Origin of the sequence: Nocardioides sp. NPDC057577, assembly GCF_042801335.1 — a bacterium.
Taxonomy (GTDB): domain Bacteria; phylum Actinomycetota; class Actinomycetes; order Propionibacteriales; family Nocardioidaceae; genus Nocardioides.
In genome coordinates, this window is the sequence record NZ_JBHVGB010000012.1 from 1 (window position 1) to 57,671 (window position 57,671).

General features: G+C 70.4%; 47 protein-coding genes and 1 tRNA gene (1 of these 48 running past the window's edge). 28 read left to right on the forward strand and 20 right to left on the reverse strand.

The window, feature by feature from the left end; translation table 11 throughout:
• Positions 1-28 precede the first annotated feature (28 nt).
• The 7 genes from ACFU7D_RS04145 to aceE form a co-directional block, all read right to left on the reverse strand.
• Positions 29-1,474 carry an acyl-CoA carboxylase subunit beta gene (locus ACFU7D_RS04145; RefSeq protein WP_378863704.1) on the reverse strand — a complete coding sequence of 482 codons (1,446 nt, stop codon included), beginning with the start codon at positions 1,472-1,474 and terminating at the stop codon, positions 29-31.
• A 176-nt stretch (positions 1,475-1,650) separates the two neighbouring features.
• Positions 1,651-2,919: a beta-ketoacyl-[acyl-carrier-protein] synthase family protein gene (locus tag ACFU7D_RS04150; RefSeq protein WP_378863709.1), complete on the reverse strand. Its 1,269-nt coding sequence runs from the start codon at positions 2,917-2,919 to the stop codon at positions 1,651-1,653.
• A 91-nt stretch (positions 2,920-3,010) separates the two neighbouring features.
• On the reverse strand, positions 3,011-3,262 hold the full coding sequence (locus ACFU7D_RS04155; protein ID WP_378728586.1) for an acyl carrier protein: 252 nt from the start codon (positions 3,260-3,262) through the stop codon (positions 3,011-3,013).
• 54 nt (positions 3,263-3,316) lie between these two features.
• On the reverse strand, positions 3,317-4,303 hold the full coding sequence (locus ACFU7D_RS04160) for a beta-ketoacyl-ACP synthase III (protein ID WP_378863712.1): 987 nt from the start codon (positions 4,301-4,303) through the stop codon (positions 3,317-3,319).
• Positions 4,300-5,490, reverse strand: a complete 1,191-nt coding sequence (locus ACFU7D_RS04165; RefSeq protein WP_378728587.1) for an acyltransferase domain-containing protein — start codon at positions 5,488-5,490, stop codon at positions 4,300-4,302. Before ACFU7D_RS04165 ends, ACFU7D_RS04160 begins: the two co-directional genes overlap by 4 nt.
• Before the next feature lie 103 nt (positions 5,491-5,593).
• Positions 5,594-6,775, reverse strand: a complete 1,182-nt coding sequence (locus tag ACFU7D_RS04170) for a PucR family transcriptional regulator (RefSeq protein WP_378728588.1) — start codon at positions 6,773-6,775, stop codon at positions 5,594-5,596.
• Between the two features lie 80 nt (positions 6,776-6,855).
• Positions 6,856-9,696 (reverse strand): pyruvate dehydrogenase (acetyl-transferring), homodimeric type, encoded by a 2,841-nt coding sequence (aceE, locus tag ACFU7D_RS04175; protein WP_378863715.1) that lies wholly within the window; start codon positions 9,694-9,696, stop codon positions 6,856-6,858.
• Between the two features lie 85 nt (positions 9,697-9,781).
• On the opposite strand from aceE, the gene ACFU7D_RS04180 reads away from it, so the two are divergent.
• Positions 9,782-10,675: a carbohydrate kinase gene (locus ACFU7D_RS04180; RefSeq protein WP_378863718.1), complete on the forward strand. Its 894-nt coding sequence runs from the start codon at positions 9,782-9,784 to the stop codon at positions 10,673-10,675.
• On the opposite strand, the gene ACFU7D_RS04185 is transcribed toward ACFU7D_RS04180, so the two are convergent.
• Positions 10,672-11,631, reverse strand: a complete 960-nt coding sequence (locus ACFU7D_RS04185) for an NAD(P)/FAD-dependent oxidoreductase (RefSeq protein WP_378728591.1) — start codon at positions 11,629-11,631, stop codon at positions 10,672-10,674. The two genes, ACFU7D_RS04180 and ACFU7D_RS04185, sit on opposite strands and share 4 nt — an antisense overlap.
• On the reverse strand, positions 11,628-12,740 hold the full coding sequence (locus tag ACFU7D_RS04190) for a glutamate-cysteine ligase family protein (RefSeq protein ID WP_378863721.1): 1,113 nt from the start codon (positions 12,738-12,740) through the stop codon (positions 11,628-11,630). Before ACFU7D_RS04190 ends, ACFU7D_RS04185 begins: the two co-directional genes overlap by 4 nt.
• A gap of 67 nt (positions 12,741-12,807) precedes the next feature.
• Here ACFU7D_RS04190 and ACFU7D_RS04195 point away from each other — a divergent pair, with 67 nt between their 5' ends.
• Positions 12,808-13,584: a siderophore-interacting protein gene (locus tag ACFU7D_RS04195; protein ID WP_378863724.1), complete on the forward strand. Its 777-nt coding sequence runs from the start codon at positions 12,808-12,810 to the stop codon at positions 13,582-13,584.
• Between the two features lie 8 nt (positions 13,585-13,592).
• Here the strand turns inward: ACFU7D_RS04195 and ACFU7D_RS04200 are convergent, their stop codons facing one another.
• Positions 13,593-14,780: a glycosyl hydrolase gene (locus tag ACFU7D_RS04200; protein WP_378863727.1), complete on the reverse strand. Its 1,188-nt coding sequence runs from the start codon at positions 14,778-14,780 to the stop codon at positions 13,593-13,595.
• A gap of 67 nt (positions 14,781-14,847) precedes the next feature.
• On the opposite strand from ACFU7D_RS04200, the gene ACFU7D_RS04205 reads away from it, so the two are divergent.
• The 7 genes from ACFU7D_RS04205 (at position 14,848) to ACFU7D_RS04235 (ending at position 22,933) form a co-directional block, all read left to right on the forward strand.
• On the forward strand, positions 14,848-17,808 hold the full coding sequence (locus tag ACFU7D_RS04205; protein WP_378863730.1) for an alpha-mannosidase: 2,961 nt from the start codon (positions 14,848-14,850) through the stop codon (positions 17,806-17,808).
• 114 nt (positions 17,809-17,922) lie between these two features.
• The gene (locus ACFU7D_RS04210; protein ID WP_378728596.1) at positions 17,923-19,482 is read left to right on the forward strand and encodes a TIGR03767 family metallophosphoesterase; all 1,560 of its coding nucleotides are present in this window, start codon (positions 17,923-17,925) and stop codon (positions 19,480-19,482) included.
• A 132-nt stretch (positions 19,483-19,614) separates the two neighbouring features.
• On the forward strand, positions 19,615-20,028 hold the full coding sequence (locus ACFU7D_RS04215) for a DUF3052 domain-containing protein (protein ID WP_008358178.1): 414 nt from the start codon (positions 19,615-19,617) through the stop codon (positions 20,026-20,028).
• A 68-nt stretch (positions 20,029-20,096) separates the two neighbouring features.
• Complete coding sequence (locus ACFU7D_RS04220; RefSeq protein WP_378863733.1) at positions 20,097-21,722, forward strand: AMP-binding protein; 1,626 nt, start codon at positions 20,097-20,099, stop codon at positions 21,720-21,722.
• Positions 21,723-21,792: 70 nt separating this feature from the next.
• Complete coding sequence (locus ACFU7D_RS04225; protein ID WP_378863736.1) at positions 21,793-22,257, forward strand: peroxiredoxin; 465 nt, start codon at positions 21,793-21,795, stop codon at positions 22,255-22,257.
• A 196-nt stretch (positions 22,258-22,453) separates the two neighbouring features.
• Positions 22,454-22,529, forward strand: a tRNA-Val gene (locus ACFU7D_RS04230).
• A gap of 101 nt (positions 22,530-22,630) precedes the next feature.
• A complete protein-coding gene (locus ACFU7D_RS04235) occupies positions 22,631-22,933 on the forward strand; it encodes a hypothetical protein (protein ID WP_378863738.1) in 303 nt (100 codons plus the stop codon).
• Here the strand turns inward: ACFU7D_RS04235 and ACFU7D_RS04240 are convergent.
• On the reverse strand, positions 22,930-24,141 hold the full coding sequence (locus ACFU7D_RS04240) for an MFS transporter (RefSeq protein ID WP_378863741.1): 1,212 nt from the start codon (positions 24,139-24,141) through the stop codon (positions 22,930-22,932). The genes ACFU7D_RS04235 and ACFU7D_RS04240 overlap by 4 nt on opposite strands.
• 75 nt (positions 24,142-24,216) lie before the next feature.
• Between ACFU7D_RS04240 and ACFU7D_RS04245 the strand changes: the two genes are divergently transcribed.
• Positions 24,217-25,149 (forward strand): LysR family transcriptional regulator, encoded by a 933-nt coding sequence (locus tag ACFU7D_RS04245; RefSeq protein ID WP_378863744.1) that lies wholly within the window; start codon positions 24,217-24,219, stop codon positions 25,147-25,149.
• 62 nt (positions 25,150-25,211) lie between these two features.
• Positions 25,212-25,457 carry a hypothetical protein gene (locus ACFU7D_RS04250; protein ID WP_378863747.1) on the forward strand — a complete coding sequence of 82 codons (246 nt, stop codon included), beginning with the start codon at positions 25,212-25,214 and terminating at the stop codon, positions 25,455-25,457.
• A gap of 16 nt (positions 25,458-25,473) precedes the next feature.
• Here the strand turns inward: ACFU7D_RS04250 and ACFU7D_RS04255 are convergent, their stop codons facing one another.
• A complete protein-coding gene (locus tag ACFU7D_RS04255) occupies positions 25,474-26,391 on the reverse strand; it encodes a LysR family transcriptional regulator (protein WP_378863750.1) in 918 nt (305 codons plus the stop codon).
• Between the two features lie 208 nt (positions 26,392-26,599).
• On the opposite strand from ACFU7D_RS04255, the gene ACFU7D_RS04260 reads away from it, so the two are divergent.
• The 7 genes from ACFU7D_RS04260 to ACFU7D_RS04290 all read left to right on the forward strand — a co-directional run bounded on the left by ACFU7D_RS04260 (position 26,600) and on the right by ACFU7D_RS04290 (position 35,555).
• Positions 26,600-27,709, forward strand: coding sequence for a PrpF domain-containing protein (locus tag ACFU7D_RS04260; RefSeq protein WP_378863753.1), 1,110 nt, complete (start codon positions 26,600-26,602; stop codon positions 27,707-27,709).
• A 58-nt stretch (positions 27,710-27,767) separates the two neighbouring features.
• A complete protein-coding gene (locus tag ACFU7D_RS04265) occupies positions 27,768-28,970 on the forward strand; it encodes a Bug family tripartite tricarboxylate transporter substrate binding protein (RefSeq protein WP_378863756.1) in 1,203 nt (400 codons plus the stop codon).
• 4 nt (positions 28,971-28,974) lie between these two features.
• On the forward strand, positions 28,975-31,047 hold the full coding sequence (locus ACFU7D_RS04270) for a tripartite tricarboxylate transporter permease (RefSeq protein WP_378863759.1): 2,073 nt from the start codon (positions 28,975-28,977) through the stop codon (positions 31,045-31,047).
• A gap of 46 nt (positions 31,048-31,093) precedes the next feature.
• A complete protein-coding gene (locus tag ACFU7D_RS04275) occupies positions 31,094-31,468 on the forward strand; it encodes a universal stress protein (RefSeq protein ID WP_378863762.1) in 375 nt (124 codons plus the stop codon).
• Between the two features lie 225 nt (positions 31,469-31,693).
• The gene (locus ACFU7D_RS04280; protein WP_378863764.1) at positions 31,694-33,694 is read left to right on the forward strand and encodes an MMPL family transporter; all 2,001 of its coding nucleotides are present in this window, start codon (positions 31,694-31,696) and stop codon (positions 33,692-33,694) included.
• Positions 33,691-34,938, forward strand: a complete 1,248-nt coding sequence (locus ACFU7D_RS04285; protein WP_378863767.1) for a sensor histidine kinase — start codon at positions 33,691-33,693, stop codon at positions 34,936-34,938. The genes ACFU7D_RS04280 and ACFU7D_RS04285 overlap by 4 nt, the downstream gene beginning before the upstream one ends.
• Positions 34,935-35,555: a response regulator gene (locus ACFU7D_RS04290; RefSeq protein ID WP_378728610.1), complete on the forward strand. Its 621-nt coding sequence runs from the start codon at positions 34,935-34,937 to the stop codon at positions 35,553-35,555. Before ACFU7D_RS04285 ends, ACFU7D_RS04290 begins: the two co-directional genes overlap by 4 nt.
• Positions 35,556-35,564: 9 nt before the next feature.
• Here ACFU7D_RS04290 and ACFU7D_RS04295 read toward each other — a convergent pair whose 3' ends face one another.
• Positions 35,565-36,224 (reverse strand): response regulator, encoded by a 660-nt coding sequence (locus tag ACFU7D_RS04295; RefSeq protein ID WP_378863770.1) that lies wholly within the window; start codon positions 36,222-36,224, stop codon positions 35,565-35,567.
• Positions 36,221-37,450: a sensor histidine kinase gene (locus ACFU7D_RS04300; RefSeq protein ID WP_378863773.1), complete on the reverse strand. Its 1,230-nt coding sequence runs from the start codon at positions 37,448-37,450 to the stop codon at positions 36,221-36,223. The genes ACFU7D_RS04295 and ACFU7D_RS04300 overlap by 4 nt, the downstream gene beginning before the upstream one ends.
• A gap of 144 nt (positions 37,451-37,594) precedes the next feature.
• Here ACFU7D_RS04300 and ACFU7D_RS04305 point away from each other — a divergent pair, with 144 nt between their 5' ends.
• A complete protein-coding gene (locus ACFU7D_RS04305) occupies positions 37,595-38,491 on the forward strand; it encodes a type II CAAX prenyl endopeptidase Rce1 family protein (protein WP_378863776.1) in 897 nt (298 codons plus the stop codon).
• Here the strand turns inward: ACFU7D_RS04305 and ACFU7D_RS04310 are convergent, their stop codons facing one another.
• Positions 38,492-39,751, reverse strand: coding sequence for an MFS transporter (locus ACFU7D_RS04310; protein WP_378863779.1), 1,260 nt, complete (start codon positions 39,749-39,751; stop codon positions 38,492-38,494).
• A gap of 103 nt (positions 39,752-39,854) precedes the next feature.
• Between ACFU7D_RS04310 and ACFU7D_RS04315 the strand changes: the two genes are divergently transcribed.
• Genes ACFU7D_RS04315 through ACFU7D_RS04335 form a run of 5 tightly spaced genes read left to right on the forward strand, consistent with a single transcriptional unit; the run spans position 39,855 to position 47,563 of the window.
• Entirely contained in the window at positions 39,855-41,309 is a 1,455-nt protein-coding gene (locus tag ACFU7D_RS04315; protein ID WP_378863782.1) for a pyridoxal phosphate-dependent decarboxylase family protein, read from the forward strand.
• Positions 41,306-42,667: a lysine N(6)-hydroxylase/L-ornithine N(5)-oxygenase family protein gene (locus ACFU7D_RS04320; protein ID WP_378863785.1), complete on the forward strand. Its 1,362-nt coding sequence runs from the start codon at positions 41,306-41,308 to the stop codon at positions 42,665-42,667. Before ACFU7D_RS04315 ends, ACFU7D_RS04320 begins: the two co-directional genes overlap by 4 nt.
• Positions 42,664-44,967 (forward strand): GNAT family N-acetyltransferase, encoded by a 2,304-nt coding sequence (locus tag ACFU7D_RS04325; RefSeq protein ID WP_378863788.1) that lies wholly within the window; start codon positions 42,664-42,666, stop codon positions 44,965-44,967. The genes ACFU7D_RS04320 and ACFU7D_RS04325 overlap by 4 nt, the downstream gene beginning before the upstream one ends.
• Positions 44,964-47,060, forward strand: a complete 2,097-nt coding sequence (locus tag ACFU7D_RS04330) for a penicillin acylase family protein (protein ID WP_378863791.1) — start codon at positions 44,964-44,966, stop codon at positions 47,058-47,060. The genes ACFU7D_RS04325 and ACFU7D_RS04330 overlap by 4 nt, the downstream gene beginning before the upstream one ends.
• Positions 47,051-47,563, forward strand: coding sequence for a GNAT family N-acetyltransferase (locus ACFU7D_RS04335; protein WP_378863794.1), 513 nt, complete (start codon positions 47,051-47,053; stop codon positions 47,561-47,563). The genes ACFU7D_RS04330 and ACFU7D_RS04335 overlap by 10 nt, the downstream gene beginning before the upstream one ends.
• Before the next feature lies 1 nt (position 47,564).
• Here the strand turns inward: ACFU7D_RS04335 and ACFU7D_RS04340 are convergent, their stop codons facing one another.
• From ACFU7D_RS04340 to ACFU7D_RS04355, 4 genes are all read right to left on the reverse strand, one after another.
• Complete coding sequence (locus tag ACFU7D_RS04340; RefSeq protein WP_378863798.1) at positions 47,565-47,900, reverse strand: DUF1048 domain-containing protein; 336 nt, start codon at positions 47,898-47,900, stop codon at positions 47,565-47,567.
• 251 nt (positions 47,901-48,151) lie between these two features.
• Positions 48,152-48,649, reverse strand: a complete 498-nt coding sequence (locus tag ACFU7D_RS04345; protein WP_378863801.1) for a hypothetical protein — start codon at positions 48,647-48,649, stop codon at positions 48,152-48,154.
• Between the two features lie 41 nt (positions 48,650-48,690).
• Complete coding sequence (locus ACFU7D_RS04350; RefSeq protein ID WP_378863804.1) at positions 48,691-49,206, reverse strand: SigE family RNA polymerase sigma factor; 516 nt, start codon at positions 49,204-49,206, stop codon at positions 48,691-48,693.
• Positions 49,193-50,464, reverse strand: coding sequence for a hypothetical protein (locus ACFU7D_RS04355; RefSeq protein WP_378863807.1), 1,272 nt, complete (start codon positions 50,462-50,464; stop codon positions 49,193-49,195). Before ACFU7D_RS04355 ends, ACFU7D_RS04350 begins: the two co-directional genes overlap by 14 nt.
• Before the next feature lie 117 nt (positions 50,465-50,581).
• On the opposite strand from ACFU7D_RS04355, the gene ACFU7D_RS04360 reads away from it, so the two are divergent.
• The 4 genes from ACFU7D_RS04360 to ACFU7D_RS04375 all read left to right on the forward strand — a co-directional run bounded on the left by ACFU7D_RS04360 (position 50,582) and on the right by ACFU7D_RS04375 (position 56,722).
• Positions 50,582-52,825, forward strand: a complete 2,244-nt coding sequence (locus ACFU7D_RS04360; RefSeq protein ID WP_378863809.1) for an HAD-IB family phosphatase — start codon at positions 50,582-50,584, stop codon at positions 52,823-52,825.
• Positions 52,826-52,836: 11 nt separating this feature from the next.
• Positions 52,837-54,027 carry a zinc-binding dehydrogenase gene (locus tag ACFU7D_RS04365; RefSeq protein WP_378728626.1) on the forward strand — a complete coding sequence of 397 codons (1,191 nt, stop codon included), beginning with the start codon at positions 52,837-52,839 and terminating at the stop codon, positions 54,025-54,027.
• Between the two features lie 31 nt (positions 54,028-54,058).
• Positions 54,059-55,639 carry a lactate racemase domain-containing protein gene (locus tag ACFU7D_RS04370; protein WP_378863812.1) on the forward strand — a complete coding sequence of 527 codons (1,581 nt, stop codon included), beginning with the start codon at positions 54,059-54,061 and terminating at the stop codon, positions 55,637-55,639.
• A 150-nt stretch (positions 55,640-55,789) separates the two neighbouring features.
• Complete coding sequence (locus ACFU7D_RS04375) at positions 55,790-56,722, forward strand: lysophospholipid acyltransferase family protein (protein WP_378863815.1); 933 nt, start codon at positions 55,790-55,792, stop codon at positions 56,720-56,722.
• A gap of 48 nt (positions 56,723-56,770) precedes the next feature.
• On the opposite strand, the gene ACFU7D_RS04380 is transcribed toward ACFU7D_RS04375, so the two are convergent.
• Positions 56,771-57,671, reverse strand: the 3' portion of a protein-coding gene (locus ACFU7D_RS04380) for a Vms1/Ankzf1 family peptidyl-tRNA hydrolase (RefSeq protein WP_378863818.1). Its footprint extends 182 nt past the window's final position; the window shows 901 of its 1,083 coding nt (coding positions 183-1,083); the start codon falls outside the window, past its right edge — the gene reads right to left on this strand; its stop codon occupies positions 56,771-56,773.

Below are 57,671 nucleotides of genomic sequence, written 5' to 3' on the forward strand. Positions count from 1 at the left end.
GCCTCAGTCTGTGTCTGAACGGTGTCGGTCAGAGTGGGATGTTGCCGTGAGCCCCGCGGCGAACGCCGACGGTCTGGATCGCTTCCTCGAAGGCGGCCGCGATCGCTCCGCGAGTCGCCGACGGCTCGATGACTTCGTCCACGACACCGATCTCCACAGCCTTGTCGACACCGCCAGCGAGGCGCTCGTGCTCGGCCGCGAGCTCCGCCTCGACCTGAGGACGGAGGTCGGGGGCGATCTCGGCGAGCTTGCGGCGGTGCAGGATGCGGATCGCGGCGACCGGGCCCATGACCGCGACCTCCGCGCCCGGCCAGGCGAAGACCTTGGTGGCGCCGAGCGAACGGGCGTTCATGGCGATGTAGGCGCCACCGTAGGTCTTGCGGGTCACCAGGGTGACCCGAGGTACTACGCACTCCCCGAAGGCGTGCAGGAGCTTGGCGCCGCGGCGTACGACCCCGTCCCACTCCTGGCCGACGCCCGGCAGGTAGCCGGGGACGTCGACGACGACGATCAGCGGGACGCCGAGGGCGTCGCAGAGGCGTACGAACCGGGAGGCCTTCTCCGCGGAGAGGGAGTCGAGGCAGCCGCCGAGCCGCAGCGGGTTGTTGGCGACGACCCCGACGGTGCGGCCGCCGAAGCGACCCAGCGCGGTGACGATGTTGGGGGCCCAGCGAGCGTGCAGCTCCTGCGCCGTGCCCTCGTCGAGGATGTTCTCGACCAGCGGGTGCACGTCGTAGGCGCGCTTCTTCGACTCGGGCAGCTGCTCGGCGAGGTCCTTGTCCTCGACCGCGGCGACGTCGAGGCCACCCTGGGAGCCGAGGAGTGAGGTGACCGTGCGGGCCTTGTCGAGCGCCTCGCGCTCGGACTCGGTGAGGATGTGCACGACGCCGGAGCGGCGCCCGTGCGGCTCGGGCCCACCGAGGCGGAGCATGTCGACGTCCTCGCCGGTGACGGAGCGTACGACGTCGGGACCGGTCACGAAGATGCGGCCCTCGGGGCCGAGGATGACGACGTCGGTGAGGGCCGGACCGTAGGCGGCGCCGCCCGCGGCCGGGCCGAGCACGACCGAGATCTGCGGGATCTTGCCACTGGCCTGCGTCATCGCGTGGAAGATGCGGCCGACCGCGTGCAGGGAGAGTACGCCCTCCGCCAGCCGGGCACCGCCCGAGTGCCACAGGCCGATGATCGGGATGCCGTCGGTCATCGCACGGTGGTAGGCGTCGACGACCACGCGGCAGCCGAGGTCGCCCATCGCGCCGCCCATGACGGTGGCGTCCGAGCAGAAGGCGACCGCCCGTGTGCCGTCGACCTCGCCGACGGCGGCCAGCATGCCGGACTCGTCGTCGGGGGAGATGAGCTGGGCGGTGCCTTCGTCGAAGAGCGCCCGGAGGCGGGTCAGCGGGTGACGGGGGTCCTGGTCGCGAGGAAGCTTCTGCTTCCCCGCGGGAGCAGGTGCGGGGGCGGTGATGGTCATCAGGCCATGTCCTGTCGATCGGCGCCGAGCGCGCGTCGTCCAGCGTGAGCGCTGGCACAGGCCACGTCGTTCAGACCTCGTCGCGACGGCAGAGTGGGGTTCTTTCGAGCGGCGACAACGCCGCCAGGGAGCACGCTGGGCGGCGCGCAGCCGGTGTCCTGGCGGCCGGACATGGCCTACATGCTTCCGTAGACGACCGCGACGTTCGCGCCACCGAAACCGAAGGAGTTGTTGAGGGCCGCGATGTCGCCGACCGGCAGGTCGCGGGCCTTGGTGGCGATGTCGAGCTCGACCGCGGGGTCGAGGTTGTCGAGGTTGATCGTCGGCGGCGACTGGCGGTGGTGGATCGCCAGGACGGTCGCGACGGTCTCGAGAGCCCCGGCCCCACCGAGCAGGTGGCCGGTCATCGACTTGGTCGAGGTGACCACGACGTTCTCGACGTGGTTGCCGAGGGTGGCGTGGAGCATCAGGCCCTCGGCGATGTCGCCTTGAGGGGTCGAGGTCGCGTGGGCGTTGACGTGGACGATGGTGCTCGGGTCGATGTCGCCGTCCTCGAGCGCGCGCTTGATGGCGCGGCTGCCGCCACGACCCTCGGGGTCGGGCTGGGCGATGTCGTGGGCGTCGGCGGTCACACCGGAGCCGAGGACCTCGGCGTAGATCCGGGCGCCGCGGGCCTGGGCGTGCTCGAGCGTCTCGAGCACGACGATGCCGGCGCCCTCACCGAGCACAAAGCCGTCGCGGCCGGTGTCCCAGGGACGGCTGACCGCGGTCGGGTCGCCACCGTCGGGGCCAGAGGCGGTCTTGGACAGCGCCATCATGTTGGCGAAGGCGGCCATCGGCAGCGGGTGGATCGCTGCCTCGGTGCCACCGGCGAGCACGACGTCGGCGCGGCCCAGACGGATCTGGTCGGCGGCCAGGGCGATCGCCTCGGAACCGGAGGCACAGGCGGAGATCGGGGTCTGAGCCGCGGCACGGGCGCCGTAGATCAACGAGATGTTGGCTGCCGAGGCGTTGGCCATCAGCATCGGGACGGCCAGCGGGCTGACCCGGCGCGGCCCCTTGGCCAGGAGCGTGTCGTAGTTGTCGAGCAGGGTGGTGACGCCGCCGATACCGGTGGCGACAGCGACACCGAGGCGCTCACCGTCGAGTCCGGCCTCGGTGGCCGTGCCCTCGAAGCCGGCGTCCTTCCAGGCCTCGGCCGCGGCGACCACGGCGAACTGCGCGGAGCGGTCCAGGCGTCGGGCCTTGACCCTCTCCAGGACCTCGGACGGCTCGACGGCGACACGGCCGGCGATGCGTACGGGAAGGTCCTGGGCCCACTCCTCGGTGAGCTCGCGGATGCCGGAGCGGCCGGCGATCAAGGCATCCCAGGTGGTGGCTACATCTCCGCCTACCGGGTTGGTGGTGCCAAGTCCGGTGACGACGACTCGGGTGCGGCTGCTCATGTGCTCTCCGTGTGAGGTGTTGGCGCGTTGGGTCAGGTGAAGCAGGTCCGGCGGCTCGGCCTGGGAGGGTTGGCCGAGCCGCCGGGGCGCGTCAGGCGTTCGCGGAAGCCTTCTCGATGAAGCTCACCGCGTCGCCAACGGTCTTGAGGTTCTTGACCTGGTCGTCGGGGATGGATACGCCGAACTTCTCCTCGGCAGCGACGACGACCTCGACCATGGACAGCGAGTCGACGTCGAGGTCATCGACGAAGGACTTGTCGAGCTGGACGTCGTCGACATCGATGCCGGCGACCTCGTTGACGATCTCGGCGAGGTCGGAGCGGATCTCTTCGGTGGTGGCCATGTGTGGTGCTTCCTCTCGGATTTCTGTGTGGTGAAACTCTGGGGTGGTGCGGGACTACGGAACGACGACGACCTGGGCTGCGTAGACCAGTCCGGCGCCGAACGCGATGAGCAGGGCGGTGTCGCCCGACTCAGCCTGACCCTCCTCGATCATCCGCTCAAGGGCAAGCGGGACCGAGGCGGCCGACGTGTTGCCCATGGTGGCGATGTCGCGGGCGATCTTGACCGACTCCGGCAGCTTCATGGAGCGGGCCAGGGCGTCGACGATGCGCATGTTGGCCTGGTGCGGGACGAAGCAGTCGAGCTTGTCGGCCGTGATGCCGGCCTTGTCGAGCGCCTCCTGACCGACCTTGGCCATGGCGTAGGAGGCCCAGCGGAAGACGGGGTTGCCCAGCATCGTCAGCCAGGGAGTCTCCTTGGCCTCGTTCGCCTCGAACCAGTCGGGGGTCTGGATGTGGTCGGCCTTGTCGCCCGAGGAACCCCACACGACCGGACCGATCCCGGGCTCCTCGCTCGGGCCCACGACAGCGGCGCCCGCGCCGTCGGCGAATATGAAGGCGGTGCCGCGGTCGTGCGGGTTCGTGATGTCGGAGAGGCGCTCGACACCGATGACGAGCACGTGACGGGCGCTGCCGCCGCGTACGAAGTCGCTGGCCATCGCGATGCCGTGGCAGAAGCCGGCGCAGGCCGCCGAGACGTCGAAGGCAGCCGGGTGGTCGGCGCCGAGCTCGTCGGCGATCAGCGCGGCGACCGCGGGGGTCTGGCGCAGGTGGCTGACGGTGGCGACGATGACGCAGTCGATCTGGTCGATGTCGATCTTGGCGTGCTCGAGCGCCTTGCGGGAGGCGGCGACCGACATCATCTGCACGGTCTCCTCCTCGCCCGCCCAGCGACGCTCGGTGATGCCGGAACGGGTGCGGATCCACTCGTCGGAGGAGTCGATGAGGTCGACGATCTCGCTGTTGGGGACCACCCGGGTCGGGCGATAGCCGCCTACGCCGAGGATGCGGGCGTGCGGGGAACCTGTCGGGGCTGAGATCACGAGTGCTGGACTCCTGTCGGGTGCAGACGCAGCAGCGGCTGACCGGGGGAAACGAGGTCGCCGTCCTCGACGAGCCATTCGATGACCTCGCCGCCGTGGGCCGAGGTGATCGCAATCGTGTCACGGAGGCTGGCGATGGCGCCGATCTCGGCGCCGGCTGGGATCACGTCGATCCCGGACACGGTCTCGGAGAGCTTGAAGGTGCCCTTGGACGGGGAGACGACCATCCGCCAGGTCGGCGTGGTCTCGATCGGGTTGGCCTCGCCGTGCTTCTCGACGAACGCGCGGGCGTCCTCGAGCTGGTCGGGAGTCTTCAGGGCGAAGGTCTCGACACCCTTGAGGGCACGCTTGGCGATCCCGGTCAGGGTGCCAGCCGGCGGCATCTCCAAGATGCCGGTCACGCCGATGTCGGACATGGTGTCGAGGCAGAGGTCCCAGCGCACCGGGTTGGCGATCTGGCCGACGATCCGGTCCAGCGCCTTGGCGCCGTCGTGGACGATCTGGCCGTCCTTGTTGCTGATCAGGCGGGTGCGCGGGTCGTGGGTCGAGACGCTCTGGGCCAACCGGGCGAGGTGACCGACGGCGGGCTCCATGTGCTTGGTGTGGAAGGCGCCGGCGACGCTGAGCGGCATCAGCCGGGCCTTGGCGGGAGGATCGGCGGCGAAGGCCTCGAGCTGCTCGAGGGTGCCGGCGGCGACGATCTGGCCCGGGCCGTTGTCGTTGGCGGGGGTGAGGCCGTGCTTCTCGATCGCGGCCAGCACCTCCTCGCGGACACCGCCGAGGACCGCGGTCATGCCGGTCGGCGTCTTCGCGGCGGCGTCGGCCATGGCTTTGCCCCGCTCGCGGACGAGCACCATCGCCTGCTCCGCGCTGATCGCGCGCGCGCCCGCGGCGGCGGTGATCTCACCGACGCTGTGGCCGGCGACGGCGCCGATCTTGGAGAAGGCGTCCGCGGGCTGCGGGAAGAGCTGGAGCGCCGCGACCAGGCCGGTGGCGACCAGCAGCGGCTGGGCGATCTCGGTGGCGCGGATGGTCTCTGCGTCGGCATTGGTGCCGTAGTCGATCAGGTCGATGCCTGCGACGGTTGAGAGCCACTCCATACGAGCGGCAAAAGCGGGGTCCTCCAGCCACGGGGTGAGGAATCCTGGTGTCTGAGCACCTTGTCCTGGGGCGACAATGACGAGCACGCAACGATGTTCCCGTCTGGAGGGGTGTCGGTTCACCTTCAGTGGCAACGAATATCTATCGCGCAATCTTGTAGGGGTTCTACAAGTTGCCTCGCTGTCGGCCTCAGTGGTCCTGTTGCCGGCCCAGAATCAGGGCGACCTGCAGGGCGAGAGCGTCGCGCGAGTCGGTCGGCAGGAACCCGGTGAGCTCCGCGACCTGCTTGAGCCGATAGCGCACCGTGTTGGGGTGCACGAACAGCGTGCGACCGGTGGCCTCGAGGCCACCTCCGGCGGCGAAGTACGCCGCCAGGGTCTCGATCAGCGTGCTGCGGGCCTCCACCAGCGGCCGATAGAGATTCTCGATCAGGTAGCGGTGGGCCCACGCGTCGCCGGCCAGGGCACGCTCGGGCAGGAACGACTGGCTGCGTGCCGGGCGTGGCGCGTCGGGCCAGCCGGGCGCGGCCCGGTAGGCGGAGAGCGCGGCCCGCGCGGACTCCGCGGCGGTGGCGAGCCCGGCCGCCACCGGTCCGACCACGACGGGGCCGTCGGCGAACAGGTCGGCGATCCGCTCGGCGGCTTCGAGGGGGTCGTCGATACCTCCGAGCAGGGCGACGAGGCGGTCACCCTGGACCGCGCACAGGGTGTGCAGGTCGTGGGCGCGGGCGCGGCGGCGTACCTCCTCCATGGCGGCGTCGAGGCGGACGCCGTCGGGGGCGTGGCCCAGGACCGCGCACAGCGGCAGGTCGGCGTCCCAGCCGAGCGCGCTGGCCCGGGAGAGGACGACCTCGTCGGTCTCGGCACGCAGGACCGCGTCGACCACGAGGGCCTCGAGCCGGGCGTCCCAGGCGCCGCGCTGCTCGGCGGCGCGGGCGTAGACCTCGGCCGTGGCGAAGGCGACCTCACGCGCGTAGCGGCCGATCGCCTCGTGGACGTCGGCGGCGTCCTCGGGTCCGAGGAGGTGGTCGATGTTGGCCTCGACCACCTCGATGGAGAGGCGGACGAGGTCGACGGTCTGCTGGAGCGTGATGATGCCGGTCAGCGCACGAGGCGCGACGCCGAACATCGACGCGGCCAGGTCGGGCTTCGCGGTGTCGGCCGAGGCGCCGCCGCCGTACCAGCCGACGAACTCCTTGATGCCTGCCTGGACGATCAGGCCGACGAGGGAGCGGTTCTTCGCGGAGAGGTCCTTGAACCACGGCATCGCGTCGTCCATACGCGACGTGGCGGCCGTCGCCAGCCGGCCGGTCGCGCGTCGCAACGCCGTCGCCGTCCGCCGACGCGTATCGAGGGTCGCCTGATTGGTCACACTGCTGATCCTTCCACCTGGAGATGCGGCCGGGGGCCCGGAACTTCTCGCTCCGAGCCCCCGACCTGACGGACAGACGCTCAGGCGTCTCCGCCCTCCTGCATGATGCCCTTCGTCGCCGTCGGGTCGTCGATGCGGTAGGTGTCGAAGGCCTTCTTCGCCAACGACGCGTCGATCTCGCCGGCCTCGGCCAGTGCCTGGAGGGCCTGGACGACGACGGACTCGGCGTCGATCTGGAAGAAGCGACGCGCGGCCGGGCGGGTGTCGGCGAAGCCGAACCCGTCGGCACCGAGGACCCGGTAGTCGTCGGGCACCCAGCGGGCGATCTGCAGCGGGACGGCCCGCATGTAGTCGGAGACCGCGATGACGGGACCGTTGGTCGCCGAGAGCTTCTCGGTGACGTACGGCGTGCGCGGGGTCTCGCCGGGGTGGTTGAGGCTCCACTGCTCGGCGTCGATGGCGTCGCGGGCGAGCTCGTTCCACGAGGTGACCGACCAGGTGTCGGCCTTGACGCCCCAGTCCTCCTCGAGGATGCGGGCAGCCTCCTCGACCCACGGGAAGCCGACACCGGAGGCGAGCAGGCGGACCTTCGGGCCGTCTCCTTCGGCGGTCGAGACCTGGTGGATGCCCTTCAGGATGCCCTCGAGGTCGACGTTGTCGGGCTCCTTGGGCTGGCTGACCGGCTCGTTGTAGACGGTCAGGTAGAAGATGACGTTCTCGCCGTGCGGGTGCTCCTCGGTCGAGCCGTACATCCGCTCGAGGCCGCTCTGCATGATGTGGGAGACCTCGTAGGCGAAGGCCGGGTCGTAGTGCACGACCGCCGGGTTCGTCGCCGCCAGCAGCGGGGAGTGGCCGTCGGCGTGCTGGAGACCCTCACCGGTCAGCGTGGTGCGACCGGCGGTGGCGCCGACCAGGAAGCCGCGGCCCATCATGTCGGCCATCGCCCAGATCGAGTCGCCGGTGCGCTGGAACCCGAACATCGAGTAGAAGATGTAGAACGGGATCATCGGCTCGCCGTGGGTGGCGTACGCCGTGCCGGCAGCGGTCGCCGACGCCAGAGCCCCCGCCTCCGAGATGCCCTCGTGCAGGAGCTGGCCCTGCGCGGACTCCTTGTAGGAGAGCAACAACTTCCGGTCGACCGACTCGTACTGCTGGCCGCCGGGGTTGTAGACCTTCGCGCTCGGGAACATCGCGTCCATGCCGAACGTGCGGTACTCGTCGGGCGCGATCGGGACGATCCGCTTGCCGATCTCCGGGTCACGCATCCAGTCCTTGAGGAGCCGGACGGTGGCCATCGTGGAGGCGATCTTGTTCTTGCCGGAGCCCTGCTTGAGCTCGGAGTAGACCTTCTCGCCCGGCAGGGTGAGCGGCTTGAACTCGACCCGGCGCTGGGGGAGCGGGCCACCGAGCTGCTTGCGGCGCTCCATCATGTATTCGATCTCGGCCGATGCCGGACCCGGGTTGAAGAACGGCGCCGCGCCGGTCTGCTCGTAGGTCGACTCGAGCTCCTTGTCGGAGATCGGCAGGAGCAGGCGGTCGCGGAACTTCTTCAGGTCCGCCATCGTCAGCTTCTTCATCTGGTGGGTGGCGTTCTTGCCCTCCAGAGCGTCGATCGTCCAGCCCTTGATGGTGTGGGCCAGGATGACGGTCGGCTGCCCGACGGTCTTGGTGGCCGCATCGAAGGCCGCGTAGACCTTGCGATAGTCGTGGCCGCCGCGGGGAAGCTTGCGGATCTGCTCGTCGCTCATCTGCTCGACCATCTTGCGCAGGCGCGGGTCGGAGCCGAAGAAGTTCTCCCGGACGTAGGCACCGGTCTCGACCGAGTAGGTCTGGAACTGGCCGTCGGGAGTGGAGTTCATCTTGTTGACCAGGGCGCCGTCGACGTCCTTGGCGAGCAGCTGGTCCCACTCGCGGCCCCAGATGACCTTGATGACGTTCCAGCCGGCGCCGCGGAAGTTGGACTCCAGCTCCTGGATGACCTTGCCGTTGCCGGTCACCGGGCCGTCGAGCTGCTGCAGGTTGCAGTTGATCACCCAGACCAGGTTGTCGAGCTCCTCGCGGGCGGCCACGCGGATGGCGCCGAGCGACTCGGGCTCACCCATCTCGCCGTCGCCGAGGAAGGCCCACACCCGCTGGTCGGAGGTGTCCTTGATGCCGCGGTTCTGCAGGTAGCGGTTGAATCGCGCCTGGTAGATCGAGTTGATCCCGGTCAGGCCCATCGAGACCGTCGGGAACTCCCAGAAGTCGGGCATGAGGCGCGGGTGCGGGTAGGAGGAGATGCCCTGGCCGACGCCGTGCTGCACCTCCTGGCGGAAGCGGAAGAGCTGCTCCTCGTTGAGCCGGCCCTCGAGGAAGGCACGCGCGTAGATGCCGGGGGAGGCGTGGCCCTGGATGAAGACCTGGTCGCCGCCGCCCGGGTGGTCCTTGCCGCGGAAGAAGTGGTTGAAGCCGACCTCGTAGAGGCTCGCGGAGGACTGGTAGGTGGCGATGTGGCCGCCCACCTCCAGGCCCTTGCGGTTGGCGGAGGAGACCATCACGGCGGCGTTCCAGCGGATGAAGGCCCGGATGCGTCGCTCGATGTCCTCATCGCCCGGGAACCACGGCTCGCGGTCGGAGGGGATGGTGTTGATGTAGTCGGTGCTGCGCAGTGCGGGGACCCCGACGGACTTCTCTCGGGCTCGCTCCAGCAGACGCAGCATCATGTAGCGGGCTCGCTCGCGTCCGCTCGACTCGAGCATCGCGTCGAACGAGCCGAGCCACTCACTGGTCTCTTCGGGATCGATGTCCGGAAGCTGGGTCGGTAGACCCTCGTGGATTACGGTCGGCTGGGCGGGGGTCGGGCCCTGCGGACCACCAGCAGTCTCGGTGGATTGTTCGGTCACATCCTCAATGGTCGCACGGGGTCGAGAGCGGCTGCCCATCCGCGGTGGGTTACTGGACAGTAGGCGGTTTCTGCTGGTCAACCCCGGAAAATTCGTTCGTACGTCGAGTTGCTAATCTGCCGCCGTGACCAGCCTGGATCGTGACAATGCCGCTGCTGACGTCTTGGTGGTAGGTGAGGCTCTGGTCGACGTGGTGACGACAGCCGATGGCGTGACCAGGGACCACCCCGGCGGGAGCGGCGCCAACGTCGCGGTCGCGCTGGGTCGGCTCGGCCGTCCGGTGCGCTACGCGGCCTCCTACGCCGACGACGCGCGTGGGCAGGCGCTGGCCGCCCACCTGGCCGGCTCCGGGGTCCGGATGGCGTGCGACCCGCACGTGCTGGCCCGCACCTCGACCGCGCAGGCCACCATCACGGCCGACGGGTCGGCGACGTACGTCTTCGACCTGGAGTGGAAGCTCGGCGAGATCGCGGTGGGGACGCCGCGGTTCGTCCACATCGGCTCGCTCTCACCGGTGCTCTCGCCGGGCGCCGAGACGGTCTTCGCGCTGCTCGACGGGCTGCCCGACTCCGTCCGTGTCCTCTACGACATCAACATGCGACCCACGCTGACCGGAACCGGCCAGGAGGTCGTCTCGCGGATCGAGCGGGCGGCGGCGTACGCCGACGTGGTCAAGGCGAGCGACGAGGACCTGGAGACGCTCTACCCCGGGGTGGGGCTCGACAAGGCGGCCGCGCGGCTGCTCGAGCTCGGTGCCGGTGCGGTCGCGGTGACCCGTGGCGGCGACGGCGCCAGCTGGATCACCGCGTCCGAGCGGATCGACGTGGCGGCTCAGGCGGTGACGGTCGTGGACACCATCGGTGCCGGCGACACCTTCTCCGCGGGCCTCGTCGACGCACTCTGGGACGACTTCGGGCGCGACCGGCGCGAGGTGCTCGCCCACGGCGTCCGGGCGGCGGCGGTCACCGTCTCGCGCGCCGGTGCCAACCCGCCGACCCGGGCCGAGCTCGACGGCTAAGCCGCGAGGCGCTCGGCGAGCGTACGTCCCAGCCAGGCCGAGGAGCGGACCGAGCTGCCACATCCGGCCAGGAGCAGGCCGGGCGCGGGCTCGTCGAGAACCAGCTTCTTCTGGGCGATGTCGACACCCCACAGGATCTGCTCGACCTTGGCGTCGCGAAGCCAGGGGAGTGCGGCCGCGAGGCCACGATCGAGCAGGGTCTCCCAGTGGTCGACGGGGCCGCTGAGGTCGTCGTCCTCGACGATGTCCTCCTGGCCGACCAGCACCCGCAGGTGCCCTTCGACCGACTTCACGAAGGCGTAGCCGAAGCCCTCGCCGACCGGCACGATCGTGTGCGGCATCCGCTCCCGTTCGGGAGGGACGGGGAGGTCGAGCACGAAGAGCTGGCGCTTCTCGAGCTCGGCCTCGCTCTGCGGGAAGAGCCGGGCGTTGGCGGCGCCGAGCGCGAACAGGACCCGCTCCGCGCGGATCGTGCCGCGTGCGGTCTCGACCAGGTGGCCCGAGCCGTCAGGACGTACGCCTTCGACGACCGCACCCGGGATGACCTGTGCCCCGGCGTCGGAGGCCCGCTCCAGCAGGTGGGAGACGAGTCGGGTCGCGGAGATGTTGAGCGCCGGGATGTGCTCGCCGGTGTGGAGCAGGTGGTAGGTGTTCTCGATCGCGGCCAGGTCGACGCCCTCGGCGAGCAGGCCCTGCACGAACTCGGCGGTCTCGGTGGTCATCTCCCGCTTGACCGGGTCGGCCCAGGTCCAGCGGATGCTGCCGCCCGAGTAGCGGTAGGTGGAGACGTGGCCGGGGTCGTCGTCCGGATCGTCGCCGAGCACCACGATCCGCAGCTCCGGTGACATCCGCGCCAGGAAATAGGCTGTCGCGGCGCCGATCGGGCCGGCTCCGCAGATCGCCACGTCGGCCTCTACGAGAAGTTCAGCGGTCAGGTCGGCGGGGAGATCAGTCAACGAAGTCCTTCCGGGAGGTACATCAGGCCTGTGCGCGAATATGCGTCCAGGAGGCTATCGGCTGGGGTGCGCCCCGCGCTCAGCAACCGGTCCAGGGGGTCGAGGTGGACGGCCTCCGGCATGCCCGCCAGCGCGCGGTGAGCGGCCGCGAGCACCTCACGCGCGCCGGCGGCGATCTCGGGGTCGGAGAACGCGTCGGTCGCGGAGCGTTGATGCAGGTCGCGGCTGGGTCTGTCGGCAAGACCCGGCAGGTCCTCGGCGAGGCAGACGCCGAGCGTCAGTGCCGCCCCGGCGAGCAGCAGGTCGCGGGAGAGGAAGGCGTCGAAGGCCTTGAACTCGATGCGTCCCTCCTCGCGCGGGATCCGCGGTGGGTGGACCATGGTGGGCTCGGCGCCCGCGGACGGGTCCACGAAGCAACGCGCGGCCACCCGACGCCAGGTGCGCTCGTAGGTGCGCTTGCTGGGCCCGCGCCAGACCCGACCGGCGTGGAACGGCGAGCTGAAGCTGAACGGCACCATGAAGGGGCTGTAGTAGGTCAGCCGGCGAGTCACCTCGACGACCTGGTCCGCGGACAGATCGGGGAAGGAGAGGTTGATGTCGGGGCCGTAGCTCAGGTTGGAGACCTCGGCGTGGTCGTACTCACGATGCTCGGCCCGCATCTTCTGCTCCCACTCGTTGAGCGGCGGTTCGAGGGCGTACGCCTCACGGACCGGGTTGAAGCCGACGATGCCCAGGTGCAGGCCGAGGGGAGTGAGGCGCTTGGAGAGGTCGTCCTGCAGATCGATCAGCCGGTCGGCGGCCTCGGTGGTGCTCGAGCAGATCGGGGTGCGGATCTCCACCCCCTTGACCAGCATCGAGGTGAAGGTGCCGTCGACGTCGAAGCGCTCGTCTCCCTCGAGATACCAGTAGCCGCTCTTGATCCCGAGGTCGCCGCGGACGAGGTTGTCGTCGGTGGTGCCGGAGCCGTCGGCAAGGGCGCGTTGGAGGGTGTCGAAGTCGAGATCCCCGAAGTCATGGAAGACGCCCGTGTCGCGAAACGTGCCCGCGCCTACGTCGGGTGACTCCGTCACCAGGGCATACTCGAACTCGAACCCGGCGGAGTAGAGCACGGCGCAACTCTAGGGCAGTCCGCGGGCCCTCATCTGCATTTCTCGGAAATTAGGTTAGGCTCCCCTCATGTTTCGCGCGGTGAAGCCGGAGACAAAGCCGGAGACGCGGGTCGTGGTCACCTCGACCCGGCGTCTCAGTGCTGGGATGACCCGCGTCCATCTCCGTGCTGAGGACCTCTCCGCGTTCGAGGGCAGCGTGTGCACCGACCGGTTCGTGCGCCTGGAGATCCCGGTCGGCGACGGCACGAGCGTCTGTCGCACCTATACGGCGCTGGACCCCTCGGTCGCCGAGGGGACCCTCGCGGTCGACTTCGTGCACCACGGCGACGAGGGTGTCGCCGGCCGGTGGGCGGCGACGGCCGGCCCGGGCGACGTGCTCACCGTGCGCGGGCCGGGCGGGACGTACGCTCCGGACCCGGCCGCCGACTGGCACCTGCTCGTCGGCGACGAGTCCGGCCTGCCCGCGATCCGGGCGGCGCTGGCTGCGCTGCCGGCCGACGCGGTGGGCTACGCGGTGATCGAGGTGCCCTCCGCGGAGCATCTCCAGCAGGTCGAGGCGCCGGCCGGGGTCGAGGTGCGCTGGCTGGACGCCACCGTCGATCCGCCGTTGGAGTCCGTCGTGTGCGAGCTGCCCTGGCTGATCGGACGGGTGCACGCCTTCGTGCACGGCGAGGCCGAGGTCACCATGCAGCGGATCCGGCCCTACCTTCTGCGTGACCGTGGGGTGCCGCGCGGCGACGTGTCGATCTCCGGCTACTGGCGCCGCGGCAACAACGAGGACAGCTTCCGTACGTGGAAGCGCAGCCAGGCTTCCGACCGCCGGGTGGCGTACTCGGCTCGCTGAGGTTCGGGTCAGGCCCGCGGGGGGACGATCTCGACCGGCCCCTCGACCCGGGCCGCGACCCAGGCGCGGTGGAAGTCGCTGCCCGGCGCGACCTCGGCACGGCGCTCGGGCTCGCGAACGAGGTCGACGGGGCACTCGATCAGCTGACGGGCGACCGGTTCGGGGCGAGGGCCGCCGTGCTCGGCGATCGCCGCGGCGAGCGCTTCGGCGACCGGCTTTCGCCGGTGGTCGACGGTGAAGAGACCGAGGTCGTACTCCCGTTCGGGGAAGTCGACCAGCGATCGGTCCAGGTCGTGGGAGCACCACCAGGTGATGCCGAACAGGGCCGGGTTCTGCGCGACGTGGTCGACGGTGCCGGTGACGAACTCGCGCACACTCTCCGGTCCGATCTCCGGCAGGGGAGCGCCGACCTCCTGGAGCCAGACCGGGCGCCCCGGCTCGGCGGCGTACGCAGCGGCCAGCTCGACCAGGTAGTCGGCGTGTGTGAGCGTCGCCGGGCCCAGGGGCGCGTCGATCGCGCCGACGCCGTTGAAGACCCAGGAGTGCACGGTGCTGAGGTCACCGAGCGTGGTGACGTCGGCGGGTCCGAAGGGGTGGTCGGGCGCGTAGAAGGCGTCGTCGAAGAGCGAGTGCAGGCAGAGCAGGCCGGGGGCGGCCTCGCGGGCGGTCTCGAGGAGCTCCTGGGCCCAGGCGCGCGAGTCGGCGATGGTGGTCGGGTTGGCCGGCCACAGGTTGTTCACCTCGTTGCCGAGGGTCAGCGCGAAGACGTTGTCCCGGGTGGCGACCGCGCCGGCGAGGGTGTTGACGTAGGTGCGCAGGCCCGCGCGCACCTCGGGGTGGCTGAAGACCGACCGCCGGTGGTGGGTGAGCACCCACGAGGGCAGGAAGTCGAAGCTGGACAGATGGCCCTGGACCAGGTCGACACAGACGTCGAGCCCGCGGGCGGCGGCCAGGTCGATGGTGGTGAGCACGTCGTCGACCGCCGAGGACCGGATCAGCGAGCGGTTGGGCTGGATCCAGGGCCAGACCGGGAAGATCCGTACGTGGTCGAGGCCGAGGCCGACCAGGTCGTCGAAGTCCCGGGCGATCTGGTCGGCGTCGAAGTCGAGCCAGGAGTAGAACCAGCCGGACGAGGGCACGTGGTTGGCGCCGAAGCGCAACGGGGCAGGGGCCGGCGGCGTCGGTAGGGCTGGCACTCGCGCAATATAACCGCTCAACTAGGTCCCGATCCTTGGCGAACGACGACAGACAGGACGAGCACTGATGCACGACGACGTACACCTCACTGAGGGCCGCGTGAGCCGAGTCCTCAAGGAGCGACTGTGGCCGGCCGTGCACACGCTCTCGACTCCGGTCAGTGTCGAGTGGCACGAGCTGCCGGGGGAGCCGATCGCTCCCGCGGACGGGCTGGCCCTGACGTACGAGCCCGTCGAGGTCGGCACCGGGTGGGGCCCAGCCTGGGGGACGACCTGGTTCCGGATCACCGGGACCGTGCCCGCGGAATGGTCGGGGAAGCGGGTCGAGCTGGTCTGCGACCTCGGCTTCGACGTCAGCCGGACCGGGTTCCAGTGCGAGGCGCTGGCCTACACGGCCGCCGGAGAGCCGGTCAAGAGCCTCAACCCACGCAACCAGTGGGTGCTGGTGGCGTCGGAGGCCGTCGGGGGTGAGGAGGTCGAGCTCTTCCTGGAGGCCGCGGCCAACCCGCTTCTCCTCGAGCACCACCCGTTCCTGCCGACGCGGGAGGGTGACATCGCGACCTCGTCGAAGCGAAAGCTCTACACGACGCGTCGCATCGAGCTCGCCGTCTTCGAGAAGGACGTCTTCGAGCTCTGCCTCGACCTGGAGACGCTCCACGAGCTGCAGGTCGAGCTGCCTGCAGGGCCGCGGAAGTCGCGAATCCTGCAGGCGATGGACGACGCCTTGGACCGGGTCGACCTGCAGCGGGTCGCGGAGACGGCGGCTGCCGCCCGCTCGGTGCTGAGCGGGGTTCTGGAGCCGGCTGCCCACGAGTCCGCGCACCAGATCGCCGCGATCGGCCATGCCCACATCGACTCCGCCTGGCTGTGGCCGGTGCGCGAGACGATCCGCAAGGTCGCTCGCACCACCTCCTCGATGACCGAGCTGCTCGGCGAGGACCCCGACTTCCGCTACGGGATGTCGTCGGCCCAGCAGTACGCGTGGCTCAAGGAGCACCGGCCCGAGGTCTACGCGCGCGTGAAGGCAGCCGTCGCCGAGGGTCGCTTCATCCCGCTCGGCGGCATGTGGGTCGAGTCCGACACCACGATGCCGTCGGGGGAGTCGCTGGTGCGGCAGTTCCTCTACGGCCAGCGGTTCTTCGAGTCGGAGTTCGGGATCCGCTGCCACGGGGTGTGGCTGCCGGACTCCTTCGGCTACTCGCCGGCGCTGCCGCAGCTGATGAAGCGGGCCGGGTTCGACTGGTTCTTCACCCAGAAGATCTCCTGGAACCAGGTCAACAAGTTCCCCCACCACACCTTCGAGTGGGAGGGCATCGACGGCTCCCGCATCCTGAGCCACTTCCCGCCGATGGACACCTACAGCTCCCAGCTCTCCGGTGCGGAGGTCGCCAAGGCCTCGCGGCAGTTCCAGGAGAACCGGGTCGCCACCGGGTCGATCGCGCCCGTCGGCTGGGGCGACGGTGGTGGCGGCACCACCCGGGAGATGACCGGCAAAGCCCGCCGGCTCCGCGATCTCGAGGGCTCGGCCCAGGTCACCTGGCGCCATCCGGACGACTTCTTCACCGAGGCCCGCGCCGAGCTCCGCGAACCGCCGGTCTGGGTCGGTGAGCTCTACCTCGAGCTCCACCGCGCCACGCTCACCTCGCAGCACCTGACCAAGCAGGGCAACCGGCGCTGCGAGCACCTGCTCGTCGAGGCCGAGCGCTGGTCTGCGACCGCCGCGGTCCGTGGACTTCTCGACTACCCCTACGACGAGCTGGACGCCTTGTGGCAGCAGGTGCTGCTGCAGCAGTTCCACGACATCCTGCCCGGTACGTCGATCGCCTGGGTCCACCGGGAGGCGGTCGCCCAGTACGCGCGGGTCGCCACGGCCGCCGAGGATCTCATCGAGCGAGCGCTCACGGCTCTCGCCGGCGACGGCACCGTCGCGCTGAGTGCCGACGGGCGCTCGGGTGCGGTGGTGGCGGCACAGCCCACCGGGGTCGTCTCCGTGGTCGAGGAGGGTGGGACGTACGTCTTGGGCAACGAGCTCGTCCGGATCACGGTCTCGGCCGAGGGGCTGATCACCTCGGCGCTCGACCTGGCGACCGGTCGCGACGCGATCCCGGCCGGCGCCGAGGCCAACCTGCTGCAGCTCCACCAGGACTTCCCGAACATGTGGGACGCCTGGGACGTCGACCGGTTCTACCGCAACCGCGCCACCGACCTGCGTGAGGTCTCCTCGATCTCGGTGACGCCCGACGGGCTGGTCATCGAGCGACCGATCTCCGCCGATTCCTCCACGGTGCAGACCCTGTCACTGGCTCCGGGGTCGAGGGTGCTGGAGATCTCCCAGCGCACCGAGTGGAACGAGACCGAGAAGTTCCTCAAGGTCGCCTTCCCGCTCGACGTACGCGCCGAACAGACGCTCGCCGAGACCCAGTTCGGCTACCACCGCCGGCCGACCCACACCAACACCTCCTGGGAGGCGGCGAAGTTCGAGACGTCCATGCACCGCTGGGTGCTGGCCGCCGAACCCGGGTTCGGGGTCGCGCTGGTCAACGACTCGACCTACGGCTTCGACGTCACCCGGCCGACGGCCCTGACGACCGAGGTACGGCTCTCCCTCCTGCGCGCGCCGCGGTTCCCCGACCCGGAGACCGACCAGGGCGTGCAGACCCACCGCTACGGCCTGGTCATCGGGGCCGATGTCGCGGCCGCGACCGAGGCGGGCGCCGCGCTCAACACGCCTGCTCGCGAGGTCACCGGCGCCCAGGCCGTCGAGCCGCTGGTGACCGTCTCCGGCGAGGGGCTGGTGGTCTCGAGCGTGAAGCTCGCCGCCGACCGCTCCGGCGACCTGGTCGTCCGTGTCTACGAGTCCGCCGGCGCGCGTACGCAGGGGGAGCTGCGCGTCGACGGAAGGTACGGACGGGTCAGTGAGGTCTCGCTGGTCGAGGATCCTCTTGCCGAGGTGAGCACCGAAGGAGGAGCTGTCGCGCTCGGTCTCGGTGCGTTCGAGGTTCGTACGCTGCGGTTCCATCGCAGCTGACGACGCTCAGCCGGCCGTCCATCGATCACCACCAGGGCCACCGCGATGTGCTGCTGGGGAGTATCGTTCGCGCACGACCGCGGCGGCCGGTCCTGAGGAGAAGAGGCGGCGTAGATGGGTGTCACGAGCGAGAGCGGGCGGATCGTCGCGGGGGGCCGGAAGGGCACCTACGTACGTCTGGCCGAAGGCCCGCAGGAGCGCCATGTCTCGCGCACCGATCTGGCTCGCAAGCCCGAGGAGCTGGGCGAGCCGGTGCTGACCGTCGCGCACCTGTCCGACCTGCACATCTGCGACCACCAGTCGCCGGCTCGGGTCGAGGTCCTGGACCGGCTCATGGACCCCGACGCCACGACCCGTGAGCTGATCGACGAGATCGGGACGTACCGGGCCCAGGAGCTGTTGACCGCACAGGTCGGCGCGGCGATGGTCGAGGCGGTCAACGAGATCACCGAGGGCCCGATCGGCGGTGGCCCGCTCGACCTGGCGATCGCGACCGGCGACAACACCGACAACGGGCAGTACAACGAGCTCGACTGGTATCTGACGCTGCTCGACGGCGGGCGCCTGACCCCCGACTCCGGCGACATGCTGCACTACGAAGGCGTCGCCACGCTGCCGGACAAGCGCTTCTGGCACCCTCAGGGCGAGACGCACGACATGCGCCGGGGCGACCACGGCTTCCCGCTCGTCCCCGGGCTGCTGAAGGCCGTGCGCCGCGCGATCGACTCACCCGGGCTGGAGGTGCCCTGGCTGGCCGTCAACGGCAACCACGACGGGCTGCTGCAGGGCACGGTGCCGGGCACCTCCGCCATCGGCGAGATCGCGGTCGGCGATCTGAAGGCGATCGCCATGCCCGAGCACTGGACCGACGAAGCCAAGGCGAAGCTCATCGCCGGGCTGATCTCGGGTGACCCGGTGGCGCTCGGGATGCTGGCCGAGCTGGAGCCGTACGAGGTGACCCCCGACCGTCGCCGCCGGCAGACGACGCTGCAGGAGTTCGTCGACTCCCACGTGCACGACGAGGCGAAGCCGCCGGGCCACGGCTTCAAGGCGGGCGGGAAGCCCTACTACCGCTACGACGTCAACGACGAGGTCACCTTCGTCGTCCTCGACACGGTCAACCCGGCCGGCGGTTTCCAGGGGTCGATCGACGCCGAGCAGCTCGAGTGGCTCGACGCCGTGCTCGCCTCCACCGACTACGACGAACGGCTCGCGGTGATCGCCAGCCACCACGACGTGGCCTCGCTGGTCAACGACATGAGCGGCGCCGGCGGCACGCGGCGGGTGCTCAGCGACGAGGTCGAGCAGACCGTCTCACGCCATGAGAGCGCCGTGCTCTGGCTCAACGGGCACACGCATCGTACGTCGGTGAAGCCTCGCGGCTCCTGGTGGGAGGTCACCGCTCCGTCCCTGATCGACTGGCCGCAGCAGGGCCGGATCGTCGAGCTCATCTCCGACGGGGACGTGCTCACCATCGCCACCACGATGCTCGACCACGCCGGTCCTGCCCGCTGGAGCGGCTCGATCGAGGAGGTGGGCCACCTCGCCTCGCTCTCCCGTGAGCTGTCCGCCAACGACTGGCAGGGGCCGCAGGTGCGCCTCGCCGAACACCCGTCGGCAGGGACGGCTCAGGATCGCAACGTACTGCTCCATCTGCTCGATCCGAGGGCCTGAAAGGCCTCCGACACGCCGTTATCTAGCGGATGACAGGCGGGTGGGGTTGCGTGGACCAGCGTTCTCCGCTGGACTACCACCAACCAAGTTCATGCAAGCGGCGTGGACATCAAGCTTTTGGAGGAACGACACGTGAGCTCGACCGCAGCCACAGGGCCTGCGGACCGGCTGGGCCTCAAGTCCGGCATGGTCATCCAGGAACTGGGCTGGGACAACGACACTGATGACGAGCTGCGGGTCGCCATCGAAGACTCCGTCGACGCAGATCTGGTCGACGGCGACTACGGCAACGTGGTCGACGCCGTGCTGCTGTGGTGGCGCGATGACGACGGTGACCTCGTCGACGGCCTCGTCGACGCGCTGACCGACCTCGTCGGTGGTGGGGTCATCTGGCTGCTGACGCCGAAGGTGGGCCGCCCGGGTGCGGTCGACCCGGCCGACATCGCCGAGGCCGCGCCGATCGCCGGACTGTCCCAGACCACCACCGCATCTGTGAGCAAGGACTGGGCAGCGACGCGTCTGCTGGCGCCGAAGACGCCGGTCTGAGGCGCCGGCGCTTGGGTGGATGGACATCCCATGGTCATCGGGACACGCGTCCCACTAGAATCCGCGGGGTGTTCTCGACAACGGCTGCCAAGGCACGTACCGCCGGCTCTGCGGTGAAGATCCTCGCCGGCTCGGGCATCGTCCGACCGGTCAACCCCTTCGGGCTCGCCCGGACCGGGCTGGCGCTGGCGCGCTGGGGCACCGGTCCGGCGGGTGGGTTCATCGGTCTGGCTCACCGCTATCCGCGACGACTCGCGGTGATCGACGAGTTGGGCTCGCTGACGTACGCAGACCTCGACCGCCGCTCCAACGCGATCGCCCGGGCCCTGGCCGCCCGTGGGATCGGGGAGGGCGACGGGGTCGCGATCATGTGTCGCAACCACCGCGGCTTCGTCGACGCCACCCTCGCCGTCGCCAAGCTTGGTGCCGACGCCCTCTATCTGAACACGGCCTTCGCAGGCCCGCAGCTCGTCGGGGTCCTCGAGCGCGACCAGCCCGCGCTGGTCATCCATGACGAGGAGTTCACCGGACTGCTCGCGGAGGCGACCACAGCCGCGAGGCTGGTCGCGTGGGTGGACTCCTCCGAGCCTGGGGAGACGCTCGAGTCGCTGGTTTCGGGCGACGCCCGGCCGGTTGCCCCGCCGAAGCGGCACGGCCGGATCGTCATCCTCACCTCCGGCACCACCGGGGCGCCGAAGTCGGCGCCGCGCCCGGAGGCCGGGTTCGATGCGGCGGTCGCGCTGATGTCGCGGATGCCGATGAAGGACGGCTGGCGCTGCTTCGTCGCCGCCCCGCTCTTCCACACCTGGGGGCTCGCCCACCTGCTCTTCGCCGAGCTGCTCGGCACCACCATGATCCTGCGTCGCCGGTTCGACCCGGAGGACGCCGTGGCGACCCTCGCGGAGACCCGGGCCGACTCGTTCGTGGTCATCCCGGTCATGATGCAGCGGATCCTGTCGTTGCCGGAGGAGACGCTGGCTGCGTACGACCTGGAGGGGATCGCCTCCCGGCTGAAGGCCGTCGCGTCCTCCGGCTCGGCGCTGCCCGGCGATCTCGCGCTGGAGTGGATGGATCGATTCGGCGACTCGCTCTACAACGTCTACGGATCGACCGAGGTCTCCTACGCCTCGATCGCCGACCCCGTCGACCTGCGCGAGGCGCCGACCTCGGCCGGCAAGGTGCCGTGGGGCACCCGGATGCGGATCCTCGACGGCGACGGCGTCCCGATGCCCGATGGTGAGGCCGGCCGGATCTTCGTCGGCAACGGGCTCCTCTTCGAGGGCTACACCACCGGCGGCGGCAAGGAGGTCGTCGACGGTCTGATGGCGACCGGTGACGTCGGCCGCTTCGGGCCCGACGGCCGGCTCTATGTCGAGGGCCGTGACGACGACATGATCGTCTCCGGTGGCGAGAACGTCTTCCCGCAGGAGGTCGAGGACTGCCTGATGCGCCACCCGCTGATCGCCGACGCGGCCTGTGTCGGTGTCGAGGACCCTGACTTCGGCAAGCGGTTGCGCGGGTTCGTCGTCCTGGTGGCGGAGGCCGATCCGGGTGCCGACGTCGAGGCGGTGCTCAAGGACTGGGTCAAGGACAATCTGGCGCGTTTCAAGGTGCCGCGAGAGATCGTGGTGACCGACGCGTTGCCTCGCAACGCCACCGGCAAGGTGCTGCGTCGCGAGCTGGCGCAGCGGTGATCACCCCATCTCGGGGCCCACGTGACGGAATGAATTTCGCTTCCGTCGACAGCAAGGGGATGCTGGACCTGTGAGTGGACTTCAGATCGGCGCACCGGCCCCCGACTTCACCCTGCGTGACCAGTTCGGTGCCGACGTGACGCTGTCGGACTTCTACGGCAAGAAGGCCGTGGGGATCTTCTTCTTCCCGTTCGCCTTCTCCGGCGTGTGCACCGGTGAGATGAGCGGTCTGCGCGACCGGCTCGACGAGTTCGTCACCTTCGACACCGAGGTCCTGGCGATCTCGTGCGACCCGGTGTACGCCATGCGGCAGTTCGCCGACACCGACCGGCTCAACTTCTCGGTGCTCTCCGACTTCTGGCCGCACGGTGAGGTGGCTCAGGCCTATGGCGTCTTCAACGACCGCACCGGCGCCCCCCGACGGTCCTCCTACATCGTCGACAAGGCTGGCCTGGTGCGGTGGGCCGTGCACAACGACAACGCCGACGGCCGCGACCTCGACGAGCATCTCCGCCAGCTCCACGCGGCGGTGTGAGGAAGTAGTTTACGGGTCATCAAAGGTCCGTTAACAGGCTGGTTACATGGCTTTTCTATGCCAGGGGTGGGATCTACTCTTGAGGTGTTGAGCCGCTGATGACCCGAGACGTCAGCGGCTCAACTTCCATTTCAGGGTTGGTACGTCGGCCCGGTTCGTCGGGCCCGCCCCTGATCGCGTACTCTTGGGGCGCTTTGGACGCATAGCTCAGCTGGTAGAGCGCCTCCCTTACAAGGAGGATGTCGGGGGTTCGAGTCCCTCTGCGTCCACCACGATCGTTCGCTTCCGCGAAACCGATCGCTGCCGTACGTGGCGGCCGATATCTTTGCTCGAACTGACACCCGCCGAGCGTGTCCGAGCTCAGGGAGCCCCCATGCCCCAGCGCCCTTCCATCATCGGTCCGGTCATCGCGGCGGTCGTCGGGCTCGCCGGTCTGATCGGCGGATTCGTACGTGTCGAACGGACTCGGTGGGTGTTCGGCGGCGACGAGGTGTCGGCCACGGACACCTGCACATCCTTCGACACCAGCGGGGAGATGCTGGAGAGCGGCCCGTGCAGCGCGATGGCGGAGCTGGTGACGAAGACGGAGTCGATGAGCATGTGGCTCAGCTTCTGTGGGGCCGTGGTGCTGGTGATCGCGGTAGTGCTGATCGTGCGGCGGCTCAACGACTACTAGGCCGGGTCAGCGAGGCGCGACGTTACGTCCCCGGCGGGGTGGGGCAGGAGTGTGCGGGCGGTGGCGAAGGCGATCAGGACGATCGCGATGACCATGCTCGCGGTGCCGGTCCAGCCGGCTGCGAAGGCGAGGCCGCCGAGCCAGCCGAAGAGGCTGGAGCCGGCGTAGTAGAAGAGCGTGTAGAGCGAGGTGGCTTGCGCGATCCCGCTGGTCGCCATCGGGCCCACCCAGCCCGACGCGATCGAGTGCGCGGAGAAGTAGGCCGTCGCGAACAGCAGCAGCCCGATCAGGACCGTCGGTAACCGGTCGGGGATCGTCAGCGCGGCTCCGGCGGCCATGGTCAGGGACGAGACCAGGAGGACCCGTCGGCGGCCGAAGCGGGCCGCGAACGTCGCTGCCAGCCGGGCCGACACCGCGCCGGAGAGCCCGGCCAGGAAGATCACCGCGGTCAGCGCCGGCGGCAGGTCGAACGGCTCCAGCTCGAGCCGGTAGCCGAGGTAGTTGAAGACCGCCACCTGCGCGCCCATCAGGAAGAACGCCTGCGCGTAGAGCGCGAGCTGGCCCGGGTTGGTGAGGTTGGCGACCATCCCGGCCCACACGCCGGCCGGGCGTGGAGTCGTCGCGGGGCTGGGGCGCTCGGGCGGGAGTGCGGTGACCGCGACGGCGGCGCCGAGTGCGGTGAGGCCTCCGGCCACGAGGGCCGCCACGCGCCAGTCGCTCACGTCGGCGACAGGCGCGGCGATCAGGCGTCCGACGAGGCCGCCGACGACCGTTCCGGAGATGTACGTCGCGCCCGCGGCCATCGCGTCGCGTCGGCCGACCTGCTCGCTGAGGTAGGCGAGAGCGAGCGCCGGGGTGCCGCCCAGGGCGATGCCCTGCGCGACGCGAAGGAGGATGAGGACGGGGAACGAGGTCACGAACGGGAGCGCCAGTCCGATCGCCGCCGCGGTGACGATGGCGATCGTCATCGACCGCGCCCGGCCGATCCGGTCGGCGACCCACGACCAGCCGAGTGCGGCGACCGCGAGCCCGATCGTGGCCCCGGAGACGGTCAGTGCAGCCTGGGAGGCATCGACCGCGAAGTCGCGGCTGAGCGCCGGGATCAGTGCCTGGGGGTAGTAGAGCTGCACGAACGTCGTCATCCCGATCGCGACGAGCGCGATCAGCACGCGTCGGTGGCCGGGGTCGGTGGGTTCCTGTTCGCTCACCGGCTTCACGCTAAGGAGCCGGTGATCATGCGTCCAATGCATGGGTGATGCACAAAGAATGCTGATGCGCATACGATGTCAGGTGTGGATGCCACTGCACGGAACGTCCTGCCGATGCTCCCGGCCCTCGCCGCCCTGGCCGAGACGGGACAGACGCTCGCCGCCGCCGACCTGCTGCAGATGCCACAGCCCACGGTGAGCCGCATGCTCGCGCGCCTCGGTCGGGAGCTCGGCGTGGACGTGGTCGAGCGGCACGGGCGCGGTCTGCGGCTCACTCGGGCAGGGGAGGCGTTGGCCCCGCACGCCGCCGCCGCGGTCGCCGCGGCCACGGCGGGGATCGAGGCGGTCCGGGCCCAGGAGTCAGGTACCCGCGGTCGGATCGCCCTCGCGTTCCAGAGCACGCTCGGCGAGCGGGTCGTGCCGGCGCTGGTCAAGGCGTTCCTCCAGCAGCATCCGGGTGCTTCCGTCGACCTGCTCCAGACCTCGCGGCCGCGGTGCCTGGCAGCCGTCGCCGACGGCGCTGCCGAGGTCGCGCTGATCTCGCCGCTCGAGGCCGACTCCGGCCTGCGCCAATGGCGGCTGCACAGCGAGCCGCTGGTCCTGGTCGTACCGACCGGCCACCGGCTGGCCACCCGTGCCCGGGTGAGCTTCGAGGAGGCTGCCGAGGAGACGTTCATCTGTATGAAGCGCGGTTATGGGATGCGTACGCTGCTCGATGAGCTCGCCCTGGCCAGCGGCGTCACGCCGACCGTCGGGTTCGAGGGTGACGACCTCGCAACGCTCCGGGGGCTGGTCTCGGCCGGTCTCGGAGTGAGTCTGGCTCCCCGCGACCCGCACGGCGCCACCGGCTGCGTCGAGGTGCCGTTGACGAACCCCGAGGCGGTCCGGCACATCGGTGCCTGCTGGCTCGACCGCCGGCCGTCGACCCTCGCGGCCGCCTTCCAGGACCTGCTCCGTCGCCGGGGGCGGCGGCTGACCGAGATCGGCCTGCGTCCCCTGGCCGGGTGATCCTCTCGTTTCCTCGGAGAAATCCGTGCGCCGCCGGATCGGGCGGTGCCATCATGAACCGCATGGCAGGTCGGAACATCGCCGGACGACAGGACGCCTCACCACGGGGCTACTTCGACGGCACCATCGAGGTCCTCCACCACGACCTCGCCCTTCCTGAGGCCTCGGTCAGCCACACTGGCGGCCCCGACCGCGTCCACACCGACGACCCCGGCACCGAGACCGAGTTCGACCCCGTACGCCGCGTCGGGTTCACCGCGCCTCTCCGGATCCGTGAGCCGCTCGTCTGGGAGGGCGATCAGGCCTGAGCCCCTCCGTCGCTGCTCAGGAGTAGGTCGAGGCGGTCTCCACGAGCACATCGTGCAGGGCCAGGTCGGCGGCGCTGCGTACCCGGCCCGCGCGGTGGGCGACGAGGATGCGCCGAGGGGGAGCGGTGTCGCCGAGGGAGATGACGCGTACGTCGGGATGCTGGTTGACGGTCGCCGTCCGCGGCGCGAGGGCGATGCCGAGGCCGACGCTGACCATGGCCTGGGCCTCCTGGTAGTCGTTGGCCTGGAAGGCGATGGTCGGGGTGAAACCCGCCGCGACAGCGCTTCGCTGCAGGACCTCGACGACTGGGTGCCCGCCGGCCCGGATGATCCATGGCTCCTCGGCGAGGTCGGCCATCCGCACCGTACGCCGCCGTGCCAGGCGGTGGGTGGCGCCGACGAGGAGCACGGTGGGGTCGGTGAAGAGCTCGGTCAGCACCAGCTCGTCGTTGACGACCCGCTCCCAGGCATAGTCCCACAGGAGCGACATGGCGACCTTGCCCTCCTCCAGCATGCGCACCAGGTCGTCCTCGCGGCCGCTGTGGATGGTCAGTGCGATGTTGGGGTAGAGCTCGCGGTAGCGGCGGACGGCCAAGGGCAGGAACGAGCTGCCGATGGTGGGGAAGGTCCCCAGGGTGACGCTGCCGCGACGTACGCCGGCGATGTCGGCGAGGTCGGACTCGGCGGCCGCGAGCTGGCGCAGAACCTTGCGTGCGTGGGTGGCGAGCACGAGACCCGCGTCGGTCGGGGTCATGCCGCGGGCGTGGCGGTCCAGGAGGGGCTGGCCGGCTTCGCGCTCGAGCCTCAGCAGCTGTTGTGAGATCGCGGAGGGTGTGTAGCCCAGTGCCGTGGCCGCGCTGGTCACCGATCCTTCCTCCACGATCGCCAACAGGATCTGCAGCCGTTTGATGTCGAGCACGGCCCCAGTCTGCATGAAGTTCTCCTACATGGCCATGTAGGGGCGTGCAGTGCTGCTTCAGCCGCGACGAGGCCAGTGCAGGGCGTAGAGGCGTCCCGGAGGCATCTGCTGGGCATGCAGTTTTGCTACACGATCATGTTCGAACTCGTGATTGTGCTACAAGTCACCTCCCTCCAGTCTTTGGGGGTCCGGAAAGCCCGGACGACTCGGCCCAGGAGGCAATATGCGCGAGATCGCCGCGACATGGATGCGGGGTGGCACCAGCAAGTGCTGGGTCTTCCGTCGCGACGACCTGCAGGTCCCGGATCTGTCCGTCGACGAGGTGCTGCTGCGGATCTACGGCAGTCCTGACCACCGCCAGGTCGACGGGGTCGGTGGTGGTACGTCCACCACGAGCAAGGCGGTCATCCTCGCTCCCTCCGCCGCGTCCGAGGTGGACGTGGAGTACACGTTCGCCCAGGTCGGCATCGAGGAGGCCAAGGTCGACTGGGGGAGCAACTGCGGCAACTGCTCCGCGGTGGTCGCCTCGTTCGCGATCCGCGAAGGATGGGTGCGGACCGGGGCGCCGGAGACGGCGGTCCGAGTCCTCAACACCAACACCGACCAGCTCATCGTGCAGCGCGTACCGACACCCGGAGGCGTGCTCGACGAAGAGGCCTCCGAGGCCATTCCCGGCGTCCCGTTCCTCGGTGCGCCGGTCCGGATGGGCTTCGTCGATCCGGCGGGCCGGAGCACCGGACATCTCTTTCCCACCGGGCACCAGCGCGATGTCCTCTCCGAGGCCGTCGATGGCGTGGTCGTCACGCTCATCGACGCGGGCGCCCCGGTGGTCGCGGCCGCCGCCGCCGACTTCGGTGTTCGCGGCGACGAGGACGTCGCTGAGCTCGACATGGTGCCCGGGCTCCTGGCCCGCCTCGATGCCGTACGCCGGGAGGCAGGTGTCCTGATGGGGCTCGCCCCGACCCCGGAGACCGTCGCCCGGGCCGTTCCGAAGCTCGCGCTCGTCTCGGCCCCCGATCCGGCCGACGAGGTGGGGACCGACCTGACCGTTCGCATGCTGTCGATGGGCCGCTTCCATCCGGCGGTGCCGGTGACCGGCTCGGTCGCGCTGACGCTGGCCGCGGGCGCTCCCGGAACGGTGGTCCACGACCTCGTCCCTGCCGGGCGTCCCGCCACCGCCCTGCGGCTCGGGACGCCTGCGGGCCGCGTGAGCACCTTCGCCGAGGAGCACCACGGCGTCCCCGTCGTCGGTGTCGTACGCACCTACCGCCGCCTCGCCCACGGGTCCGTGGTCCTTCCGGACCCGCCCCTGCTGCCGTCCGCGTCGGCTTAACCATCAGACCCCTTGACACGGGATGCCCGTGTGAGGCTCGCTTCACCTGGAGGAACTCATGACCCAGCACGTCGACGAAGAGGACGTGGCCACGACCGCAGAGGATGTCGGCCCCACGCAGGATCCGCCGGAACGACCGGCGCCGACCCCGCGACTCGCCGGCGCCGTCCTCGCAGGCTTCACCGCACTGGCGGTGGGCGTCTCCGTCCTGGGCGGGGACTTCCTGAACCCGGCCGCCTCGACGGCCGACGGTGACTACGCGGGTGAGACCGTCGAGATGATGATCCCCCTCGCCGAGGGCGGGGGCACCGACACCTGGGCGCGGTTCGTCGGCGCCGAGCTGACCGAGGCGGTGCCCGGCTCCCCGGGTCTGGCCCCGGTCAACGACGACGGCGGCGAGGGCATCCTCGGCACCAACCACTTCATGTCCTCGGCGAAGACCGACGGGACCGATGTGCTGGTCAGCACCGCCTCGACGGTGGTGCCCTACCTCCTGGACATGCCGTCGGTGCGCTACGACTTCAACAACCTGCGCCCGGTCCTCGCCAACGGCACCGGCGCGGTGGTCTACGCCCGGACCGGTGCCGGTGTGCACGGTGTCGAGGACCTCATCGACCGGGACAAGCCCCTCATCTTCGGCGGCATCGCGGCGACCAGCCTCGACCTGACGACGATGCTGGCCTTCGACCTGCTCTCCGCCGACATCGACTCGACCTTCGGGTTCGAGGGGCGAGGGCCCGTGAACCTCGCCCTGCAGCGCGGCGAGGTCGACATCGACTATCAGACGACGTCCTCGTACGAGCCGGCGGTCGAGCCGCTGGTCGAGGACGGCACCGCGGTGCCGCTCTTCTCGCTCGGGCAGGTGGATGAGGACGGCGAGATCGTGCGCGATCCCAACTTCCCCGACCTGCCGACCGTCGTCGAGACGTACGAGAAGATCTACGGCGAGCAGCCGGATCCGGAGGCACTGGAGACCTATCGCGCCATCCTGGCGTTGACCTACACCTATCAGAAGGCGCTGTGGGTGCCTGAGGACACGCCGGACGAGGCGGTCGAGCTGCTGCGGTCGACGGCCGAGGAGATGGGTGCCGAGCCCGCCTTCCAGAAGTCCGCCGCCGAGGTGCTCGGTGGCTATCCGCTCGACGCCTCCGCCGACCTCGCCGACCGGATCGGCGAGGCGTACCGGGTGGACGAGAGCGTCCGCCACGACGTCCTCGAGCTGCTCGAGAACGACTACGACATCACGATCGAGCAGGGGTAGGACCATGACCGACGCAGCCTTCTCGGCCCTCGCCTCCCTGGCCGACCCCTCCCTCCTGATGATGCTCGCCGTCGGCGTGGTGGCCGGCCTGGTCATCGGCCTGATCCCGGGCCTCGGCGGCACCGGCGCGGTGGCGATCCTGCTGCCGATCACGTTCGGGATGGACCCCGAACCCGCACTCGCGATGCTCATCGGAGCGCTGGCCGTCGTGCACACCTCGGACACGGTCGCCGCCGTCCTGCTCGGCGCGCCCGGATCGGCATCGGCCAGCGTGACGATGCTCGACGGCTACTCGATGGCCAGACAAGGACAGGCCAAACGCGCGCTGTCCCTCGCCTTCCTCTCCTCGATGGCCGGCGGCCTGATCGGAGCGGTCGGGCTCACGCTCGCCATCCCGTTGGCCCGGCCCCTGGTGCTGTCCTTCGGCAGCCCGGAGCTCTTCATGCTGACCATCCTCGGCGTCTCGCTCGCCGCGGTGCTCTCGCGCGGCAACGTCGTCAAGGGTCTGACCGCCGGCCTGCTCGGTCTCCTGCTCGGTCTCGTCGGTACCTCGCCCACGACCGCGGAGGAGCGGTTCTCCTTCGGGTCGCTGTTCCTCAGCGACGGCATCTCGCTGGTCGCCGTCGCGCTGGGTGTGTTCGGGCTCGCCGAGATCGCCAGCCGGGTGGGGCAGCGTCGGGTGACCGAGAAGCCAGTGGAGCTCTCCGGCGGCTGGGGATCAGGCATCCGCGAGTGGATCACCCACTGGACCCACGTCATCCGGGGCGCCCTGATCGGCATCTGGGCCGGCGTGCTCCCCGGGGTCGGCGCCACCGCCGGCACCTGGCTCGCCTACGGGCAGGCCGTCGCCACCGCCAAGGACAAGCGCAAGTTCGGCAAGGGTGACCCGCGTGGCATCGTCGGTCCGGAGAGCGCGAACAACTCCGTCGAGGCGGGCGACCTGATCCCGACCTTCCTCTTCGGCATCCCCGGCGGAGTGCCGTCGGCGATGCTGCTCGGGATGCTGCTGACGTACGGCATCCAGCCGGGGCCGGCGATCGTCACCGACCATCTCGACCTGATGTACCTGATCGTGTGGGCCTTCGCGATCGCCTCGGTCGCCGGAGCGTTCCTCTGCTTCCTGGCCACCGGCTCGCTCGCCAAGCTCACCAAGGTGCCGTTCGCGGTGCTCGGGCCCGGCCTTCTCGTGGTGATGCTGCTGGGTGCGTTCCAGGAGGGTGGCCAGCTCGGCGACCTGTGGGTGATGGTCGCGCTCGGTGTGGTCGGCTTCTTCCTCAAGGCCACCGGGATGCCGCGGGCTCCGTTCCTGATCGGCTTCGTCCTGGCCATCCCGATGGAGCGCTACTACTACCTGACCGCCAGCCTGTACGACGGTGCCTCCTGGGTCACGCGACCCGGCGTGCTCGTCTTCGCAGCGCTGCTGGTCGTGCCGGTGCTGTGGGCGCTCCTGAAGCGGCTCCGCCGGGCTGCCGGGGCGGTCGACGACGGCCACCGCGACGAGCACGAGAGCGACGAGGGCGATGAGGGTGACCTGGACGACCTGGAGGGCTCGCTGGCGCGTACGCCCTGGTCCCTCGCGGTCGCCGTCATCGCGCTGCTCGTCTTCGCCGGGGCGCTGTGGGTGAGCGGATCGTTCTCCGCGGAGGCGAGCCTGATGCCGCGGCTCGTCGCGCTGGGCGGCCTGGTCGCGGCGGGTGTCCTCACCTGGCAGGAGCTCCGGGCCAGGCGGCGAGGAGCCCAGCGGGACGAGGGCGGGGACGTCGAGGAGCCGTCCGGCGCCTCCGGCACGACCATGGTCGCCACCCGCGTCGCTCCGAAGGTCGATGCCCGGGCTCTGGCCCGTCGCCACGACCTGATCATCGCGCTCCGTACCTTCGCGGCCATGGCGGCGTTCCTGGTCCTGGTCATGCTCGGCGGCTACCTCGCGGCGACCCTGGTGTTCACGCCGTTGTTCCTGTTGTACGCGGCCCGCACCCGCCCACGTACGGCGATCATCTACACCCTCGTCCTGGGTGCCGTGCTGCTGGCGCTGCCGTCCCTGCTGCCGGTCGACCTGCCCCTGGGCCTGCTGCAGTGACCAGGCCGACCTCCTGCCCGTCCACGCTCCACCGAAAGGAACGCCGATGACCATCGTCGTCGCCTACGCCGACACCCCACCCGGATACGCCGCCGTCGAAGGCGCGGTCACCGAGTCCCGAGAGGGCGAGTCCGTCGTCATCGTGCCCGCCGTGCGCGGCGAGCGGATCCCCGAGGTCGGAGAGGTCGAGGCCCGGTGGCCGGATCTCGCCGGCCGGGTCGAGGTCGAGCGCGGAGATCTCGGCGACCCGAGCGACACCGTCGTCCAGGTCGCCCAGCGGCTCGACGCCCGCCTGATCGTCCTCGGTCTCCGCGCTCGTACGCCGGTCGGCAAGCTGGTCTTCGGCAGCACTGCCCAGCGGATCCTGCTCGACGCCACCTGCCCCGTGCTCGCGGTCAAGCCATCCGTGGCTGCGTCGTGAGCGCCGGCGCGTAGCGCTGAACGGCTGAGCCGGGGTGATCTTGATTCAGATCGCCTCGGCTCAGCCGCATCAGCCATTTGGCTGATTCGTGCCTCAGCCTTGTTCGCGATGATCCGCCGGGCCGCGGCTGGTGGAGTTGGTGGCATGGCAGATTCTCTGGTTCGTACGCGGTCGGGTGCCCGTCCGCATCTCTCAGACAGGTTGACCTCGCGGCGGGGAGCGTGGGTGGCGCTCGGGCTCGCGGTGGTCGTGATGGGGGTGCTCTTCGGGGTCTTCGCCGGTGCGGAGGCGCCGGCGCAGACCGGGCAGGCGCCGGCGGATGCGGAGTCGACGCGGGTGAGCGAGCTGCTGGAGGAGTTCCCCGGTGCGGATCGACAGTCCGTGCTCGTCGTCGCCTCCCGCGACGACGGCGGTGCTCTCGCCCCGGCTGATCTCGACGACCTCGAGCGGCTCGGGGTCCAGGTCGGAGCTCAGGCGGCGCCGGGCTCCGCCGGTCCGATGGTCAGCGAGGACGACAAGGCCGCGGCTCTCACCGTGCCGGTCACGGTCGGCGCCGACAACGCCGAGACGTTGGAGGTGATCAAGGCGCTGCGTACGGACATCGCGGCGCAGGCCCCCGACGGGATCACCCTGCAGGTGACCGGCGGCCCGGCGTTCGGGGCCGATGCGGCCGCTGCGTTCGACGGCGCCGACGTCACGCTGCTGCTGGTGACGATCCTGATCGTGGCGCTGCTGCTGATCATCACCTATCGCTCGCCGGTGCTGTGGCTGATCCCGCTGGTCGTGGTCGCCCTCGCCGACGGGCTCGCCGCGCGCGTCACCGCGGCGGCGGGAGAGCTGTGGGACTTCGGGTTCGACGCCGGTGTCGTCAGCGTCCTCGTCTTCGGCGCGGGGACCAACTACGCGCTCCTGCTGATCTCGCGCTACCGGGAGGAGCTGCAGCGGACCGATGACGACCGTCTGGCGCTGAGCACGGCCTGGCAGAAGACGGTGCTCGCGATCCTCGCCTCCAACCTGACGGTGGTGCTCGCCCTGCTGACGCTGGTCCTCGCCACGATCCCGATGACTCGTGGCCTGGGAGTTCCCGCGGCGATCGGTCTGCTCATCGCCCTCGTCGCGGTGCTGTTCGTGCTGCCACCGGCCCTGGCGGTGTGTGGCCGTCGACTGTTCTGGCCGTTCGTCCCTCGTCCGGGTGAGGCACGTGACCAGGGCGGGGTCTGGCGCGCGGTCGCGTCGCGGGTCCTGAAGCGTCCGGTGGTGAGCCTGCTGGGCGGGCTCGCGCTGCTCGCGGTGATGGCCTCCGGCCTCTTCGGTACGTCGGTCGGGCTCGACCAGGTCGAGAAGTTCCGGGTGCAGTCCGAGTCGGCTGCCGGTCTCGAGACGCTCTCGGCGCACTTCCCGCCCGGTGCGGCCCAGCCGGCCTACATCGTCGCCGACAGTGCTGCCGCCGCCGAGGTGGCCGCGGCCGCGGGTGAGGTGGAGGGTGTCGTGCGCGCCCAGCCGGCCGGGGTCACCGACGACGGGTCCTTGACGAAGATCATGGTGACCAGCGACTACTCGCCGGGTACCGAGCGGAGTCTCGACCAGATCACCGACCTGCGCGAGGCGGTCCACCCGATCGCGGGTGCGGACGCCCTCGTCGGTGGCGCGGTCGCGACCGAGCTGGATGCGCGCGACGGGGGTGAGCGCGACCTGCTCGTGGTGGCGCCGCTGGTGCTCGCGGTGAGCTTCCTGGTGCTCCTCGTGCTGCTGCGTTCACTGGTCGCACCGGCGCTGCTGCTCCTGGTGAACCTCGCCAGCGCGGTCGCCGCGATCGGTGCCGGGGCCTGGCTGAGCCGCGTCCTGTTCGATCAGCAGGCGCTCGACCTGCAGGTGCCGATCCTGGCGTTCCTGTTCCTGGTCGCCCTGGGGATCGACTACACGATCTTCCTCGTCCACCGGGCGCGCGCGGACGCGTCGCGGCTCGGCACCCGGGCCGGTGTGGTCGAGGCGGTCGCCCACACTGGTGGCGTGATCACCAGCGCAGGCATCGTCCTCGCCGGGGTCTTCGCCGCTCTCGGTGTGCTGCCGCTGGTCACTCTCGGGCAGCTGGGCCTGATCGTCGGTGTGGGCGTCGTCGTGGACACGCTGGTGGTGCGTACGGTGATCGTGCCGGCGATCTTCAGCCTGGTGGGCGACCGGATCTGGTGGCCGGGAACGTTGCAGGGTAGAGAATCGAGGCCATGAGCGTCGTACACGCGCCGTTGCGGCGGCCCGGCTCGGGATCGATCCCCGCCGGGCCGACTGTGCGGGCGATGGAGATCGGGCAGCACGTCATCGCCGTGGTGCTGACCGCGATCGGCGTCAGCAGGGCGATCGGCGACGGGGTGGCGGCTCCCGCCGCGATCGTCTCCGGGGTCGCGATCCTGCTCTGGCACACCGCGGGCACGGTCCTGCCGTCCAGGACGCGCTCGCACAGCCTTCCGGTGTGGTGGCTGCTCGGCTTCGCGGTGATCTGGATCGGCGCCGTCGCCGTCTCGCCCGAGTTCGTCTGGCTGGCCTTCCTGCTGTGGCTGCTGGCCGGGCACCTGCTGCCGCTGCGATGGGGGCTGGCCTTCTCGGCCGTCATCCTCGTGGTCGTGGTGGTCGCGCCGATCCTGCACCATGGCACGACCAGCTACGCGGACGTCTTCGGGCCGCTCATCGGGGGCGTCTTCGCGTTCGGCATCTCACGTGGATATCTCCAGCTGCTCCGTGACGCCGCCGAGCGCGAGCGGCTGGTGACCTCCTTGCGGAATGCGCAGCGGGAGATGGCCGAGCTGCAGGACGAGCTCGCCCTCGCCCAGCGCCACTCCGGTGCGATTGCCGAACGCACCCGGATCTCCCGCGACATCCACGACACCGTCGCCCAGGCCCTCTCCTCGATCCGCCTGCTGACCCATGCCGGAGGCAGCCGCACCACGGACGCGGACGCGTCACGGACGTTCGCGCAGGTCGAGGCGCTCGCGGGCGACAGCCTCGGCGACGTACGCCGGATCATCGCGGCGCTGGCGCCCGCCGAGCTCGAGGACGGGGCGCTCGCCTCGGCGCTCCGACGGATGCTCGACCGTGCGCATGACGAGGCCGGCCTGCTGGTCGAGCTCCATGTCGACGACACGCTCCCGATCCTTCGGACCGAGGTCGAGGTCGCGCTGCTCCGCACCGCCCAGTCGGCGCTCTCCAACGTACGTCTCCACTCCGGCGCCACCCGGGTCGTCATCACGCTGACCGACGACCAGGATGCGGTACGCATGGACATCAGCGACGACGGCGCCGGGTTCGACGTCGCCGCCTGGGAGCGGGACGCCGGTGTGGGGTCGTCCAGCTATGGCCTGCGGTTCATGCGGGCCCGGCTGCGCGAGCTCGGCGGAGGGCTCGACGTGGAGAGCACGCCGGGCGAGGGCACCGCCATCTCAGCCCATCTCCCGATCCACATCGAGGCGGTGTCATGACGACCACGGTGCTCCTCGTCGACGACCACCCGGTCGTACGCAGCGGCCTGCGTGCCGTGATCGAAGCGGGCGACGCCCTGACGGTCGTCGGTGAGGCCGCCACCGGCGAGGAGGCGATCGTCCTCGCCGGTCACCTCCACCCCGATGTCGTGCTGTGCGACCTGCGCCTGGGGAGCGGGATCGACGGCATCCGGACCACGGTCGCGCTCCGCGCGCTCGATCCGGCGCCGGCCGTGCTGATCCTGACCACCTTCGACCGCGACGCCGAGGTGCTCGGTGCGATCGAGGCCGGTGCCGCCGGCTACCTCCTCAAGGACGTCGACCCCGAGGTCATCGTCCAGGGAGTCCGCCGTGCTGCCAGCGGCGAGATGGTCCTCGCCCCGGACCTGGCCACCCGGGTGCTCAAGGGCATGCGCAGCCCGTTGCCGCGGCTCACCGATCGCGAGATCGAGGTGCTGCGGCACCTCGCCAGGGGAGCGACCAACAAGGAGATCGCGCGCACCCTCTTCGTCACCGAGGCCACCGTGAAGAGCCACCTCGCGCACATCTTCACCAAGCTCGACGTCGACAGCCGCTCCCGCGCCATCCACGTCGCGCAGGAGACCGGCCTGATCTGAGCGGCGGCCTCAGTGCTCGACGAGTCCCGACTGGTAGGCCCACACGGCGGCCTGGAGGCGGGACCTGACCCCGAGCTTGGGCATCATCCGGGCCAGATGGGACTTGACCGTGGAGATCTCCAGGACGAGCGCCTGGGCGATCTCCTCGTTGGACATGCCCTCGGCGAGGTGGAGGAGGATGTCGAGCTCGCGGGTGGTGAGGACCTCGCTGGCGCGCGCGGCGGTCACGGGCTGCGTACGCCTTCGGGTGACGACCTCGCGGAGGACCCGTCGGGTCAGAGAGGTGTCGAGGGTGCCGTGGCCGGCGGCGACGGAGCGGACCGCGGCGACGATCGCGTCCGGGTCGGCGTCCTTGAGGAGGAACCCGGAGGCGCCGGCCTCGAGGGCACCGAAGACGTAGTCGTCGATGTCGAAGGTGGTCAGGACGAGCACCGGGATCGGGTCGGCGACGTCGGGCCCGCAGAGCTCGCGGGTGGCGCTGATGCCGTCGCGGCCGGGCATGCGGATGTCCATGCAGACCACGTCCGGCCGCAGCGCGAGCGCCTGCTCGACCGCCTCCGCACCGTCCTCGGCCACCGCGACGACCTCGATGTCGGGCTCGGTGCCCAGCAGTGTACGCAGCCCGGCACGCACCAGCGGCTGGTCGTCGGCGACCACGACCCGGATCATGCCGTGATCCTCAGCCGGGTCTGCCAGCCGCCCTCGGCGGTCGGTCCGGCCTCGAGGATCGAGTCGGTCAGGTCGGCGCGCTCCTGCATGCCGACCAGGCCCAGGCCACGCCGCGCCGACCTCTCGCCGGACGGGACGGGCGTGGCCGGTGGCCCGTTGCGGACCGTGATCACCACCTCGGCCGGGTCCTGGGTGTCCAGGACCACCACGCAGCGGGCCCCAGGCGCATGCCGGGCCGCGTTGGCGAGGCACTCCTGCACCGTGCGATAGGCGGACAGCTGGGCGAGCGGCCCGACGTTCTCGACGGCGGCGCCGGTCCCCGGCGTCGCGAGCTCCACCTCGAGTCCCGCGCGCCGTGCTTCCTCGACGAGCGAGGCCAGCTGGGACAGCCGCTCCTGCCCGCCCGCGTCATCGGCCTGCCCGGGACTCCGCAGGAGCGTGACCAGGCCACGCAGCTCGCGCAGCATCGCGGTGCTCTGGGTGCGGACCTGGCGTACGGAATCCTTCGCACCGGCCGGGTCGGTGTCGATCTGCCGCTCGACCGCGCCCGTCATCACCGCGATCCCGGTCAGGTGGTGGGCGGCGATGTCGTGGAGCTCGCGCGCCATCGCCGTACGCTCCTCCGCGATCGCCGCGGCGATCTGGGCGGACTGCTCGCGCTCGACCGCTTGCGCCAGATCGGCGCGCGCCGACCGGGCGTCGCGACGCGCCCTCACGGTGGCGGCGAGCAGCGCCGGCAGGACGATCACGCCCGCCCCCTGGACGAGGCCTCCGAGGACCGCTGTGCCGAGCGGAAGATCGATGCTGGTCTGACTCAGGCCCGTCCCGACCGCGACCAGCAGTCCGGCTCCGGCCAGCGCAGCGGCAAGGGCACGGGCCCGGCGGGGGAGCTCGACCGAGCTCACCGCCGACCACACCGCGACCAGCACGGCGGCCGCGGCGAGGCTGGTGGAGTCGCCGGCGCCGCCGAGCGCCAGCATGACCGAGGCGGAGGCAACGGCCAGCAGCACCGCCAACGGTCGGGAGCTCCGCTCGAGGAGCGTCGCCGCCTGGGCGGTGAGCACCAGCAGTGCGACCCACCAGCCACCGCTGCCGAGCGCCGGGCCGGCGATGGAGGCGTCGGCGGAGTCGAGGCTCGGCGCGACCACCAGCAGCGCCGTGGTGACCAGCCAGACCACCACGGGTGGGATCAGTCGCGGCAGCATCCGGGTCGTCTCGTCGTTCACGCCATCATCCTTTCCCGCAACCGTCCCGGTCACCAGCATCTTTCGATGCAAGTACGAAGGTTCGGCCTTTTGCCAGGCGCGACCAGGTCGCTCGAATTTCTAGGTTCGGATCACGAGATCGACCCACCTCGAAAGGGAACGACCATGACCACGACAACGTCGGTGACCCCGCCGACGACACAGCCGGACCAAGGCCTACGAGCCTTCGTACGCCGACACCAGCTCTCCACCTTCTTCGTGCTCGCCCTCGCCGCGAGCTGGCTGGCCTGGACACCGTACGTCCTGTCCAACAGCGGCCTCGGCGTCTGGGACCTCACCTTCCCCGGCGGCGTGATCGGCGGCCAGCTCCTCGGGATGCTCCCCGGTGCGTACCTCGGCCCGATCGGCAGCGCCGCGCTGGTCACCGGGATCGTCGGGGGCCGGGCCGGCTTGCGGGCCTGGGTGCGGGGGATGTGGCGCTGGCGGGCGAGCTGGCGCTGGTACGCCGGGATCCTGATCGGCGTGCCGGCCGCGATCATCGTCTCGCTCCAGGCCGCCGGGCACCAGATGGCGACACCGTCGCAGGCGTGGCTGATCGTGGCGGTGGCGTACGTCCCGGGGCTGTTGATGCAGATGATCACCACCGGTCTCGCCGAGGAGCCGGGCTGGCGCGACTTCGCTCTGCCCCGGCTGCAGCGGAAGGTCGGACCGCTCGGCTCCGCGTTCGTGCTCGGTCCGATCTGGGCGCTGTGGCACATGCCGCTCTTCCTGACCGACTGGGGCGGCTGGCCGGAGGTCAGCTGGTTCGCGCCGCTCGTCTTCGCGGGCTTCTGCTTCACCTTCGGCATCGTGATGACCTGGGTCTTCAACCGCACCGGGCAGAGCCTGCCGCTGGCCATGCTCCTGCACGTCAGCGTCAACAACTTCGCCTCAGTGGCCTTCGCCGAGGTCTTCCCCGACGTCGACGCCGACCAGTTCCAGCTCGCGCTGCTGGTCGGGTCGGGCGTCGTCGCGGCGCTGCTCGTCGTCGCGACGCGCGGGCGGCTGGGATACTCCAGCTGATCAGATCCGCACGTCGACCGGCTCCCCGGAGGCTTCGGTCTCCGGGGCACCGTCCTCGGCCGCGGTGAGCAGGAACCGGAGCCGGGTCAGCACCAGGCCCGCGATGAGGGTGCCGCCGATCACGACGACCGCCCACAGGTGGCCGAGGCCGCTGCCGATGAGGGTGCCGGCCAGCGCCGGGCCGAGGATCTGGCCGAGGGTCAGGGTGAGACCGAGGGACGCGTTGTAGCGGCCCCGCAGGTGGTCGGGGGCGATGGTGTTCGCCAGGCCGGTCACGATCGGAGCCCACAGCGTCTCGCCGAGGCCGAAGATCGCGAGGCCGATCACGACGGCGGCGATCGCGCCGGCCACGGGCATCAGGTCGGCGGCCGCGAGCACGGTCCAGGCCAGCGACCAGGTCAGCACCGCGCAGGCCAGCGCGGTCGTGCGCCGCCACCCTGAGGTGAGCCGCAGCAGGATCACCTGCCCGCAGACGATCACCGCGGCGTTGGCGGCGAAGGCCCAGCCGAGCGCGGTCGCCGGCACCCCGGCGACGTCGACGGCGTAGGCGGTCGCGCCGGCCTCGAGCTGTCCGTAGCCGAAGGTCACCGCGAGCACGCCGCAGCCGACCAGGGCGACCGCCCGCCGGTCGCGCAGCACCTCGCCCCAGGAACCAGCGCTCGCGTCGTCGTCCGTGGAATCGTTCGTGGTGCGGGCCGGGGAGCGGACCAGGAACGCCAGCACCGCGGCATAGGCCAGATAGGCGACGGCATCGCACAGGTACAGCACCTGGAAGGTCTCCGGACGCGCCACGTCGATGAGGAAGGCGCTGACCAGCCCACCCACGCCGATGCCCGCGTTCAGCCCCAGGAAGGCGAAGCCGTAGGCCCGCTCGCGCTCCGCGGCAGGCACCATCCCGGCCAGCAGGGTCGTCGTTCCGGGCCACAGGGGAGAGGCACCCACGACCACGCCGGCGAGCACGGCCATCGTCGGCACGGTCCCGTCGACGAAGCCGAGCGACCCGATCGAGATCGCCTCCACGACGAGCGCGGCCAGCAGGACCGGGCGCGGCCCGAAGCGGTCGAGGAGCGCGCCGACCCCGGGGGCGGCAGCCAGGCCGACCAGGCCCATCCAGGCGAACATCCAGCCGGCGGTCGACGACCCGAGATCCTGCACCTGGGCCATGTAGACGTAGAGGAACGGGAGGGTCAGGCCGTTGCCGAGGGACGCGAAGGCAAAGCCTGCGAGCACGCGGGTGGCCTGGGTGGGGGAGCTCGGCACGGGTGTGATCGTCCTCTCTGTGGGCCACCTGTCTGGCGGGGGCGCGTTTAGGGTAGCCTCACTTAGGTTCGCCTAACCTAATCCCCCGTGTCGAAGGAGACCAGTGAGCGCACCGCACTTGGAGCATCTGTTCCACCCCGACAATGCTCGTGAGTACACCAGCGGCATCACCGAAGCAATCAGACTGCTCGTCGACCAGCTCGCCACGCTCGAGGGTCCCACCACCGGGATCTCGCCCGAGAAGGCCGCCGAACCGGTCGCCGAGGTCGACCTGGACACCCCCCTCGCCGACGGCGCCGCCGCGCTGGCCGAGGTCAGCAAGCTGTGGCTCAAGGACGCGGTCTGGTTCCACGACCCCTCCTACGCCGCCCACCTGAACTGCCCGGTCGTGATCCCCTCCCTCGTGGGCGAGCTGCTGATCGCGGCCGTCAACACCTCGATGGACACCTTCGACCAGTCCGTGGGAGGTACGTTCATGGAACGTCGTCTCATCGACTGGACCGCTGCCCGCGCGGGCTACCCGGAGGCGACCCGCGACGGCATCTTCACCAGCGGCGGCAGCCAGTCGAACCTGCAGGCGCTGCTCCTGGCCCGTGGTGAGGCGGCGCGTCGCGGCGTACCGCTGGACCGGCTGCGCTTCCTGACCTCCGCCGACAGCCACTTCTCCATCGCCAAGTCGGCTCGCCTGCTCGGCATGGGCGACGCGGCCGCGATCGCGATCCCGACCGATGCGGAGCACCGGATGGACGTCGTCGCGCTGCGCGAGGCGCTCGACGAGTGCGTCGTCGACGGGCTCGTCCCGGCCGCGGTCGTGGCCACCGCCGGCACCACCGACTTCGGTGTCATCGACCCCCTCCACGCCATCGCCGACGCCTGCCGGGACTTCAACGTCTGGTTCCACGTCGACGCGGCGTACGGCGGTGGGCTGCTCGCCTCGCCGAAGTATCGCCACCTGCTCGACGGCATCGAGCGGTCGAACTCGATCACCATCGACTACCACAAGACCTGGTTCCAGCCGGTCTCCTCCAGCGCGCTGCTGGTCCGCGACCTGGCGAGCCTGCAGCACGCCTCCTGGTACGCCGACTACCTCAACCCGCGGGAGTCGGAGAACCCCAACCAGGTCGACAAGTCCCTGCAGACCACCCGCCGCTTCGACGCGCTCAAGCTGTGGCTGACGCTGCGCACCATGGGCCCCGACCAGATCGGTGCCTACCTGGAGACCGTGATCGACCTGGCCCGCGAGGTCTACGACATCCTCAGCGTGCAGCCCGACATCGAGGTCATCACGCCCTCGCAGCTCTCCACCGTCGTCTTCCGCTACGTCGACGCGCACCTGGACGAAACTGGGCTCGACGAGGATCGGATCGGCGAACTCAACCGCCGCATCCGAGCCGAGATGTGGAGCGGCGGCCGCGGTGTCGTCGCCGCGACCAAGGTCGACGGCCGGCAGTTCCTCAAGCTCACCCTGCTCAACCCCAAGGCCTCCGTGCAGGACGTACTCGAGATCATCGAGCAGGTCCGTACGCTGGGCCGCGCCGTTCCGGAGGTCGTCCGATGACCGCACCCGCAACTGTGTTCACCGACGCATCGGCCGGCGTCCACGACCTGATCGGCATCGGGCTCGGTCCGTTCAACCTGGGCCTGGCCGCCCTCGCCGACCCGATCGACGAGCTCGACTGCCTCTTCCTCGAGGGCCGCGACCGGTTCGACTGGCATCCCGGGATGATGCTCGACGAGGCCACCCTGCAGGTGCCGTTCCTCGCGGACCTGGTGACGATGGCCGACCCGACCTCGCGGTTCAGCTTCCTCAACTTCCTCAAGCAGACCGGCCGGATCTACCCGTTCTACATTCGCGAGAACTTCCTGCCCCACCGGCGCGAGTACAACCAGTACTGCCAGTGGGTCGCCGAGCGGCTCGACTCGGTGCGCTTCGGGCAGCACGTCACCTCCGTGGAGCACGACGGCGAGACGTACGTCGTCACCACCGCCTCCGGCCAAGGCGATCGAACCCAGACGCATCGGACCAGGCGGCTGGTGCTCGGGACCGGGACGACCCCGCGCGTCCCGGAGTGTGCGGCCGAGGCCATGGCCGCGGAGGGGCCGGCGCTGCACAGCGCCGAGTACCTGGCCCGCAAGGACGAGCTCGTCACCCGGCGCAGCATCACCCTCGTCGGCAGCGGCCAGTCGGCCGCCGAGGTCTACCTCGACCTGCTGACCACCCAGCCCGACCACGACTACCAGCTGGCCTGGCTGACCCGCAGCCCGCGGTTCTTCTCGATGGAATACACCAAGCTCACCCTCGAGCTGACCTCCCCGGAGTACTCCGCCTACTTCCAGGCACTTCCGAGCGAGAAGCGCGACCGGCTGCTGAAGGCGCAGCAGAGCCTCTACAAGGGCATCTCGGGCGACACCATCGACGCGATCCACGAGGCGCTCTACACCCGGTCGGTCACCGAGGCGGCCGAGACCACGCTGCTGACCAACACCGAGGTGCGTGGCGTGACCCGCACCGACGACGGCTACCACCTCGCCCTGCACCACGTGGAGCAGGAGGAGGACTACGAGATGGCGACCGAGGCGCTCGTCCTCGCCACCGGATACCGCGCCGGCATCCCGGCCTTCCTGGAGCCCGTCCGCGACCGGCTCCGCCTGGACGAGCAGGGGCGCTACGCCGCCAGCTCGACCTTCTCGGTCGACACCACCGACCGCGAGATCTGGGTGCAGAACGGCGAGGAGCACACCCACGGCTTCGTCGCCCCCGACCTCGGCATGGGCGCCTACCGCAGCTCGGTGATCCTCGCCGCCATCCTCGGCCGGGAGCCGTACCCGGTCGAGAAGCGGGTCGCCTTCCAGGAGTTCGGCGTCCCGGACCGTTTCAAGATTCAGCCCGGCCAGTCCACGGAGGAGAACCGATGAGGATCACGATCGAACCACTCGAGATCGAGGCTCACCTCGCCACCGTCCACTCCTGGGTGACCCACCCGCGCTCGGCGTACTGGATGATGCTGGACGCCGCGCTCGAGGATGTCGCCGCGGAGTACGCGCGCATCGCCGCTCACCCGCACCACGACGCCTGGCTCGGCCGGGTCGACGGTGTGCCGGCGTTCCTGGTCGAGACCTACGACCCCGCCCGCAGCGAGCTCGCCGGGATCACTCACGTGCCCGACCTGGCCGCTGGCGACCTGGGCATGCACGTCCTGGTCGCGCCGCCAACCGGTGACACAGTCGGCGAGCCCGTCACCGGCTACACGACCCGGGTCTTCCGGGCGGTCATGCGGCACTGCTTCGCGGACCCCGGCGTGCGTCGTGTGGTCGTCGAGCCGGACGTACGCAACGAGGCGATCCGTCGCAAGAACACCGAGGCGGGCTTCGTCGAGCTGCGCGAGATCAGCATCGGGGAGAAGACCGCGATGCTCTCGGTCTGCAGCCGGGAGATGTACGCAGCCGCTCACCTGCGACCGGAGAACCTGCGCGTCGCGCACCGCCATCTGGTCGCCAAGGCGATCGCGGAGTTCAGCCACGAGCGGATGCTCGCGCCCGTGGCCACCGACGCGGGCTGGGAGCTGCCGGGGCCGTCCTCGACCTACACCTTCACCGCGCGCCGCTTCCAGCTCGACCACTGGGTGGTGGACGCGGACTCGATCGTGCGGCGGACCACGACGGTGTCTGGCTCGGGGGAGGAGGCCGAGGTCGACGCACAGGCGTTCGTCGCCGAGTTCGCCCCCGACCTCGGGATCCCGGACACGCTGCTGCCGACCTACCTGGAGGAGCTGGCGGCGACCATCGCCTCGGCCTGCTGGAAGCTCGAGCACCAGACGCTGACGGCCGCCGACCTGGTCGACGCCGACCATCAGAGCGTCGAGGGAGCGATGAGCGAGGGCCACCCGGCCTTCGTCGCCAACAACGGCCGGATCGGCTTCGACATCGACGACCACGCCCGCTGGGCGCCGGAGACGAGCAACGACCTGAGCCTGGTGTGGGTCGCCGTCTCCCGGGACCAGTCCCATCTGGCCCTGGGGCGCGGCGAGGACGAACAGGCTCTCTACGAGGCCGAGCTCGGCGAGGCGACGCTGGCCCGGTTCGCGGCGAAGCTGCGCGGCCTCGGGCTCGACCCGGCCGGGTTCCGCTATCTGCCGGTCCACCCGTGGCAGTGGCGCCACAAGCTGGCGGTCACCTTCGCCACCGACGTCGCCGCGCGCCGGCTGGTGCTGGTCGGGTCGGGCGAGGACGTGCACCGTCCGCAGCAGTCGATCCGGACGTACTTCAACACGAGCCGGCCCGAGCGGCACTACGTCAAGACGGCGCTGTCGATCCAGAACATGGGCTTCATGCGGGGGCTCTCGCCGGCCTACATGAAGGCCACCCCGGCCATCAACGACTGGGTCGCCGACGTGGTGGAGGGCGACGCGGAGCTCAAGGAGCGTGGTTTCGGGGTGCTGCGCGAGCTCGCCTCGATCGGCTGGACCGGCGACGTATTCCACGCCCTGCCGAGCCCGTCGCCCTACCGGAAGATGGTCGCCGCGCTGTGGCGGGAGTCGCCGGTGCCGCGCCTGGCAGAGGGGGAGCGGTGCGCGACGATGGCGGCGCTGCTGCACCGCGACGCCGACGGTGCCTCGTACGCGGCCGAGCTGGTCCGAGCCTCCGGGCTGCCCGCTCGGGACTGGGTCCGCAGCTACCTCGACGCCTACCTGCGCCCGTTGGTGCACTGCCTGCTGGCGTACGACCTGGTGTTCATGCCGCACGGCGAGAACCTGGTGATGGTGCTGCGCGACCACGTCCCGGTGCGGACGTTCATGAAGGACATCGGCGAGGAGGTGGCGGTGATGGGTGATCTGCCGCTCCCCGAGGAGGTCTCCCGGATCCGCGGTTCCTTCCCTGACGACGTCAAGGCGCTCGCGGTCCATACCGACATCTTCGACGGGGTGCTGCGCTATGTCGCCGCGATCCTGGATGATGAGGGGGTGCTGCCGGAGACCGAGTTCTGGGCCGAGACGCGGGCCTGCATCGTCGACCACGCCGCCGACCACCCGGAGCTCGCCGACGCGGTCGCGCGCTACGACTTCCTCCGCCCGCGCTTCCGCCACTCGTGCCTGAACCGGCTCCAGCTGCGCAACACCCTGCAGATGGTCGACATCACCGACCAGGCAGAGTCGCTCATCTTCGCCGGCACGCTGGCCAACCCCGTCGCGGAACCGGCCGCCGATCCAGTCGCATGAACCTTCTTCGCGACGAGTGGGGCATCCCGCATGTGCGGGGTGCCTCGCTGACCGAGGTGGCCCGGCTGCAGGGCCGGGCCACCGCTCGGGACCGGGCCTGGCAGCTCGAGATCGAGCGGTTGCGGGGCGAGGGCCGCACCGCGGAGCTGCTCGGCCCTGCCGGGTTGGAGTGGGACGTCTTCGCCCGCCGCTCCCGGCTGGCCGCGGTGGCGCGGACGGCCTACGAGCGGCTCGACGAGGAGGCGCAGGGATTCCTGGCGGCGTACGTCGACGGGGTCCGCGCCGGTCTCGCGGAGACCTCCTGCCCCGAGCTCGATGGGCCTGACGGGCTCGGTTCCGCGCCGGGCACCTGGCAGCCGTGGACGCCGCTGGCGGTCTTCTGGGTGCAGCAGATCCTGTTCGGGTCGTTCCCCTCGAAGCTGTTCGGCGCCCGGGCGGCGAGGGTGCTCGGGCCCGAGGCCGAGCTGTTCCGCACCGAGGGCCTCTCCGGTGGGTCCAACGCGTACGCCGTCGGCGGCGGCCGCACCGTCTCCGGTCTGCCGCTGGTGGCGGGTGACCCGCACCGGGTCTTCGAGGCGCCCAACGTCTATCTCCAGGTGCGGCTGGCGTGCACCGACCCCGACGATGCCTTCGACGTGGTCGGGATGACCTTCCCCGGCGTACCCGGTGTGCAGCACTTCGCGCACGCCGGTCAGGTCGCATGGGGGATCACCAACGCGATGGCCGACTACCAGGATCTCGTACGCGTCGACCTGACCCGCTCCGGCGACTCGGTGCACTCGGCGAGCGGCGAGGTGCGGCGGAGCGTCGAGACGGTCCTCGTCCGCGACCAGGAGCCCGTCGAGGTCGAGATCCTGGAGACCGACCGCGGACCGGTGGTCCTCGGTGGTCCCGACGAGGGCTGGGGACAGGTGCTGCGCTCGCCCGGCCACGAGGTCGGGGACCTCGGCTTCGGGGCGCTGCTGCCGCTGCTGCGGGCCCGCTCGGTCGCCGACGTGGAGGCCGCGGTGGCGCACTGGGTCGAGCCGGTCAACAACTGGGTGATCGCCGACGTGGCGGGTGATGTCGTCCACACCGTCGGTGGCCGGGTGCCGCGCCGCGACGAGGCGGGAGAGTGGACCGGCTGGGTCGCGCCGCTGCCGCGGCGTACGGCGTCGGCGGATGGTTCCGTCGTGACCGCCAACGACCGCTGCATGCCGGAGTTCGACGTGCTCGCGGCCGGCTTCGCGCCACCGTTCCGGGCGGACCGGATCGGACAGCTCCTCGGCGATGCCGGGCTCCTCGACGCCGAGCATGCGGTGGCGGTGCTCGCCGACACCACCCAGACCGCGGGCGGGCCCTTGCTCGCGCTGCTCCCGGTCGATCTTCGTCCGCCGGCGCTGGTGGACTGGGACGGCGCGATGGACGGCTCCCCGGGTGCGGCCTGGTATGCCGCGCTGCGGGCCGAGGTGGTCGACCGGATCTGCGCGGCACCGGCGCTCGCACCGCTGCGTGAGCCGTCGGAGCACGGGCCCCTCTACGAGCCCTGGTTCAGCCTGCCGTCGCGGGTCGCGGCCTGCTTGCACGTCATTCTGTCGGCGAAGCGGCCTTTCGGCCTGGACCCGATCGCTCTCGTCGAGGAGGCTGCCCGGGCCGTCTACCTGGCCGAGTCGGCGCCCACCGACCCGGAGACGCCGAGTCGGCTCGTCATGACGAGCCGACTCGGCAAGGACAGTGGTCAGGACGTGGCGACTCGGCGGGGGCACTTGCCGCACTGGCCCGAGAGGCACCGGTTCTGGCCGCTGCACGCGCTGGAGCAGTTCGACCTCCCGCACACCCGGACCGCCCCCGCCACTCCGCTGCCCGGCGACACCGACACGGTCCGCTGCAACGCCTGGATCCCGGGCGCGACCGTGACCGTCCGCGGCTCGGTGGCACGCTACGCCTGGGATCTGGCCGACCGCGACCAGAGCCGCTGGGTCGTACCCCTCGGTGTCAGCGGGTCCCCGGACAGTCCCCACCACACCGATCAGCACGACGTCTGGGCCAGCGGAGGCGCGCTCCGCGTCGTCACCGACTGGTCCCTGCTCACCGAGGAGAAGACATGCCCCTGACCGACCCAGCCCTGACCCTTCGCGACCTGGAGCCGTCGGTTGACATCGACCTGTTGTGCGGTTGGCTCCACGACGATCGGGCCCGGTTCTGGGGCATGGTCGAGAAGCCGCGCGAAGAGATCGAGGAGATCTACACCTGGCTCCAGGAGCAACCGCACCTGGCGGCGTACATCGTCGAGATCGATGGAGACCCGGTCGCGCTCTTCCAGACCTGGGACCCCGAGGTCGACGAGCTCGGCACCTTCTACGAGCGGCTCCCCGGCGACCTCGGCGTCCACCTCTTCCTGGCCGACACTCCCGCCAGGAAGGGCCAGACGGAGACCGTCCTCGGGTTCTTCCTCGAGCAGGTCGTGGCCAAGCCCGGCGTCCGCCGTGTCGTCGTCGAGCCCGATGCCACCAACGAGGCCTCCCTCGCCCGCCTCGACGCCTACGGCTTCCGCCGGGGCCCGGTCGTCCAGCTCCCGCACAAGGTCGCCCAGTACGCCTTCCTCGATCTGCCCTGACTCACGAGAGCTTCTGGGCGACCTCGTTGAGGTTGGCCCGCAGCTTGTTCCGGTAGGCGTCCTGCTGCTCGGGCAGCCGGGCGTCGCAGAACGCGGCCAGGTCGGTGCCGGTGACCTCGATGACGTTGCGTCCGGCGGCGGCCTCGGTCTCGAACAGGTCCAGGATCTCACGCAGGATCGCGACGATGTCCATCCCGTCGCCGGCGGTGAAGCGCCACATGTAGCTCTTCATCTCGCCGTAGACGGTGCGGTAGTCGGCGGGGAGCTCCGCGGCGCGGGCCTCCATGCGCTTCCAGTCCTTCTTGTCACCTACGAGGCGGCTGAGGAGGTTGTTCATGTCGTGCTCCTTGTGATCGGTGTTTCTCGGTCCCCGTTCGGGGCGATGAAAGAAGCGTGCAGCCCTGACGCAGCGTCAAGGTCAAGCACCGATCCGAAGAAAGTTCTCGCACCGGGACTCAGACGGTGCGATAGCAACCTCGTCGAGTCGGCTCGTTCTGACGGAAAATCTCGCCGAGTCGGCTCGTTAGAACGGGCCGACTCGGCGGGGGCGGCGGGTGACGGCCTCCTCGAACGCTGGCGTCCTAGGAGCTAGTCGGCGACCATGTCGACGAGCCGGCCCATGGCGCCCAGCTCGGCGTCGTGGACGCCTTCGTCGGGGACGATGACGAGCGACCACAGTCGACTCCCGACAGCGACGTTTCCGACCACGAGGTCGCCGTCCTCGTGCTCCTCGACGCACACGAAGGCGTCGTCGTCGATCTCGACGGGTTCGGGGGAGGCGATGCAGTCCTCGCGACTCGCGTCGAGCCCGGCCTGGACGGAGGTGTCGACCAGCGTGGTCACGAAGATCGCACCCCGGTCGCTGGTGTAGGTGCAGACGTCCTCGTCAGCGGTGTGCGACCAGGAGCCGGGGATGGCGCTGGCGACCTGACCGGGCTCGAAGAGACAGGGCCCGGAGGCTTCGACGGAGGAGGAGGAGGTCGAAGGGCTCGGACCGGGGCTGCTCGTGGTGGGCTCCCCGGAGCCGCAGCCGGCCAGAGCGGTCGCGGAGAGGACGGCTGCGACGCTCAGCAGCTTCCTCGACACGTACGTCTCCTCTGGTGCGGGGTTCGCGCCAGTTTCGCAGGTCACCCTCGAAAGCCTGCAACCGAGGATCCATCGGCGGGCGCAAGATCGGGGATCAGGGTGCGTAACCGCGCGAGGGCGTCGCTGGTCTGAGACTTGACGGTGCCGATCGAGATGCCGAGCATCGCCGCGGTCTCGCGCTCGGTGAGGTCGTCGTAGTAGCGCAGGACGATGACGGCGCGCTGTCGAGGCGGGAGCCGCAGCAGTGCATCCCGGACGGTGAGGCTCGAGGTCAGGTCCGCCCGGGCCGCCTCCCGGTCGGGGAGACGCTCGACCGGGGTCTCGCGCCACCGGCGGGTGCGCCATCGGGTGGTGGCCTCGCGGGCGAGCACCTTGCGGACGTACGCCTCGGGGTTGTCCTTGATCCTTCCCCACTTCGGCACCACCTTGATGAGCGTGATCTGGACGAGGTCCTCGGCATCCTCGGCATGGCCGGTGAGGAGAAAGGCCGTACGCAGCAGGGCGGGGCGGCGGGCCGCGACGAACTCCTCGAAGAGCTGACCTTCAGACGCGGGCACGGCGCCTCCAGGTCAGGATCGCGAAAGCGGCGGCAGTGATAGTCATGCCGGCCGCAATGGTCGGGACCCACGGGGACCAAGGGCGGGGTGGGGCAGGCTGGTTCTTCACCGGTGCGTCGAGCAGGTTGATCGCGAGGCGGGCGGTGTTGACGGATGCGCTGAGCGTCTCGGCGGAACCGTCCCGAACGTCGACCGAGACCAGGTCGACGCTGCCATCGTCGCCGTGGCCTCTCAGGGCGGCGACCCGGTCGTCGTCGAGCCACGAGATCACTCCGAAGTAGTTGCCTGGGATCAGATCGCCATAGCCGAACTCATCGATTCCTTTCACGCTGATCCGGGCTGGCAGGGAGTCGCCGAAGATCGCGGCGACGCGTTTCGAGTCCGGGGTCAGGGCGACAGTCTGTGACCCGTTGATCCGTCCCGCGGTCTGGGGGATCTCGGCGGGAGCGGTTGTCCCGTCGGTCTGGATGATGACCGTGTCCTGGCCCTCGACGGTCACTGTGCCGACGCCGGTCGTGCTCGCCGTGTCGAGCGATGTGCGGAGGGCAGAGGCGTTGCCAATGCTCAGGTCGAAGATGATGCTTCGGGCATCCGTGGATAGGCAGCAGTCCTGCATCTGCCCGAACTCGACGCCGAGATGGGTGGGATCGAACCAGACGAAGGCGCCGTGCCCGATCCCGTGCTCGGTGCTGGGCGTCTGGGTGACCACGTCACCGGTTGTGGTGTCGTAGACGGCATAGCCGGTGATCGTGCCGTCTACGAGGGCAGGAATGGGGTCGGCCACCTTGCCGGTGGTCCAGTAGGCGACGTGGCGACCGTCGGGGGAGAGTTCGGCTTCGCCGAGATAGGCGGTGGCCGCGTGCGGCAGGTCGAGGAAGGCGTACGCGCCGGTCTCGGCCGAGACCCCGACCAGACCGTCACCCGTCCCGAACCAACCCTTGCGGGGTGCGTCGAACGTGGCGATGAGTGGACCGAGGGGGCCCACCGAGTCGGTGCCGGGCAGATGAGGGCTGGGCTCGTGGAAACGACTCGGGAGGTAGGTCCCTGTCCCGGTATCCGTCGCCGGCGCGACGTCGGCGCGTTGTTGCCAGGTCACCGACCCCAGCGCGATCAGCAGCAGACAGGCGACGGCAGCGATGGCGACCGTTCCGATCCGCTGCGTACGCGCGATGCGGCGGCCACGCCGCCACAGCTGCCCGGGCGGGGCGCCTCCGGTGGGCGCGTCACGGGCGAGTTCTTCGAGCAGGTCGGTCAGCACATCGGTCTCCAGATCGGTCGTCCGATGGCTTACACGTATCGAGACCGGCGGAAGGTTGGGTGCTGATTTGAACAGATATCCCACGCGGGCTTGGCCGCATTGGGCAGAATCGCGAGCGTGACCTCTGACATCAGAGAACGGCTCGCGGGGCAGCATGTGCTGCTCACAGGAGTGACCGGGTTCGTCGGCGAGGCGCTGCTGCACCTGATGCTGACCGAGGTGCCGGACGTACGTCTCAGCGTGCTGGTCCGGCCCAAGGGGTCGACGTCGGGGGCGGACAGGATCGCGAAGATGCTGGCCAAGCCGATCTTCGAGGCCGTCTCGGACGCGGAGGTGAACGTCGTCGAGGGCGATCTCTCCGATCCGCCGGCGCTGCCGGAGGATCTCGATGCGGTGGTGCACTCGGCGGGCGACGTCTCCTTCGACCCGCCGGTCGACGAAGGGTTCGTCACCAACGTCGTCGGCGTGCGCGAGCTGCTCAGGCGGGTCGCGGAGACGGGGCGGGACATCCACTACCTGCACGTCTCGACCGCGTATGTCTCCGGGCGGAGGCGCGGACACATCCCCGAGGGGCCGGTGGACCATGACGTCGACGTGGACGCCGAGCTCGCCTGGGGGCTGGCGCGGCGCGCGGCCGTCGAGGAGCGCTCGCGCAGCGTCGAGGTGATCTCGAACCTGCGCAAGCAGGCCGAGCGTGAGCACGGTCGTGCCGGCCTGATGACGGCCGCGGCGGCCGCCGAGGAGGCGCGGAAGAAGTGGGTGAAGGACGAGCTCGTCCGCCTCGGCACCGAGCGTGCGCGGTCGCTGGGCTGGACCGACGCCTACACCTTCACCAAGGCGCTGGGGGAGCGGGTCGTCGAAGCCCACGCCGCGGCCGGGAACCGGGCCACGATCTACCGTCCGGCGATCATCGAGTCGGCCATCTCCCGCCCTCATCCGGGCTGGATCGAGGGCTTCAAGATGGCCGAGCCGCTGATCCTGGCCTACGGCCGCGGCGAGCTGCCGCTCTTCCCGGCCGCCGCGGACACCCCCGTCGACATCGTGCCGGTCGACCACGTCGTCGCCTCGATCGTGGCGTGCCTGGCGCACCCGCCGGAGCACGGCGACCCGGCCTACTTCCACCTCGCCTCCGGCGACCGCAACCCGGTGACGTTCGGGATGCTCTACGAGACCGTGCGGGCCTACTTCTCCAAGGAGCCGTTCGCGGCCGGTGACCGCGGTGCGGCCCGACTGCCGGAGTGGACGTTCCCGGGCGGGGCCTCGGTCGAGCGGATGATGGTGACCGGGGAGCGGGTGCACAAGATCGCCGACAGGCTGCTCGGGCTGGCCCCGCGCAGCGACCGCACCCGCGGATGGGCGCGCGACCTCGACCGGCAGGGCCGGCGGCTGCAGTTTCTCCGTCGCTACCTGGACCTCTACAAGGAGTACGCCCAGGCCGACCTCCGTTTCGTCGACACCAACACGCTCTCGCTCTACCGGTCGCTGTCGCCGGCCGACCAGGAGACCTTCGCCTTCGACACCGGCGTGATCGACTGGCACGAATACCTCTACGACATCCACGTGCCGTCGGTGACCAAGCCGGTCCGTGAGCTCGACGAGCTGCGCAAGCTGCGGAAGAGGCCCGTCCCCGGGCGGCTGCCGCAGCTCAAGGACGGGCGGGTCGCGGCCTTCTTCGACCTCGACGGCACCCTGATGTCCTCCAACGTGATCGAGACCTACCTGTGGCTGCGGCTCGGTGAGCTCTCCGGCACCCGGAAGGCGGCCGAGATCGCCCGGATGGCGAGCAAGGTGCCCGGCTACGTGTGGGCGGACCGGACCGAGCGCGGCGCGCTGTTGCGTACGGTCTACAGGGAGTACGCCGGCTCCCGGCTCTCCGAGCTCGACCAGATCGTCGACGAGCACCTGACCACGCACATCCTCGGGCGGCTCGCCCCGGACGCGGTCCGGCGGATCCGGGAGCACCGGGCCGCGGGGCACGTGACGGTGCTGGTCACGGGCGCGATCCGGCCGCTGACCCGGCCGCTGATGCCGCTGTTCGACCACATCGAGGCGGCCGACCTGGCCGTCGACGACCGCGGGTTCTGCACCGGTCACCTGGCCTCGTCACCGCTGGTCGGTGAGTCGCGCGGCGCGTTCGTCCGCGAGTGGTCGCGCCGCGAGGGCATCTCGCCCTCCGACTGCTTCGCCTACGCCGACTCCCACTCCGACCTCCCGCTGCTCGCGGCGGTCGGGCACCCGATCGCCGTCCGTCCCGACGTACCCCTGTTCCGGCACGCCAAGAAGTCGCACTGGACGATCGTCGACTGGGAGTCGCCGGGCCACGCGAGCCGCACGCTCGACCCGGCCGGGCTGCACCGATGAGGAGGGGCTGAATGCTTGCGCTCGAGATGTACCGCAGCGTCGCGAAGACGGCGTTGGGGAAGGTCGCCGGGGGACGGCTGCCGCTGCTGCTGACCGGGGCGGCGGCGCCGCTGCGGATGGTGACGCTGGACCCGCCGAAGGTCGAGCACGAGGGGTGGGCGCGGCTGAAGGTGTCGCTCGCCGGGATCTGCGGGTCCGACCTCGGGATGCTCTCGGGGCGGACGAGCCTCTACTTCCAGCCGCTGGTGAGCCTGCCGTTCGTGCCCGGCCACGAGATCGTGGGCGAGCTGCTCGACCCCTGCGGCGACCTGGCGGCCGGGACCCGCGTGGTCGTCGACCCGGTCCTGACCTGTGCCGCGCGCGGGCTGGAGGCGTGCGAGGCGTGTGTCCGGGGCGAGACCAACCGGTGCTCCCGGATCACCGTCGGCGACATCTCCTCCGGGCTGCAGACCGGGTTCTGTCACGACACCGGCGGCGGCTGGTCCCAGCAGCTCTCGGTGCATCGCTCACAGCTCCACGTGGTGCCGGAGGGCTACTCCGACGAGCAGGCGCTGCTCGCCGAGCCGGTCGCCTGCGCCGTGCACACCGCACGAAGAGCCGCGGTCAAGCCAGGTGACCGGGTGCTCGTCTCGGGGGCCGGTGCGGTGGGTCTGCTGGCCACCCTGGCCCTGCGCGAGCTCACCGACGCCGGCGAGATCCTGGTCGTCGCCAAGCACGCCCATCAGCGTGAGCTGGCGCTGGAGTTCGGCGCGACCGAGGTCGTCGCGCCCTCCGAGACGCTGCGGCGGATTCGCCGTGCGACCAGCGCGTTCATGCTCGAACCCGAGATGCTGTCGGCGCCCTACCTCCTCGGCGGGGTCGACGTGACCATCGACGCGGTCGGCTCCAAGGAGTCGCTGCAGACCTGCCTGCACGCCACCCGCGCGGGTGGACGCGTGGTGCTCTCCGGGATGCCCGCCTCCGCCGATCTGTCCGCGGCGTGGTTCCGGGAGCTCGAGGTTGTCGGGACGTACGCCTCCTCGCGTGGTTCCGGCGACTTCGCCACCGCGCTGGACCTGGTCGGTCACGACGCCATGTGCCGCCTCGCGAAGACCGTCGCGCCCTACCCGCTCCACCGCTGGCGCGAGGCCCTCGACCATGCCCACTCAGCCGGTCGGCTCGGCACCGTCAAGGTGGCGTTCGACCCACGCCGAACGAATTGAGCACTGCCGTCTTGAAGAAGGAGAGTCATCGATGACACGGCCAGGTTTCGTGCTGGAGGTCGACGACCGTACGCCGCCCCTGCTCGTCCACGAGGGGCTCGGGTTCCGGCTCGAGGAGTTCCCGCAGGGCACGCGGGTGGTCTACCCGCCCGAGTCGCTGCCGACGGTGCCGGACGTGGACGGGGCGATCCGGGAGGCGCTGGAGAACCCGGTCGACTCCGAGCCGCTGCGGGAGCTGATGTTCCCGGGGATGCGGCTCACGATCGCCTTCGACGACCTCTCGCTGCCGCTGCCGACCATGAAGGCGCCCGACATCCGGGGCCGGATCATCGAGCAGGTGCTCACGATCGCGGCCGAGAAGGGTGTCGACGACGTCGAGATCATCGCCGCGCTGGCCCTGCACCGGCGGATGACCGACGCGGAGATGAAGCACATCGTGGGGGAGCGGGTCTACCGGTCCTTCGCGCCGCAGGGGCTGCTCTACAACCACGACGCCGAGGACCGCACCAACCTCGAGCACATGGGCGTCACCGACAAGGGCGAGGACGTCGAGATCAACAAGCGGGCGGCCACCTCCGACCTGCTGATCTACGTCAACGTCAACCTCGTCGCGATGGACGGCGGCCACAAGTCGGTCGGCATCGGGCTGGCGTCGTACAAGTCGATCAAGCATCACCACAACGCCAAGACCATGGTGCACTCGCGCAGCTTCATGGACCACAAGCACTCCGAGATGCACTCCTCGGCCTGGCGGATGGGCCGGCTGATCGGTGAGCACGTCAAGGTCTTCCAGATCGAGACGACGCTCGACAACGAGGTGTTCGGGAAGCCGTACGACACGCTGCTCAAGCGTGAGTGGGAGTGGTCGTTGCGGGACCAGGCCACCGTGCTCGGCCTGCGCAGAGGGCTGGCGGTCGCGCCGCAGAAGATGCGCCACAAGATGTTCCACGACCTGCGCTCCAACTACGGGCTGACCGGGATCACCGCCGGGGCCGTCGAGCCGGTCCACGAGCTCACCGTGCAGCGGGTCCACCAGCAGCAGCGGGTCAAGGTCGAGGGTCAGTCCGACGTGATGGTGATGGGGGTGCCCTATCTCGGCCCCTACAACGTCAACTCGACCATGAACCCGATCCTGGCCGCCTGCATGGGGCTGGGCTACTACTTCAACTCCTACCTGCGGCAGCCGGTCGTGCGTGAGGGCGGCGTCGCGATCCTCTACCACCCGCTCGACGAGGGCTTCAACACCCTCACCCACCCCTCCTACGTCGACTTCTACGAGGAGGTGCTGGCCGACACCAACGACCCGGCCCTGATCGGGCCGAAGTTCGAGGAGCAGTTCGCCACCGACCCCTGGTACGTCCACCTCTACCGCACCTCGAACGCCTACCACGGCGTCCACCCGTTCTACATGTGGTACTGGATCGCGCACGCCCTCGACCACCTCGGCGACGTGATCTGGGTCGGCGGCAACCCCAAGGCCGCGGCGAGGATGGGCTTCCGGTCGGCGACCACCTTGCGCGACGCGCTCGAGATGGCCTCCTCGACCGTCGGCCCGTCGCCGTCGATCACCTACCTGCGCAACCCTCCGCACCTCCTGGCGGACGTCCGATGAGCGCCCCACGTCGGTCGAGCCGGATTCGTGAGGAACGAGCGAATCCGTGTCGAGACCAACACAGTCGATTCGAGCGCGGAGGGGACCGTGTTGGTTTCGACACGCCTCCGCCTAGCGGCTCCGGCGGCTCAACCAACGGGGGTGGGTGCGATGAGTAGCTTCTGGAAGGAGACGGCCCGCGACGTACGGCTCATGAAGCGGGGCTGGCGGTGGGGACACCGGGCGCAGGTGCCGCGGTCGGCGGAGCCGTTCGTGCCGCCGGCGACGACGACGGTCTTCGACAACGAGTGGTCGCGCAAGCCGCCGGCGCGGGCGGTCAGGGAGGTCGCCCAGGCCGGGCTGGAGGCGGTCTTCCGGTCGCAGGTCAAGACCCAGGTCGAGGGGCTGGACGTGCTCGAGAAGCTCGACGGGCCGGTGATCTTCGTGGCCAACCACGCCTCCCACCTGGACACTCCGCTGATCCTGCTGAGCCTGCCGGACGCGTGGCGACGCAAGACGGCGGTGGCGGCCGCCGCCGACTACTTCTTCGACACCTGGTGGCGGGCGGTGGGATCTTCGCTGGTCTTCAACACGCTGCCGATCGACCGTCGCGGGGGCGCGCTCGCGAACGCACCCGGTGAGGTGCTCGCCGACGGCTGGTCGCTGGTCGTCTTCCCGGAAGGCACCCGGTCCAAGGACGGCACCGTCGGCCGGTTCCGGTCCGGCGCCGCCTACCTGGCCGTCGAGTACGGCGTCCCCGTGGTCCCGATCGCCCACCGCGGCACCTACGCGGCGATGCCGCGCGGGGTGAACTGGCCGGGCAAGGACAGGTCCGGGGGCCGCCGCCAGCTGACCGTACGCTTCGGGGAGCCGCTCCGCCCGGCAGCGGGCGAGTCGGTGCGCGAGTTCGCGCCCCGGATCCGGACGGCGGTGGCGAGGCTGCTGGATGAGGACACCACCGACTGGTACTCCTCGATCCGCCGCGCCGCCGAGGAGCGCACCCCCGACCCGGCCGGTGAGGAGATCGCCGAGTGGCGCAAGGTCTGGGCGGCCACGGAGTCACCCGACCCCGATCCCGACAAGATCCGGGCCTGGCGCCGCTGAGCCTGTCCCGCTGAGCCTGTCCCGCTGAGCGTGTCCCGCTGAGCCGGGTCAGGCCCAGCGCAGCAGCGCGGCCACCGGGGCGTCGCCGAGCAGGCTGGCGGGCAGCACGCACACCTCCGCGTCTGTGAGGACCGCGGCGGCGATGAGTGCCTCGTCGGCCTCGACCGGACCCGAGACCGGAGCCTCACCGAAGGCGAGGCCGGGGTGATCCGCCGGGTCGAGCATGCGGCCGACCAGTGCTTCGGGGTCGATCAGCAGGGTCTCGACGCGGCCGGTGACGAACGCGTCGGCGACGTCCCGTACGCCGGTGGCCGCGCGTTCGCCCCTGCCCCATGCCTCCTCGAGCCGTCCGACCAGCGTCGTGCGATGGCGTACGACCCGGTCCAGCAGCGCACTGCGGATCGCGTCGTCTCGGGCCTGGTCGCCGCCGTCCGCGGCGCGTTGCCCGCTTGCCAGCTCGACCACCTCGGCGGGGAGGCCGGCGAGGCGCTGGCGCAGCCTGCCCACCGTGGTCGGGTCGCCGCCGACGAGCACGAGCTCATGGCCGTGTTCGCGGACCAGCCTGGTCACCTCCTCGGCCACCTTGTCGGCGTTGTGACGCCAGACGTTGTCGGTGGTCTGCTGCATGCGGAAGGCCGCCCACCCGACGTTGTCGTGGATCTTGTGGACGTGCTCGAGCTCGTCGTCCGCCACGGTGGTCGTGCTCGTGGGCTGTGGCAGCCCCGAGTCCCACAGGGAGATGTCGCCACCGGTGTGGTCGGCCAGGACCAGCACGAACGGCATCGAGGTCTCGCGCGCGGCGATCCATGAGCCGAGGTCGGGCAGCGCGTCCCAGGTCGCGACCGGGTTCGGGACCTCGGCGACGGCGACCGCGTCGTAGGCGATCCCCTCGGGGGTCGCCACGACGACCCGCGCGAGCGGGGCCGGCTGACGTACGTTCGCCTCCAGC

Bases quoted from the DNA above. Each gene is read 5' to 3' on its own strand.
- ACFU7D_RS04340 (WP_378863798.1), bottom strand. From the start codon at position 47,900: ATGAACAACCTCCTCAGCCGCCTCGTAGGTGACAAGAAGGACTGGAAG.
- ACFU7D_RS04365 (WP_378728626.1), top strand. From the start codon at position 52,837: ATGCTTGCGCTCGAGATGTACCGCAGCGTCGCGAAGACGGCGTTGGGG.
- ACFU7D_RS04250 (WP_378863747.1), top strand. From the start codon at position 25,212: ATGGCAGGTCGGAACATCGCCGGACGACAGGACGCCTCACCACGGGGC.
- ACFU7D_RS04205 (WP_378863730.1), top strand. From the start codon at position 14,848: ATGCACGACGACGTACACCTCACTGAGGGCCGCGTGAGCCGAGTCCTC.
- ACFU7D_RS04330 (WP_378863791.1), top strand. From the start codon at position 44,964: ATGAACCTTCTTCGCGACGAGTGGGGCATCCCGCATGTGCGGGGTGCC.
- ACFU7D_RS04370 (WP_378863812.1), top strand. From the start codon at position 54,059: ATGACACGGCCAGGTTTCGTGCTGGAGGTCGACGACCGTACGCCGCCC.
- ACFU7D_RS04290 (WP_378728610.1), top strand. From the start codon at position 34,935: ATGACGACCACGGTGCTCCTCGTCGACGACCACCCGGTCGTACGCAGC.
- ACFU7D_RS04260 (WP_378863753.1), top strand. From the start codon at position 26,600: ATGCGCGAGATCGCCGCGACATGGATGCGGGGTGGCACCAGCAAGTGC.
- ACFU7D_RS04270 (WP_378863759.1), top strand. From the start codon at position 28,975: ATGACCGACGCAGCCTTCTCGGCCCTCGCCTCCCTGGCCGACCCCTCC.
- ACFU7D_RS04145 (WP_378863704.1), bottom strand. From the start codon at position 1,474: ATGACCATCACCGCCCCCGCACCTGCTCCCGCGGGGAAGCAGAAGCTT.
- ACFU7D_RS04210 (WP_378728596.1), top strand. From the start codon at position 17,923: ATGGGTGTCACGAGCGAGAGCGGGCGGATCGTCGCGGGGGGCCGGAAG.
- ACFU7D_RS04285 (WP_378863767.1), top strand. From the start codon at position 33,691: ATGAGCGTCGTACACGCGCCGTTGCGGCGGCCCGGCTCGGGATCGATC.
- aceE (WP_378863715.1), bottom strand. From the start codon at position 9,696: ATGGGCAGCCGCTCTCGACCCCGTGCGACCATTGAGGATGTGACCGAA.
- ACFU7D_RS04235 (WP_378863738.1), top strand. From the start codon at position 22,631: ATGCCCCAGCGCCCTTCCATCATCGGTCCGGTCATCGCGGCGGTCGTC.
- ACFU7D_RS04375 (WP_378863815.1), top strand. From the start codon at position 55,790: ATGAGTAGCTTCTGGAAGGAGACGGCCCGCGACGTACGGCTCATGAAG.
- ACFU7D_RS04325 (WP_378863788.1), top strand. From the start codon at position 42,664: ATGAGGATCACGATCGAACCACTCGAGATCGAGGCTCACCTCGCCACC.
- ACFU7D_RS04255 (WP_378863750.1), bottom strand. From the start codon at position 26,391: ATGCAGACTGGGGCCGTGCTCGACATCAAACGGCTGCAGATCCTGTTG.
- ACFU7D_RS04245 (WP_378863744.1), top strand. From the start codon at position 24,217: ATGTCAGGTGTGGATGCCACTGCACGGAACGTCCTGCCGATGCTCCCG.
- ACFU7D_RS04275 (WP_378863762.1), top strand. From the start codon at position 31,094: ATGACCATCGTCGTCGCCTACGCCGACACCCCACCCGGATACGCCGCC.
- ACFU7D_RS04295 (WP_378863770.1), bottom strand. From the start codon at position 36,224: ATGATCCGGGTCGTGGTCGCCGACGACCAGCCGCTGGTGCGTGCCGGG.
- ACFU7D_RS04305 (WP_378863776.1), top strand. From the start codon at position 37,595: ATGACCACGACAACGTCGGTGACCCCGCCGACGACACAGCCGGACCAA.
- ACFU7D_RS04335 (WP_378863794.1), top strand. From the start codon at position 47,051: ATGCCCCTGACCGACCCAGCCCTGACCCTTCGCGACCTGGAGCCGTCG.
- ACFU7D_RS04150 (WP_378863709.1), bottom strand. From the start codon at position 2,919: ATGAGCAGCCGCACCCGAGTCGTCGTCACCGGACTTGGCACCACCAAC.
- ACFU7D_RS04155 (WP_378728586.1), bottom strand. From the start codon at position 3,262: ATGGCCACCACCGAAGAGATCCGCTCCGACCTCGCCGAGATCGTCAAC.
- ACFU7D_RS04195 (WP_378863724.1), top strand. From the start codon at position 12,808: ATGTTTCGCGCGGTGAAGCCGGAGACAAAGCCGGAGACGCGGGTCGTG.
- ACFU7D_RS04320 (WP_378863785.1), top strand. From the start codon at position 41,306: ATGACCGCACCCGCAACTGTGTTCACCGACGCATCGGCCGGCGTCCAC.
- ACFU7D_RS04265 (WP_378863756.1), top strand. From the start codon at position 27,768: ATGACCCAGCACGTCGACGAAGAGGACGTGGCCACGACCGCAGAGGAT.